41 protein-coding genes and 3 pseudogenes (1 of these 44 running past the window's edge) are annotated in these 57,671 nt (G+C 72.0%); 27 read left to right on the forward strand and 17 right to left on the reverse strand.

Going from position 1 to position 57,671, the window contains the following annotated elements; all coding sequences use genetic code 11:
• Together AB0M03_RS20715 and AB0M03_RS20720 are read right to left on the reverse strand one after the other, a co-directional pair.
• The coding region (locus tag AB0M03_RS20715; RefSeq protein WP_363493024.1) for a hypothetical protein at positions 1 to 185 on the reverse strand (185 nt) is incomplete at its 3' end.
• Between the two features lie 102 nt (positions 186 to 287).
• Positions 288 to 986 carry a VanZ family protein gene (locus tag AB0M03_RS20720; RefSeq protein WP_363493025.1) on the reverse strand — a complete coding sequence of 233 codons (699 nt, stop codon included), beginning with the start codon at positions 984 to 986 and terminating at the stop codon, positions 288 to 290.
• 182 nt (positions 987 to 1,168) lie between these two features.
• Here AB0M03_RS20720 and AB0M03_RS20725 point away from each other — a divergent pair, with 182 nt between their 5' ends.
• Positions 1,169 to 2,419, forward strand: a complete 1,251-nt coding sequence (locus AB0M03_RS20725) for a globin domain-containing protein (RefSeq protein ID WP_363493026.1) — start codon at positions 1,169 to 1,171, stop codon at positions 2,417 to 2,419.
• A gap of 36 nt (positions 2,420 to 2,455) precedes the next feature.
• Here the strand turns inward: AB0M03_RS20725 and AB0M03_RS20730 are convergent, their stop codons facing one another.
• Together AB0M03_RS20730 and hemG are read right to left on the reverse strand one after the other, a co-directional pair.
• Complete coding sequence (locus tag AB0M03_RS20730) at positions 2,456 to 3,412, reverse strand: acyl-ACP desaturase (RefSeq protein WP_363493027.1); 957 nt, start codon at positions 3,410 to 3,412, stop codon at positions 2,456 to 2,458.
• 160 nt (positions 3,413 to 3,572) lie between these two features.
• Entirely contained in the window at positions 3,573 to 4,982 is a 1,410-nt protein-coding gene (gene hemG / locus AB0M03_RS20735) for a protoporphyrinogen oxidase (protein ID WP_363493028.1), read from the reverse strand.
• A 299-nt stretch (positions 4,983 to 5,281) separates the two neighbouring features.
• Here hemG and AB0M03_RS20740 point away from each other — a divergent pair, with 299 nt between their 5' ends.
• Positions 5,282 to 6,370, forward strand: coding sequence for a PP2C family protein-serine/threonine phosphatase (locus AB0M03_RS20740; RefSeq protein ID WP_363493088.1), 1,089 nt, complete (start codon positions 5,282 to 5,284; stop codon positions 6,368 to 6,370).
• 61 nt (positions 6,371 to 6,431) lie between these two features.
• Here the strand turns inward: AB0M03_RS20740 and AB0M03_RS20745 are convergent, their stop codons facing one another.
• Together AB0M03_RS20745 and AB0M03_RS20750 are read right to left on the reverse strand one after the other, a co-directional pair.
• On the reverse strand, positions 6,432 to 7,349 hold the full coding sequence (locus AB0M03_RS20745) for a hypothetical protein (protein WP_363493029.1): 918 nt from the start codon (positions 7,347 to 7,349) through the stop codon (positions 6,432 to 6,434).
• A gap of 89 nt (positions 7,350 to 7,438) precedes the next feature.
• Complete coding sequence (locus tag AB0M03_RS20750; RefSeq protein WP_363493030.1) at positions 7,439 to 7,867, reverse strand: hypothetical protein; 429 nt, start codon at positions 7,865 to 7,867, stop codon at positions 7,439 to 7,441.
• A gap of 338 nt (positions 7,868 to 8,205) precedes the next feature.
• Here AB0M03_RS20750 and AB0M03_RS20755 point away from each other — a divergent pair, with 338 nt between their 5' ends.
• A complete protein-coding gene (locus AB0M03_RS20755; RefSeq protein ID WP_363493031.1) occupies positions 8,206 to 8,676 on the forward strand; it encodes a hypothetical protein in 471 nt (156 codons plus the stop codon).
• A gap of 352 nt (positions 8,677 to 9,028) precedes the next feature.
• Here AB0M03_RS20755 and AB0M03_RS20760 read toward each other — a convergent pair whose 3' ends face one another.
• Complete coding sequence (locus tag AB0M03_RS20760) at positions 9,029 to 11,071, reverse strand: heavy metal translocating P-type ATPase (protein WP_363493032.1); 2,043 nt, start codon at positions 11,069 to 11,071, stop codon at positions 9,029 to 9,031.
• On the opposite strand from AB0M03_RS20760, the gene AB0M03_RS20765 reads away from it, so the two are divergent.
• Together AB0M03_RS20765 and AB0M03_RS20770 are read left to right on the forward strand one after the other, a co-directional pair.
• Positions 11,021 to 11,332 (forward strand): SHOCT domain-containing protein, encoded by a 312-nt coding sequence (locus AB0M03_RS20765; protein ID WP_363493033.1) that lies wholly within the window; start codon positions 11,021 to 11,023, stop codon positions 11,330 to 11,332. The two genes, AB0M03_RS20760 and AB0M03_RS20765, sit on opposite strands and share 51 nt — an antisense overlap.
• A gap of 176 nt (positions 11,333 to 11,508) precedes the next feature.
• Positions 11,509 to 11,826 (forward strand): hypothetical protein, encoded by a 318-nt coding sequence (locus AB0M03_RS20770; protein WP_363493034.1) that lies wholly within the window; start codon positions 11,509 to 11,511, stop codon positions 11,824 to 11,826.
• 125 nt (positions 11,827 to 11,951) lie between these two features.
• On the opposite strand, the gene AB0M03_RS20775 is transcribed toward AB0M03_RS20770, so the two are convergent.
• Positions 11,952 to 12,974 (reverse strand): hypothetical protein, encoded by a 1,023-nt coding sequence (locus AB0M03_RS20775; protein WP_363493035.1) that lies wholly within the window; start codon positions 12,972 to 12,974, stop codon positions 11,952 to 11,954.
• Between the two features lie 1,605 nt (positions 12,975 to 14,579).
• On the opposite strand from AB0M03_RS20775, the gene AB0M03_RS20780 reads away from it, so the two are divergent.
• The 4 genes and pseudogenes from AB0M03_RS20780 to AB0M03_RS20795 form a co-directional block, all read left to right on the forward strand.
• Complete coding sequence (locus AB0M03_RS20780; RefSeq protein WP_363493036.1) at positions 14,580 to 14,906, forward strand: hypothetical protein; 327 nt, start codon at positions 14,580 to 14,582, stop codon at positions 14,904 to 14,906.
• Between the two features lie 215 nt (positions 14,907 to 15,121).
• Positions 15,122 to 15,859, forward strand: a complete 738-nt coding sequence (locus AB0M03_RS20785; protein WP_363493037.1) for a hypothetical protein — start codon at positions 15,122 to 15,124, stop codon at positions 15,857 to 15,859.
• A 197-nt stretch (positions 15,860 to 16,056) separates the two neighbouring features.
• Positions 16,057 to 16,782: a hypothetical protein gene (locus tag AB0M03_RS20790; RefSeq protein WP_363493038.1), complete on the forward strand. Its 726-nt coding sequence runs from the start codon at positions 16,057 to 16,059 to the stop codon at positions 16,780 to 16,782.
• A 107-nt stretch (positions 16,783 to 16,889) separates the two neighbouring features.
• Positions 16,890 to 17,251, forward strand: a pseudogene (locus AB0M03_RS20795) (IS5/IS1182 family transposase); the annotation flags it as partial.
• A gap of 104 nt (positions 17,252 to 17,355) precedes the next feature.
• Here the strand turns inward: AB0M03_RS20795 and AB0M03_RS20800 are convergent.
• On the reverse strand, positions 17,356 to 17,988 hold the full coding sequence (locus AB0M03_RS20800) for a class I SAM-dependent methyltransferase (RefSeq protein WP_363493039.1): 633 nt from the start codon (positions 17,986 to 17,988) through the stop codon (positions 17,356 to 17,358).
• 599 nt (positions 17,989 to 18,587) lie between these two features.
• Positions 18,588 to 19,553, reverse strand: coding sequence for a hypothetical protein (locus AB0M03_RS20805; protein WP_363493040.1), 966 nt, complete (start codon positions 19,551 to 19,553; stop codon positions 18,588 to 18,590).
• 439 nt (positions 19,554 to 19,992) lie between these two features.
• Here AB0M03_RS20805 and AB0M03_RS20810 point away from each other — a divergent pair, with 439 nt between their 5' ends.
• The 3 genes and pseudogenes from AB0M03_RS20810 (at position 19,993) to AB0M03_RS20820 (ending at position 24,646) form a co-directional block, all read left to right on the forward strand.
• Positions 19,993 to 22,068 carry a bifunctional polysaccharide deacetylase/glycosyltransferase family 2 protein gene (locus tag AB0M03_RS20810; RefSeq protein WP_363493089.1) on the forward strand — a complete coding sequence of 692 codons (2,076 nt, stop codon included), beginning with the start codon at positions 19,993 to 19,995 and terminating at the stop codon, positions 22,066 to 22,068.
• Between the two features lie 460 nt (positions 22,069 to 22,528).
• Positions 22,529 to 23,380, forward strand: a pseudogene (locus AB0M03_RS20815) (ATP-binding SpoIIE family protein phosphatase); the annotation flags it as partial.
• Positions 23,381 to 24,064: 684 nt separating this feature from the next.
• Positions 24,065 to 24,646: an expansin EXLX1 family cellulose-binding protein gene (locus AB0M03_RS20820; RefSeq protein ID WP_363493041.1), complete on the forward strand. Its 582-nt coding sequence runs from the start codon at positions 24,065 to 24,067 to the stop codon at positions 24,644 to 24,646.
• Positions 24,647 to 24,868: 222 nt separating this feature from the next.
• On the opposite strand, the pseudogene AB0M03_RS20825 reads toward AB0M03_RS20820, so the two are convergent.
• Positions 24,869 to 25,321, reverse strand: a pseudogene (locus AB0M03_RS20825) (glycoside hydrolase N-terminal domain-containing protein); the annotation flags it as partial.
• Between the two features lie 169 nt (positions 25,322 to 25,490).
• Here AB0M03_RS20825 and AB0M03_RS20830 point away from each other — a divergent pair.
• Both AB0M03_RS20830 and AB0M03_RS20835 read left to right on the forward strand, forming a co-directional pair.
• Complete coding sequence (locus AB0M03_RS20830) at positions 25,491 to 26,249, forward strand: SDR family oxidoreductase (protein ID WP_363493042.1); 759 nt, start codon at positions 25,491 to 25,493, stop codon at positions 26,247 to 26,249.
• Positions 26,250 to 26,300: 51 nt separating this feature from the next.
• On the forward strand, positions 26,301 to 28,295 hold the full coding sequence (locus AB0M03_RS20835) for an alpha-L-fucosidase (protein WP_363493043.1): 1,995 nt from the start codon (positions 26,301 to 26,303) through the stop codon (positions 28,293 to 28,295).
• Between the two features lie 276 nt (positions 28,296 to 28,571).
• Here the strand turns inward: AB0M03_RS20835 and yicI are convergent, their stop codons facing one another.
• The 4 genes from yicI to AB0M03_RS20855 all read right to left on the reverse strand — a co-directional run bounded on the left by yicI (position 28,572) and on the right by AB0M03_RS20855 (position 36,293).
• A complete protein-coding gene (yicI, locus tag AB0M03_RS20840; protein ID WP_363493044.1) occupies positions 28,572 to 30,854 on the reverse strand; it encodes an alpha-xylosidase in 2,283 nt (760 codons plus the stop codon).
• A complete protein-coding gene (locus tag AB0M03_RS20845; RefSeq protein WP_363493045.1) occupies positions 30,851 to 32,269 on the reverse strand; it encodes a GH1 family beta-glucosidase in 1,419 nt (472 codons plus the stop codon). The genes yicI and AB0M03_RS20845 overlap by 4 nt, the downstream gene beginning before the upstream one ends.
• On the reverse strand, positions 32,266 to 33,249 hold the full coding sequence (locus tag AB0M03_RS20850; RefSeq protein WP_363493046.1) for an alpha/beta fold hydrolase: 984 nt from the start codon (positions 33,247 to 33,249) through the stop codon (positions 32,266 to 32,268). The genes AB0M03_RS20845 and AB0M03_RS20850 overlap by 4 nt, the downstream gene beginning before the upstream one ends.
• 197 nt (positions 33,250 to 33,446) lie before the next feature.
• Positions 33,447 to 36,293, reverse strand: coding sequence for a glycoside hydrolase family 3 C-terminal domain-containing protein (locus tag AB0M03_RS20855; protein WP_363493047.1), 2,847 nt, complete (start codon positions 36,291 to 36,293; stop codon positions 33,447 to 33,449).
• A 290-nt stretch (positions 36,294 to 36,583) separates the two neighbouring features.
• Here AB0M03_RS20855 and AB0M03_RS20860 point away from each other — a divergent pair, with 290 nt between their 5' ends.
• From AB0M03_RS20860 to AB0M03_RS20910, 11 genes are all read left to right on the forward strand, one after another.
• Positions 36,584 to 38,200 carry a Tat pathway signal sequence domain protein gene (locus AB0M03_RS20860; RefSeq protein WP_363493048.1) on the forward strand — a complete coding sequence of 539 codons (1,617 nt, stop codon included), beginning with the start codon at positions 36,584 to 36,586 and terminating at the stop codon, positions 38,198 to 38,200.
• Positions 38,197 to 39,144, forward strand: coding sequence for an ABC transporter permease subunit (locus AB0M03_RS20865; RefSeq protein ID WP_363493049.1), 948 nt, complete (start codon positions 38,197 to 38,199; stop codon positions 39,142 to 39,144). Before AB0M03_RS20860 ends, AB0M03_RS20865 begins: the two co-directional genes overlap by 4 nt.
• Positions 39,141 to 40,115 (forward strand): carbohydrate ABC transporter permease, encoded by a 975-nt coding sequence (locus AB0M03_RS20870; RefSeq protein ID WP_363493050.1) that lies wholly within the window; start codon positions 39,141 to 39,143, stop codon positions 40,113 to 40,115. Before AB0M03_RS20865 ends, AB0M03_RS20870 begins: the two co-directional genes overlap by 4 nt.
• Positions 40,116 to 40,148: 33 nt before the next feature.
• Positions 40,149 to 41,177 (forward strand): LacI family DNA-binding transcriptional regulator, encoded by a 1,029-nt coding sequence (locus AB0M03_RS20875; protein WP_363493051.1) that lies wholly within the window; start codon positions 40,149 to 40,151, stop codon positions 41,175 to 41,177.
• Positions 41,178 to 41,204: 27 nt separating this feature from the next.
• Positions 41,205 to 43,190, forward strand: a complete 1,986-nt coding sequence (locus AB0M03_RS20880; protein WP_363493052.1) for a beta-galactosidase — start codon at positions 41,205 to 41,207, stop codon at positions 43,188 to 43,190.
• A gap of 38 nt (positions 43,191 to 43,228) precedes the next feature.
• The gene (locus tag AB0M03_RS20885) at positions 43,229 to 45,370 is read left to right on the forward strand and encodes a glycoside hydrolase family 36 protein (protein ID WP_363493053.1); all 2,142 of its coding nucleotides are present in this window, start codon (positions 43,229 to 43,231) and stop codon (positions 45,368 to 45,370) included.
• A gap of 162 nt (positions 45,371 to 45,532) precedes the next feature.
• Entirely contained in the window at positions 45,533 to 47,296 is a 1,764-nt protein-coding gene (locus AB0M03_RS20890) for a cellulose binding domain-containing protein (protein WP_363493054.1), read from the forward strand.
• A gap of 60 nt (positions 47,297 to 47,356) precedes the next feature.
• A complete protein-coding gene (locus AB0M03_RS20895) occupies positions 47,357 to 48,853 on the forward strand; it encodes a glycoside hydrolase family 43 protein (protein ID WP_363493055.1) in 1,497 nt (498 codons plus the stop codon).
• Positions 48,854 to 48,903: 50 nt separating this feature from the next.
• A complete protein-coding gene (locus AB0M03_RS20900) occupies positions 48,904 to 50,649 on the forward strand; it encodes a cellulase family glycosylhydrolase (RefSeq protein WP_363493056.1) in 1,746 nt (581 codons plus the stop codon).
• A 32-nt stretch (positions 50,650 to 50,681) separates the two neighbouring features.
• A complete protein-coding gene (locus AB0M03_RS20905) occupies positions 50,682 to 52,421 on the forward strand; it encodes a cellulase family glycosylhydrolase (protein WP_363493057.1) in 1,740 nt (579 codons plus the stop codon).
• A gap of 67 nt (positions 52,422 to 52,488) precedes the next feature.
• On the forward strand, positions 52,489 to 54,606 hold the full coding sequence (locus AB0M03_RS20910; RefSeq protein WP_363493058.1) for a beta-galactosidase: 2,118 nt from the start codon (positions 52,489 to 52,491) through the stop codon (positions 54,604 to 54,606).
• On the opposite strand, the gene AB0M03_RS20915 is transcribed toward AB0M03_RS20910, so the two are convergent.
• Complete coding sequence (locus AB0M03_RS20915; RefSeq protein ID WP_363493059.1) at positions 54,598 to 54,846, reverse strand: hypothetical protein; 249 nt, start codon at positions 54,844 to 54,846, stop codon at positions 54,598 to 54,600. The genes AB0M03_RS20910 and AB0M03_RS20915 overlap by 9 nt on opposite strands.
• Before the next feature lie 112 nt (positions 54,847 to 54,958).
• Positions 54,959 to 56,005, reverse strand: a complete 1,047-nt coding sequence (locus AB0M03_RS20920; protein ID WP_363493060.1) for a LacI family DNA-binding transcriptional regulator — start codon at positions 56,003 to 56,005, stop codon at positions 54,959 to 54,961.
• A 332-nt stretch (positions 56,006 to 56,337) separates the two neighbouring features.
• On the opposite strand from AB0M03_RS20920, the gene AB0M03_RS20925 reads away from it, so the two are divergent.
• Both AB0M03_RS20925 and AB0M03_RS20930 read left to right on the forward strand, forming a co-directional pair.
• Positions 56,338 to 57,594, forward strand: a complete 1,257-nt coding sequence (locus AB0M03_RS20925; RefSeq protein WP_363493061.1) for an extracellular solute-binding protein — start codon at positions 56,338 to 56,340, stop codon at positions 57,592 to 57,594.
• A gap of 32 nt (positions 57,595 to 57,626) precedes the next feature.
• Positions 57,627 to 57,671 carry the beginning of a sugar ABC transporter permease gene (locus AB0M03_RS20930; RefSeq protein ID WP_363493062.1) on the forward strand. 948 nt of this gene lie beyond the right edge of the window, so 45 of the gene's 993 nt are visible here — the first part of the coding sequence; the start codon lies at positions 57,627 to 57,629; its stop codon lies off the right edge, out of view.

Consider the following 57,671-nt stretch of genomic DNA (forward strand, 5'->3'; position numbering starts at 1 on the left):
GAGAAGTAGTCCAGGCCGGTCAGGCACATCACCCGCCACCAGCGCTGCCCGTGCTCCTCCTTGACCTCCGCGTGCGGGCCGGGGTGCTGCTTGGCGGTCTCCGCCATGCCCTCGAGCAGCCACGCCCGGAAGCGCTGCCGTCGCGACGGCGCCGCACCCTGACCTGCAGGAGCCGAGGAGACCACCGTTGCACTCCCGTCAGCACGTGGCAGCCGGGCCGGACCGGCGGCGGACCTCGCCAGCGTAGGCGACCCACGCCCGCACCCCCGGTAGGCCGAGCCGCACACTCACCCGGCCGCCGCCCCGTCACCCGCCCCGGCCGTGACACGCCACGAGCGGCGCGACGCCGGCGCTGCGAGAGCGGCACCGGCCGCGTTGAGCAGCACGTCGTCCACCGAGGACACCCGGTCCAGCCACAGGAAGTACTGCGCGGTCTCGACCAGGACGGAGCAGCCCGCGGCGAGCGCCAGGATCCGCGGCAGTGACGCCAGCGCCGCGAACCGCAGCGGAGCCAGGTACCCCAGTGCCGCGAACACCAGCAGGTTGCCGACGATCTGGACGGTTGCCGTCGCCGGGCTGCCTGCGAGGATCGTGAGCAGGTCCCGCAGCGGCACCGGGTTCACCCGCCTGGGGGCGGCGCCGGCCCCGCCGCCCGGCAGCATGATCATCCATATCCACGGCACCGTCCCGTACACGATGCCGACCTCGGCCAGCGACTTGCGCCACGCCCACGCAGGCGTGGTGCCGGACGCTCTCCGACGGTGCGCCAGCATCCACACCGTCAGCGCGGCCACCGGCAGTGCCGCCACCGTGAGGAGAACCACGCCGCTGATCGTGCCGACCCACTCGTGCCACCCCCCGCCGTGGTGGCGCAGCGACCGCTGCAGGACGAAGGCGGCGGCCGCTGCGCCCGGGACCGCCAGAGCGACGAACACGGCCCTGCGTGCGCGACGGGCCGGTGCTGACAGTGCTGCGGTGCGGCTCATGGCTCCACTGGCGACTGAAGAGTGCTGTGACGACTACTCACCGGACGCCGCAACACGGGCACCGGTTCCCGGTGTGGTTCGGGAGGGGCGGCAGGAGTGTGTCGTACAGGGCCGTACGGCCCCTTGTTTTCAGCCGAACAGTCCATGATCACAAGTGAGTTGGCGCTGGTTAGGCTTCACGCATGGAGATCACGAGCCGCACTGAGTACGACAGCCTGCTGGCCCGGCACGACGCGATGCGCCTTCGGCGGCAGATCCTCGCACCGGCCGTGTCGACCCCGACCCTGCCGCCGGCGCAACGGGCCGGATACGGCCACGATGCCCGCGCGGACCAGGAGATGATCCTGCGCCATCTCGACGCGGTCACCCCGTTCGACCTTCTCATCGAGCACCTCTACGACTTCATGTTCCTGCGCAGGCCGTACCTCCGGCGCCTGTTCCCCGAGTCCATGGAGTTCCAGCGCGAGCACCTCGGCCGGATGTTCCGGTACCTGATCGACAACCTGCACCGTCCGGACCACATGTCCGCGGTGCTGCAGCAGTTGGGCAGGGACCACCGGAAGCTCGGCGTCTGGCCGGCGCACTACGACGCGTTCGAGGAAGCCCTGTGCAGCGCGCTGCGGAGCCTGGCCGGGCGGGCGTGGAGCGCCGACGCCGAGGGCGCATGGCTGCGGATGCTGCGGTTCGCGGTCGGCGAGATGGTCGCTGCCGCGGAGTCGGCACTCACCGAGCCCCCGTACTGGCTCGGCGTGGTGACCGCCCACCAGCCGTGCGGGCCCGATGTCGCGGTCCTGCAGGTGCGGACGGGCGAGCCCTACCCGTACCGGGCCGGCCAGTACGCCACGGTGGAGTCCGCCCTGCTGCCGCACACCTGGCGGCCGTACTCGATCGCCTGTGCCCCCCGCGCGGACAATGTCCTGGAGTTCCACGTACGGCGTTCGGGGACGGGCGGGGTGAGCGCCGCGCTGGTGGACGGCACGGCGGTCGGTGACACGCTGCGGCTCGGGCCGCCGCGGGGGGCGATGACGGTGGACGTGGACGACGATCCCCGCGATCTGCTGCTGGTCGCCCACGGCACCGGGCTGGCCCCGATGAAGGCACTGGTCGAGGACCTGTCGGAGCGGCGGGTGCGGGGACAGCGGGTGCACCTGCTGGTCGGGGCCCGCGACCGCGCCGATCTCTACGGCTGGGACGCCCTGGTGGACCTGGGTGTGCGCCGCCCGTGGCTGGAGCTGGTCCCGGTCCTCGGGCACGAGGCACGGCCCGGCGGTGCCCTGTGCGCGGCCCTGGCGGGCTCCGACTGGTCCGGGCACCTCGCCTTCGTCGGCGGCCCGCCTGCCGTGGTCGAGACGGTGCAGGGCCACCTGTTCGCAGCCGGCGTGCCGGGGGACCGGATCCGCCACGACCCGCTGCCGGCCGCCGGTCGCGGCTGACAGCGGCCCGCCCGGCCCGCCCGGCGGCCGCGGGTGTCAGCTTCGGGCCGCGCCCCGGCGGGCGAGGATCGCGGCCTGCCGCTCGTCGAACCGGGCCGCCTGGGCGGTCAGGCCGTCGAGGTACTCGCCCAGGTGCTGCTGGGCCTCGAGCCCGTCCGGGCCGAGCCCGCCGAGCTCCGTGATCCCCAGGTGGCGCAGCACCGGCTGGAGGACGTCGTCGTGGTGGACGCGCAGGTTGTAGACGCCGCCGAGCGCGATCCGGACGGCGGCGCGTTCGAAGCCGGGCATGCCGTGTCCGGGCATCCGGAAGTTCGTCACGACCTCGTCGACGGCCTGCATCGCCTGGTCCGGGGCGAGTTCGAACGCGGCCTTGAGCAGGTTGCGGTAGAAGATCATGTGCAGGTTCTCGTCGTTGGCGACCTGGGCCAGCATCCGGTCGCACACGGGGTCGCCGGAGCTGCGGCCGGTGTTGCGGTGCGAGATGCGGGTGGCGAGCTCCTGGAAGGCGACGTAGGCGACCGTGTGCAACGGGGAGTGCCGGTTGTCGGAGACGAAGCCGTTGCTCATGTGCGACATCCGGGCGCGTTCCAGCTCGGCCGGGTCGACCGCGCGGGACGCGAGGAGGTAGTCGCGCAGCACGATGGAGTGGCGTGCCTCCTCGGCGGTCCACTGGTGCACCCAGGTGCCCCAGGCGCCGTCACGGCCGAAGAGGGTGGCGATCTCGTGGTGGTAGCTGGGCAGGTTGTCCTCGGTGAGCAGGTTGACCACGAGCGAGACCCGGGCGACCTCGGTGAGCGGCGACTGCCCGACCGCCCAGGGCTCCCCGCCGAGCGGTCCGTCGAAGTCCCGGCCCCGGCTCCAGGGCACGTACTCGTGGGGCATCCATTCCTTGAACACGCGCAGATGGCGGTTCAGTTCGCGCTCGACGACCTCCTCCAGGTCGTGCAGCAGGCGGGTGTCGGTCAGCCGGGGACGGGCGGGGGTGATGCTCACGTGTGCCAACTTCCTGGACGTACCAAAGAACCTACGGTTGCGTAGGTAGCGCCACCGTAGGTTTGCCGGACGGCCGCTGTCTGGGGTCGTTCGGCCCTGCCGTCGGCCTTCGGGCCGGCCCCGGGAGAGGCCGGCCCACCGGGGCTGCGCCCCGTGCCGGTCAGCCGGCCGGGACGGTGAGTGCGGCCAGGGTCTCCTCGGCGGCGCGCTGCGCGCCGGCGATGCAGGAGGGGATGCCGATGCCGTCGTAGAGGGCGCCGCAGACCGCGATTCCGGGCAGGTCGGCGATCGAGCGGCGGATGCGCTCGATCCTGGCCGGGTGGCCGACGGTGTACCGAGGCAGTCCGTCGATCCACCGGGTGACCTCCCCGGCGACGGGCTTCGCGGTGAGGCCGGTCGCGTCCGAGAGGTCGCGGAGCGAGCCCGCGACGAGGTCGGCGTCGTCGCGGTGGAGCTGCCCGTCACCGATCGAGGTCCGCAGGACGAACAGGTCGGGGGCCGCGTCCGAGATCCAGCGCCACTTGTTGCCGGAGAAGGTGGCGGTCTTGACGGTGCGCCCGTCCACGGGCGGGACGAGGAAGCCGGAACCCGCCGGCGGCGCCGTGAGGTCGGCGCGGCTGAACGCCATGGTCACCAGGGCTGTCGAGGCGTACTCGACCCGGGACAGTTCGGCCGCCGCACCCGGCGCGTGCGGCGCGAGCAGGGTGGCCGCCGCGCGGGCCGGCGTGGCGAGCACCACGGCGTCGGCTGCCAGCACCCGGTCGTCGGTGCGGACCTCCCACCCGGCGGCGCTACGGGCGAGGCCGCGTGCGGGCCGGTTGACGAGGAAGCTGCCACCGGCGGCGCGGACCTTGCAGGCGACCGCGTCGGAGAGCAGCCCGACGCCGCCGTCGATGCCCATGAAGAGCGGCCCCGCGGACCGGCCCGTCCGGGCGGCGCCCGCGCGCTGGAGCTCCCCGACCGCCTCCAGCAGGGACGCGTGCTTCCTGGCCGCTTCGAGGAGCTGCGGCAGAACGGCACCCATCGAGACGCGGTCGGCGCCACCGGCGTACAGGCCGAGCAGGGGTTCGACCAGCCGGTCGACCACCTCGCGGCCGAAGCGCTGCGCCACGTGGCTGCCGATCGCGATGTCGTCGCCGATCGCGGTCGGTGGCAGGACCAGGTCCTCGGCGGCCCGGGCGAGGCCTGCGGCGGAGAGCACGCCGGAGGCGGCCAGTGCTTCGAGGTCGCCCGGCACGCCCATCAGGTGGCCGGCGGGCATCTGCCGCAGCTCCCCGCGGCTCCACAGTGATGTGGCCGTGGTGGCGGCGGGCTGCAACCGGTCGGCGAGGCCGACCGCCCGGGCCAGCTGGACCGCTTCCGGCTGCCGTGCGAACAGCGCCTCCGCGCCCAGGTCGGTCGGCGCTCCCGCGATCTCGCCCGCCCGGAGCTTGCCGCCCACCCGGCCGTCCGCCTCCAGTACCGTCACCCGCAGGCCCGCGCCGGTCAGCCGGAGGGCGGCGGTGAGTCCGGCGATTCCGCCACCGATGACGACGGCATGGCCCGAACGACGTGTGCTCGTTGTGTTCATGGCCGCCACCCTCCGGCGGCCGCCCTCACCCCGGCCAGGGCCGATCGACCCTGAGCGGCCGGACGGGGGCCGGAGGGCCCTACTGACACCGCGCGCAGTGGGCGGACTGCCGGGCGAACGCCGTTTCCGCTCGCGCCGCCGACTCGCCGTGCGGAGCCGACACGTCGAAGTCGACCGGCAGCGGGTGACGACCGCGTGACGGCGGGAGCAGGTATGCAGGAGGTATGGCATCTCGGTGGCGATTGGACCTGCGGTGGCCGCGGCAACAGGGCCGCACGCTGATCATCATCCCCTTGGCGATGATCGTGGTCATCTCCGTCGTGGACATGCTGGCGCCGTCGGAGGTGCACCTCGGGCCGCTCCTGGTCGCCGCCCCGGCGATCACCGCCTCCTTCGCCGGCCCGTGGACGACCGCCGCCGTCGGTGCGGCGGCCATCCTGGCCCAGGGGATCGTCGCAGCCGTGCGGACCACACTGGTCGACCTCAACCACTCCGTCCAGATCGCCGCCCTGGCGTTGATCTCCCTGCTCCTCGCCCTCTTCGCCCATCTGCGCGAGCAGCACGAGAAGGAGATGACACAGCTGCGTTCGGTGGCCGAAGCCGCGCAGGCGGTGCTCCAACGGCCCATCCCGGCCCGGATGGGCCCGCTGCGGATCGCGTCGGTCTACCTCGCGGCGGAGGCCGAGGCCCAGATCGGCGGCGACCTGTACGCGGCCGTGCGCACCCGGCAGGGGAGCCGGTTCCTGGTCGGCGACGTCCGGGGCAAGGGCCTCGAAGCGATCGGGGAGGCCTCCTTGGTGCTCGGCGCCTTCCGGACCGCGGCGTACCGGCAGTCCGACCTGCCCCTGCTGGTCACCCATCTGGAGAAAGCGGTCTTCGGAGACACGGACGATCCCGGTGACCCGGCAGACGAGACCGTCGACGCCGACGGCAACGAGTCGTTCATCACCGCAGTCGTTCTCGACGTTCCCGACACCGAACCGGTCATCCACCTCGCGGACTGCGGGCACCCGCCCCCGCTGCTGCTCCGCGCCGGCGAAGTGACGCCGCTCGACGTCAGCCTGCCCGCCCCGCCGCTGGGCCTCACCGAACTGGTCGAGCCCGGTGTCCAGGTCGAGACCTTCGCCTTCGAGGAGGGTGACATCGTGCTGCTGTACACGGACGGTGTCATCGAGGCCCGCGACGAATCGGGAGCCTTCTACCCGCTCACCGATCGCCTGACCTCATGGCCGCCCGGCGACCCCCACACCCTCCTGCGCCGGCTCTGCCAGGACCTCCTCGCCCACGTGGGCGGGCGGCTGGGCGACGATGCGGCGATGGTCGCCATCAAGCGCGACACCGGGGCCGCGGCCGACGGATTTCCGCAACCGATCTCCCCTGCTCCGTAGGGTCACCGCGGAGTGCCGGAGAGGTCCGGGTGCCGCGGTGGCGGCACCCGGACCTTGCTGCTCAGCCGACCTTGAGGGTGACGGCGGCGGTGTGGAGCCGGTCGGCGGTCTGGAACTGGAGGAACAGGCGCCAGTTGCCGGGCTGGGGGAACTCGGCGTGGAAGGCGAGATCGGGGCCTCCCCGGCCGCCGTTCTTCGCCTCGCTCTCGGGGTGGAGGTGGGCGAAGGCCATGTCGCCCTCGTGGAAGGCGGTGAGGTGGGCGTAGGTGTCGAGGTAGGGCTGGAGGTCGGTGACCGGCTTGCCGTCCTTGGTGACGGTGACCGTCATCGGGTGGGCCATGTTGGCCATGGGGGTGCCCTGGAGGGTGACGGTGTAGCCGTCGACCTGGGCGGTGGTGGATGCGGGCGGCAGCGCTGCCGGCTCCGCCTTGCCGTCGACGTTCACGGTGCGCGAGAGGATCAGGGCGGTGCCCTTGCCGTCCCCGCTGTCGGGGGTGAAGGAGGCGTAGGTGCGCCAGGAGCCGGGGGTGAGCGCGTCGAGCTGGGCGGTCCAGGTGCCGTCGGCGGCCATGGTGGGGTGCAGGTGCTGGAAGCCGGTGAGGTCGGAGCGGATGGCGTAGAAGTGCATCTGCTTGGTCTGCTCGACGGCGAAGGCGGTGACCGGCTTGCCGTCGGGGCCGGTGATGCTGAAGCGGTAGTCGGTCTGCTGCCCGGCGGACAGCGCGGCGGCCGCGGTGAGGCGGTAGCCGGCGCGGTTGTCGGCCGGTGCGCCGGCGCCCTCGGCACCGGGCATGCCGTGGTCCATGCCGGGCATGGCGTGGCCGTCGGTGGCGGAGGGGCTCGCCGAGGCGGCGTGGCCGTGGTTCATGCCCTCCATGTCGTGGTCCATGCCGGACGAGCTGCAGGCGGCCAGGGCGGTGGTGAGGAGTGCGGCGCCCGCGAGGGCGACGGCGCGGCGGGGCAGACGGGAAGTGCGCATCGGAAAGTCTTTCGGAAGGGCGCGCCGAGGGCGCGGCTGTGAACGGGGCCTGCGGATCGGTCCCTGCGTGCGGGATCGACCGGGCCCTGTCACGTCCGCGCGACACACACCTGGAGAAGAAGGGGACGGCCCCCGCCCGGAGGGCCGCGTCGGCGCAGCCCGGCGGCTCCCGCCGCGCACGCAAGAGCGCCCGTGCCCGCGAGCAGCACCAGGGCCAGGACGGCCACCTGCGGCGGAGCTGCCAGAGTGACGCGGCCGTGGGCCGGTGTCGAGAGGCAGGCCGCACCGCTGTGCGTGGTGGCCCGGGTCGGTGCTGCGCTCGGCCGGCGGTCGACGGTGGCGGCACCGGCGGCGTGTGCCTGGTGCGGGGAGGCCATGCCGGGGGCCGCGACGGCGTGGGTCATGCCGTTGTGGCAGCCGCCGGCCGCCACGGGCGCGCCGTGCATGAGGAACAGTCCGAGCAGCAGGGTGCACACCGCGAGGAGCCTGGCCGTGGCCGGGCGCGGGGTGGTGTGCATCGGGTTCCTCCGGATTCCTGTCCGGGAAGGTGCGGGAGTCGTGGTCCGACGATACCCCTCCCCCGTACCGCTGTGGGTCCTCGGTACTGCTTTCGAGTGGGCGGTCGACCGGTCGGCGACGGCCCGCGATCAGCCGACGGAGGACTGCGGCCGGCGCTGCCGGTGGCCGCGGCGGGTGAGTCCACGGGGCTTGAAGACCGACGGTGCGGTGACGGTGAGCAGGACCGGAAGGGCGGCCGACGCGTCGAAGGCGAGCCGGGCCTTGAGCTGGTCGGGTTCGGGGCCGCCGGGTGCGGTGGTGGCGAGGGCGGCGGTGGCAGGGGGTTAGGATCACGCCCATGCCCGCCGCCCTCACCCGCCCGCGTCCCGTCGGCTCGCTGCCGACCGGTGCGGGTCGGCGCTGGAGCTGGGTGGCGACGCTGCTGGCGGTCCTCGCGCTGATGCTCTCCCACGGGCTGGAGGGCGAATCGCCCACCGGGCACCTGTCCACCGGCGTCCACGCCACCACCGCACCCGGCGGCCATCACGAGGACGGCCACGACGAGCATGCGCACACGCAGACGTGCGATGCCCCGACCTCGGCACAAGCGGCGGCACCGGTCCCGGTCGACGACGACCACCACAGCCATTCCGGGCACGCATGCCTGGCCGGTGGTCCCACTCAGGCTCCGTCGCTGCCCGGCCTGTGGCCCGTGCCGACCGTCGCGGCGGTGCTGCCAGCGCCCGCCGCACCGGCAGTCGAGTCCGCGCACCGCACCGTGGGCGGCGGACAGGACCGCCTGGCCGGCATCCAGGTCCTACGGGTCTAGAGGATCTCGCGCCCGAAGCACCCTGCCGGACGGCTGCCGTACCCGTGCAACACCCGCGCACGGACGTGCCGTGCCGCCGTGCCCCGCTCCGAGCGCCCCGACGCCCGCCTGCCCACCCGGCACGCGGGCCGCCTCCCACCCGCGCTGACCAAGGGCTTCCCATGACCGTCGCCACCGCGTCCACCGACGACCGCTCCCACCGGCCGACTCCGCCCGGCGGAGGAAGGGCCGCTGCCCGCCGGGCCCGCCCCGAACCGTCCCTGATCGGCCGCTATCTCGGCTACATCGGCTACTTCGTCGGTACCGGCCTGCTCAGCGGGGCGATCGTGCACCACCCCCTCGACCCCGCCCGCTACACGCTGATCGGCGCGGCCGGCGCCGCCCTGTTCCTCACCGCCGCGATCGCCGCCGAGAAGCGGCAACCGGGCCGGCTCACCGCACTGCGGATCGTCGCCGTCGTCGGCACCTCGTTCGGCCTGTCCTTCGGCATCGGCATGCTCAGCGGTGGCATGCAGCACTTCGAGGACTTCCCCGCCCGCGCCGCCGTGCTCATCCCGGCCGGCCTCCTGCTGTCCTTCGTCGCCTTCACCCTCAAGGAGGCCCGCCGCCCGCTGCGCCGGATCTTCGGCCCCATCGGTCTGGTGGTCCTCGTCGTCAGCGCGGGCGGGTACCTGGGCCTGCAGCAGGTCGCGGCCGCGATCCCTGCCGAGTCCGGCGGCCACCACCACGGCACACCCGCCGAAGGCGGCCACGAGGACGGCGCCGACGAGCACGACCACCAGCACGAGGAGGCCCCGGCGTCCCCGGCCACCGATCCGAGTGCAGCACCGGCCGCCACGCCCGCGCCGTCGACCGGAGCCTCCAAGCCCGCGGCACCCTCCGCCTCGCCGAGCGTCCCCCCGCACGGCAGCCCCGGCCACCACCACTGACCGCGCCGCGTCCGCGGTCGGCCTCCGCCTCCGCCCCGCACCGGGCCCTGCCCCGTGTACCGCCCGGGCTCGGCGTCGTACGCGACGGCACAGCCGGAGGAGCAGAAGTACAGCCGGCCGCCGGGCCCCTCACGGGTCCCGGCGGCATCACCGGGGCCGATGGCCATGCCGCACACGGGGTCCGTGACCGTCGTGGGTCCCGCACCGGCCGGCGCCTGCTCGTCACGGCGGTCGTCGGGAACCTCGACCCGTGGTTCGACGGCCGCGGGCATCGCGGCGGGCAGGGGTTCGGGGTGCCAGCGGCGCAACCGGTTGGAGTTGGTGACCACGGACAGCGAGGACAGGGCCATGGCGGCGGCCGCGATGATCGGGCTGAGGCGGACGCCCCAGATCGGGTAGAGGACTCCGGCGGCGACGGGGATGCCGACGGCGTTGTAGACGAGGGCGAAGAACAGGTTCTGGCGGATGTTGCGCATGGTGGCTCGCGAGAGCCGGACGGCGGTGGCCACGCCGGCCAGGGAGCCGGAGATGAGGGTGACGTCGGCGGCCTCGATGGCGACGTCGGTGCCGGTGCCGATCGCGAGGCCCACGTCGGCGGCGAGGGCGGGAGCGTCGTTGATGCCGTCGCCGACCATGCCGACCGTGCGGCCCTCGGCCTGGAGCCGGCGGACCTCGTCGGCCTTGTGCTCGGGCAGCACCTCGGCCAGCACCCGGGAAATGCCGATCTCTGCGGCGATGGCGGCCGCGGTGTGCCGGTTGTCGCCGGTCAGCATCACCGCGTCGACTCCCGTGCCGCGCAGTGCCGCGACCGCCCGGGCGGAGTCCGGTTTGACGGGGTCGGCGACCGCGAGGACGCCGGCCGCCCGTCCGTCGACCGCGGCCAGGACAGGGCTCCTGCCGCGGGCCGACAGCTCGGCCGCGTCCTCCTGCAGGGCCGCCGTGTCGATGCCGACGTCGGCGAGCAGGCGCCTGCTGCCGACCAGGACCGCTCGGCCGTCGACGGTCGCCTGCACGCCCTTGCCGGTGACCGAGTCGAAGGCGGTGGCCTGTGGGAGGTCCGAGCCCCGCTCGCTGGCGCCGGCCACGATCGCCGCGGCCAGTGGGTGCTCGCTGGGTTCCTCCGCGGCGGCGACCGGCCGCAGCAGCTCCGCCTCGTCCAGTCGGCCGGTCGGGCGGACGTCGGTGAGCACGGGTGCTCCGGCGGTGACGGTACCGGTCTTGTCGAGGACGACCGTGTCGATCTCGTGCGCACTCTCCAATGCCTCGGCGGAGCGGATCAGGATGCCTGCCTGCGCGCCCTTGCCGGTGGCCACCATGATGGACAGCGGGGTCGCCAGGCCCAGCGCGCACGGAGGTCCAGTGGACGGCGGACAGGGACCGATAGGCCCATACCCCCTGGGGCGCGGCGCAGCAGCATGGAGGGTGAAGGAGAAGGCCGGGAGGCGATCTCGATGATGTACTGGCACAACGGCGGCATGAGCGGCTGGGGTTGGTTCGGGATGAGCATCAGCATGCTGGTGTTCACCGCGCTGATCGTCTTCGGCGGCGTCCTGCTCTTCAGGGCCCTGGACCGCTCCACCAGCCACCCCGCTCCACCGGCCCCGCCGACCGCCGCCGACCGTCCGTCGGCCGAGCAACTGCTCGCCGAGCGGTTCGCCCGCGGCGAGATCGACGATCAGGAGTACCGCAAGCGGCTCGCCGCCCTGCGCGACACCGCCCACCCATGAGACGACCGCCCGTCCCCCGGTGAGGTGAACAACCATGTGGGGTGCCGTACCGCCCTTGAGGCCGCCGAAGGCCGGTGCGCGGGACTCCTGCTGAACGGCCGCATCGACCGGGCCGCCCACCGGCGACGCATGGCCGCCCGGCGCAGCCCGTATCCCAAGTAGCCAAGGACGTCGCCGTGTTCCTCGTCTGGACCCTGACCGCTCTCCAGGCCGCGACACTGCTCGTGGCGGCCGTTCGCCTCACCCGGCGCCACCGGGAGGACTTCGACCGCTTCCCGCAGACCCTTCGCCGGACCTGGCCGCTGCTGCTCGCCACCGGCCTTCTCCCGCTCGCGGCCCTGCTTCCCGCCCGGGCGCCGACCGGAGCCTGGGGAGTGTGGGGCGTACTCACCATCGCTTCCGCCCTCACGTACGCGCTGGCCGACGCCTACCGCGACATACCTCCGGCGCCCGCGCGGGCGGGCGGGGCGGCAGGTCCTGGGCGGTCACCGTGAACCCGGACGCGGGCACTGTCCCGGTCTCCGGCGGATCGCCCCGGGAGCGATGACCGCGCGTCCCGCCTGCCGCCGCCCCCGGCCGCAGGGTCGGGCCGGGGGCTGCCGTTGTGGGTGCGGGTTGCTCAGAGGGCCTTGCCGTTGACGAACAGCTTGGCCGGGCCGCTGGGGTTCCGCACACCGGCCTCGACGGCACCGTACGTGATCGCGCCCTCGGTGATCGCGCCGTCGGCGATGCTGCCGGGCGTGACGGCGCCGTCGACGACGGCGCCGTCCGTGACGGGGCCGTCGGTGACCGCGCCGGGCGTGATGACGTTGCTGATGGCCGTGATCCTGTCGGCGTTGGAGCTGCGGAGGCAGTCGTCCGGGTTCTCGCCGGGAGCCGCGTCCCAGGCGCCCCAGTCCACACCGGCCACGGGTTCGAACGTGTAGTTGCCGAACCCGTAGTCACCGAACGCGTAGTCGCCGAACGACCAGTCACCGAACGACCAGTCACCGAAGGACCAGTCACCGAACGTGGGGGAGTTCCAGTCGGCGTTTCCGGCCTCGTACGAGGGCTCTCCCTTCCAGCCCTTGAGGATGAAGCCGGTGTACTGGTTGGCCTTGCGGGCATCGACGTCGATGTCGTAGCCGAGGCTGCCGGTGAGGCTGCCGGAGCGGCTGCCGGTCCGGGTGCCCTCGCGGGAGGCGTCCCGGCTGCCCTCGCGGCTGCCGTCGCGCGAGCCGGTCCGGGTGCCGGTGCGCTCGCCGTCGCGCACTCCGTCGCGGTGGAACGTCTTGGTGCCGTTGCCGTTGGTGAACGTGCAGGTCAGATCCTGCGAGACGACCTGGGTGGCCGCCTGGGTGCCGGCCTGCACCGCGGACTGGGCGCCGACCTGGGTGCCGGTCTGCGAACCTGCCTGGGTGGCGGCCTGCGACAGCGACTGGGTCGTCGGCTGCTTGGCGGTGAACGCGAGGCTCTTGGCGTCGACAGCCTTCTGAAGTACCGCGTTGTTGTAGCCGAGGGCGGTCTGGACGTCGCCCTTGCCGACGAAGCCGGTGCCGGTGGCAGGGTCGAAGCCGACCGCCGCCGAGGCGGGGGTGGCACCGAGAGCGATGGCCACCGCGGAGGCCGCGACGCCGCCGGCGAGCTTGCTGCGAATGTGCATGTAATGGATCTTTCGTCGTGTCGTCACTTGTTCGCCATGGCCGGCCGTTGAGGCGCCAGTTCGCCTCTCCTCCGATTCCTGGCCGTGCGGCCGCGACAGGACCCGCGCCGCGCCGCCAATTGGCGCAGAACGCGAAGAGGGAGTAAAGGGCAAGTGCCCTTTCGTGACCATGTTGTGGCGAATGGTCAGTTGGCTTGTCGAGCGTTTCCACGTGGCTCGATGCGGGTAAGCGCGGCAGCTCCGAACCGACGGGCCACAAAGCTGATGCAGCGTCCCATGCCCCTGCCGGCAGGCTGATTGCCGCAGGCCACGTCGTTGCCCGTTGGCACCGGACGGCCTTGGGCGAGTCCAAGGCGACCCGGGCTTTCGGCAATTACGCGAAACCGGCATGGGCACGACTCCCCCAAGTCGACGCCATCGCGCACGGTCGGAACATCGAAGCTCGAACCAATGTGCCATCCATCGGCCGCGCTTGGCATTCCACTTGCTCACACACAGAGCACGCGCAGTATTGTCGAATTTTGCCGTGCACATGAAGGAATCGGGTGGCCATGACGAGTGCCGCATTGTTGATGACAATGGTGGGCCCTGGAAACGGCAGCATGCCCCGCAGCAGCCGGCCGCCGGCGCGGTCACCCCTTCATGGGCGGAACGGACTCAACTACCGCGGCCCGCACTCGGCTCGCCGCTGCGCCTGCACCGCCGACGACGGGGTGAACTCCGGACTTCAGCGCTGCACCGGCGGCGCGAGGCCGGGCAGGTGGCTGTCCGTCCTGCGGGCCGCGCAGGCGAGCATGAGCCTTCCCGCAGCAGTCTCCGGGTGGCGGTCTCTCGTACGGGCAACCCGGTGACGGGAGCGGGCGCATTGCGCGGGCAGCCGCGCCGACGCCGGTGACTGCCTGACGGGCCGGCGGCCCCGGCACCTGAGCAGGCGGTCGCCGAACCCCGGCATTCCGCAGGAGGGCAGCGGAGCGTGACCGGCCGTAGATCGTTGGGGGGCTTGTTCCCGGGGTGCAGCGGCGTAGCGTGGGAGGCAGGAGTGCAGCCCGTGACGAGACCTGGCCCGAGAGGCGAGCCGAGAAGGGCAACCGCCTCCCGGATGCGACGGGAGACCTTGCCCCCGGGCATCCCGGGCCCTCGGACGGGTGCGGGCGTCGCCGATCGCGGTCAGGGGACCACCGTCCGGAACCGTCGCGCTCACCGTCCTGGTGCTGGGCGTCGGGCCGGCCTTCGCGACCAGCCCGCGCTTCCTCTTCGCGTCGAGTCGCAACCCAACGTGAACTTCAAGGAAGCCGGCCTCGGCGACACGGTCACGGCGACGCCGACCTTGACCCCGCCAGCGCGGGTTCCTTCAGTTGCCCGAACGGGCAGCGGCTGATGCTGGCGGACGTGAGCTACACCAACGTGGCGATCATTGACACCACCAACAACGTATCGAGGAGTATCGCCGGTACGTTCTCCAAGACCCTCTTCGACTTCTGAACCGGGAGGACCGTCCCGGGGCGGCCCACCACGGGTGGTGTGCGCGCAGTCGTGGTGCAGGCCGACGACGCCGGAGGGTCCGGGCAGTGCTTGAACGCAGCCAGCCGAAGGTGGGCACAGCTCATGGTGTTCTTCGAACAAGGGAGGGTCTACCGGCATTTCGAGGACGGGAGGCCGTCCGAACTCGGTGTGTTCGTGGTCGCGTGGGTGGGCCGCGCCCCGGCGGGCTTCGAGGTGCCGGAGCAGACGTGCGGCGTGGCGTTCGGCTGGCGACGGACCGTCACGGCGCCCACCGCCGACGCATCGGGGGGAGAACCCGCGGGTGCCTACATGACCTGCGACCCCACCGGCTGGCACGAAGTGACGGACAGTGAGCTCGCCGCCCTGCTGCCCAGCCCCATTCCCGAAGCGGCGTGGCGCCCCCACCCCCGCGGACAGGGGGCGTCCTGACCACCCGGCCGGCGGGCGCACCGGCGCCGGGCCGGCGCCCCGCTCGAGCCGCCCGCCGGCCACGGAGCGTCGGCGGCCGCGGCCGGTCCTCCGGCGGGAGGGGAGGATGGACCGATTCCACACGACTGGCGGACAGTCAGGAAGTGTGCGAACGGCTAGTGTTCGGTGAGGCCGGTCCGGCCGCCTTCTCGTCGCGCCCTCGGATGGGAGAACTCATGTCCGGGACACCTTGCGTCACGCTCCGTACCGTCGTTGACGGGCCGGTCCGCCGACTGGCCGCGGCGCTGTTGGTGCCGGTCCTTGCGGGTTGCGGGGGTGGCGGTGACTCCGGCTCGGGATCGGGCGCCGCGGCCAGCGCGGCGCAGTCGACGGCCGACCTCTACGCGACGCCACCGGCGGAGGGCTCGGGTCAGCAGCCGCAGGAGCAGCGGGTCGAGGGTGGTGGCAACCAGGGCGGTTTCAAGACTGCGGGCCAGGTCTCGGCGAACGCGAGCGGGCAATGGCCCTATGCCCAGATCAGCCTGTCGAGTTCGACGGGGGAGAGCTTCACGGCGACCATCAGCAATGTCCGGGACTGCGCCACCGGCAAGTTCACGTCCCCGGAAACGGAGGAGATCGAAGTGGTGGACGGGAGCAGCCCGCTGACGGCCGACTTCAAGCTGAGCGGCAATCCTCCGCCCAACAGCAACCCGGCCCTCTGTATCAGCGTCACCATCGACGGTGAGACGCGTTCCGTCACCGCCCGGAGCCAGATCGACGTTCCCAGCGAGACTCCGGGTGGCGGGGACCCCGACGATCCCAACGAGAATCCGGGCGGCGAGGACCCGGACGACCCCGGCGGTGAGACCCCGGACAATCCCGATCCGGGCGGCGAGGACCCCGGAAACGAGGACCCCGGCGTTCAGTCGTCCGTCCAGCCCGAACCTGCCCCCGAGCCTGCGAGTCCCCGCTGAGCGCTGACGGCGGGCAGGATCCCGACGACGGCGACAGCTCCGCGGGCACCGAGGCGCAGTCACCGCCACCGCCGGGCCGGTCGTGGAGCAGCTGGGTCGGCCTGCTCGCCTCCTGGATCGCGCCGACGACCTTCATCACGGCCCTGCTGTTCTTCTTCGGCTACGCCTACACCGACTCGCTCTACCACTACTTCGGCGTGGACGCTGCGACCCTTGGCTTCTCCACCCAGGACCTGATGCTGCGCAGTTCGCCCGCACTGTACCTGCCTGCCGGCGTGCTGCTGTGTGTCGGCCTGCTGGCCACCGTCGGCTACCACCTGGCGACCCGGACGATGCACAGCGGCGCGGACGGCCGCCGGACCGTGCGTCGGGCCTGCCGGGTGGTGGCGGCGGCAGTGGTCGTGCCGCTGTTGGCGCTGGGCTTCCTCGCCGGATTCGAGGTGATCGACGGCGGCCCGATGGGCACCCCGCTGTTGATCGGCGGAGCGCTGCTGGTGGTGGTGCTGGCCCGGATGGTGGCCGTCCGAGCGGGCGGTGCGCCGTACCCGCTGGCCGGGGAGCGGGCGGCGCTGGGCATCAGTGTGGCACTGATCGTGCTCTGTTCGTTCTGGGCCGCCGGCGGCTTCGCCCACCGGAAGGGAACGGCCGACGCCCGGTGGCTGGCCGACAACCTCGCCCTGCGTCCGGCGGTGGTGCTCGACACCACGGAACGGCTGTACCTCCAGTGGCCAGGCGTGGAGGAGCGGACGCTGCCGGACGCTGGGGCGGGCCAGCGCTTCCGCTACCGCTACCGCGGCGTGCGGTTGCTGGCACAGGCCAACAACCGGATGTTCCTGATCCCGCGGGACTGGACCTGGGAGGACGGCAACGTGCTGATCCTCCCGGTGGACACCGGCGTACGGATTACGTTCCATCCAGGCTGACCCGCGCAACCAGGCGGAGGACCGGGCCGCAGGAACGGGACGGACACAGGTTCGCCGATCATGGAGTTGCTGACGCTCTGTGAACACCTGGGAGACCTGTACCTACGCTGCCGTCGTGGCTGACCGAACCGCTCTGGGACCAATTCGCCGCTCTGCTGCCTCGGCCACCACGATCCGCAACCGTCGCGACGAGTGGATCGGCCTGGGTATTTTCGCCCGGCTGAAGCGGATCGCGCTGGAGGCCTCCGACCGGATCGCCGGCCTCGTCCTGGACGAGATCGCGGTGGATGGCGCGATCACCAAGGCGCCCGGCAGTGGCGAGGCGGCTGCACGCTCACCCGTCGACCGTGGCGAACAGGGCATGAAGCGTTCCGGGACGGCCGACGGCTACGGCATCCCGCTCGGGCGGGCTCTGGCCGGTGCGAACCGCCACGACTCACATCCACTCGCTCCAACTCTGGATCTTCTGTAGGGCCTTGGGCCGCTGCCGGATGAGATCACCGTGCGCCAGCGGCCGGCCCGCTGCTACGAACACCGCACCACCGTCATCGAAGCAATCCACGTATCACCAGGTCACCCCAGCCTGCGGGCCAGTAGATACGCGCGCTCCGTGTCCGCTTCACCCGGATAGGGTCCTCGTATCAGCGTTGCTTCCACCGCAAATCCGGCAGCAGCAAGACCCGCGCTCACCTCGTCGGGTCGCAGGGCGAAAAAGTCGAGTGCGACCGGACGGTCGAGCCAGGAGTCCAGACGACGAACCTCCTGACCCGCATGGAACGCGGCAAGGAGAAGACCTCCCGGCCGCAGCACCCGGGCGAACTCCGCATAGGCTAGCGGCCGCTCCTCGACCTGGAGATGGATCAGCGAGTAGAACGCCACGACACCGGCCAACTCCCCGTCACCGAGTGGAAGGTCGAGCATCGATCCGACCCGCACGTCCAGCCCGGGGCGACGCGCCCGGGCCACTTCCACCATGCCCGGCGACACGTCCAGCCCCAGGACCGGAACTCTCAGATCGGCCCGGAAGCACGCCACCTGGGCCGGACCGCATCCCACGTCGGCAACGAGGCCCTCGTGCGGGACCTGCTCGGCAAGGGCCGTCAGCATGGCACGGTCCAACGGCTTGGAGGCCAGATCGGCGGTGAAGCCCTGCGCGTACACGTCTGCGACCGCGTCGTAGGAGTCCCGGATGGAGGTGCTGTCCATCCGGCCAGTATCCGACACCCGCCCGGGCACCTGGCCGTCGGCTACGGCCTGGTCAAAGCCGGTGACGCGGGCTGGAGTTCGACCTCCACGCTGGTGCCCCTAGCCGCGCCGGAGCATCGCAGACACTTGCCCTTTGGCCGTACTGCCGCGAACCGCTGTGCGAGGTGGACAGGGTCGAGGGATCTCTCCAGCGGCGGCTCACCGGCCTCTCGGGTAGGTGCCGAAGGACAATCACCGTCCGAAACGAGTGGTGCAGAGGAAAGGGCCACCCCGTCGTGGCCCGACGCCGACGACCCGGCTCCAAGCCAGTTATTAATGAGCCTTCTCGGAGCGGGCGCCCGCCCCGCGAGGAACTCGGCGCCGGGCAAAGGTCGCCGAACCGGGCCCACGCCCGACTTCGCTGTCGCGTTGAATTCGGCCTGGCCACGGTCAAGCGCCGGCGAATCTTCCACCGCACCCGGTGCAGCCCGAACCGGCTGACGTCAGCGGCCAAGGCCGTCCTCACCATCGAGCTGCAACGCTGACAACACTCACCGACCGGGCGCCTACGGCGCAGGACGGGCCGGGGGCGGACCCGTCCTACGCCGTTCGGGCCGGGCTCAGGACTTCGGCAGGGTGTCCACGAAATCGGTGCCGGCGCTGTAGAAGCCGTCCACCGTCTTCTGGACGTCCGCGTAGGAGACGGCCGCGGCGTCCTTGTAGTAGAACCAGTTGATCTTCATGTTCCAGGTGCGCTGTCCGCCGGGGGACGGCAGCAGGTCGATGAACCAGTTGCTGAAGTGGACGTTCATCTTCTCGCGCGGGACGTACTTGCCGGTGCTGGTGAACAGCTCCTTGCCGTCCATGGAGTAGGTGGCCTTCCCGTCCACGGCGGTGACCATCATGATGTGCCAGCCCTCGAGGCGCCGCTTGTGCGGCTTGGTGACCCGGTCCGGCGGATCGGCCTTGAACCAGCTGGTGGTGTCGAGCTGCGGACCCGGCGCGCCCCAGCCGCCGTTCGGCAGGTACTCGTAGTCGAGCTCGCTGTAGTCCGCCGAGTCCTCCGCGGCGGAGATCGGGAAGAAGGTCTGGACGACGTGGTCGCCGTTCTTGCCGCCGGCCGGCTTGTCGCTGAGGTAGACCCGGGCGGCGAAGGTGCCGTTGAAGAGCTTGGCGCCGGTGCTCTGGATCTCGACCTGCTTGGTGCCCTTCTGGGTGCCGTCGGTGGACGCCTGCAGCTGCAGGGTCCGGCCGCCCTGGGCGGTGGTGTCGGCGGGGAAGCTCGCGCCGGCGTCGGACCACGTGTCCTTGATCCCGGGGCCGCCCTCGCCGGTGCGGATCTCCCAGCCGTGGTCGGTGAGCGCGGGGTCGGTGGGACCGGCGTAGTGGAAGCTGTCGAACAGGGTTCCCGGCGGGCCGGTCGGGGTCGGCGAGGCGCTGGTCGCGGACCCGCCCTTCGCCGTCGCGGCGCCGTCGCCGCCACCGGAGGCCGGGCCGCTCGAACAGGCGGTGAGCACGCACAGCAGGGTCGGGAGGGTGAGCACGCTCCACGCGCGGTGACGAGGGATGCGGCGGGGCTGACTCACGCGGGCTCCTTGGGGCGTACCGATCGCACGTGCGCGCCGATCGGATGAGGGGGTCATCCTAACGGGGCGCGCAAGCCCCTCCGGCGCGCCCCCGTCCGGATGCGGAGGGACGGAGTCCGACGCCGACGGTGCGTGCACGCCTACGTTCCGGTACGCGCCGACCGGCATTTCGATCCGATTACAACCCCCTGCCAGATCGGACCAAATCCACCCATCAACCCCAATTCGATTCAGGTTTGTGCACTAGCGTTCGCTCCACTCTCCCGCGGTCTAGGCACCCTGTCGACGTCGTCGCCCAGGACGCCCTCGGGCCGGTCGACCAAGCACCCCTGAACCGCCGCACCACCCATCTCCAGGAGCGCCATTGTCCCGCCACCAGCGCCGCCGGCAGTCCCTGCGGAGGCCGCGCCGACTGGCTGCGCCGCCGTTGCGCTTCTTCATGCCGCTGTCCCTGCTGGCGTGCCTGCTCCTGCTCATCGTCCTGCGCGGCCTCGCCACCAACGAGGTGTTCCACGACGCCCGGATCGCCGACTCGGTCGACAAGACGACCGTGCCGCAGGATCTGCTCAAGGGCGGCCCGATCATCGACGCGCGCGGCAGCAGGAACGACCATCCGGTGAGCTACCGCATCCCGGACCGCACCGTGGTCCTGAGCTTCGACGACGGCCCCTCGGAGGAGTGGACCCCGAAGATCCTGGAGATCCTCGCGGCCCGCAACGTCCACGCGGACTTCTTCGTGACCGGCGCCATGACCGCCCGTAACCCGGACCTGATCCGGAAGATCGTGGCGGACGGCCACGAGATCGGCCTGCACAGCTTCACCCACCCCGACCTGGCGGTCCAGTCGCACGCCCGGATCAACTGGGAGATGGCCCAGACCCAGCTGGCGCTGGCCGGCGTCGCGGGGGTGCACAGCGCGCTGTTCCGCCCGCCGTACTCGTCCAACTCGGCCGCGCTGGACGACTTGAGCTACCCGGTGATCAAGTACCTGGGTGCCCGCGGCTACGTCACCGCCTTCATCGACCACGACACCGACGACTGGAAGCGTCCGGGTGTGGACGCGATCGTCAAGGAGGCGTTGCCGGCCAAGCCCGGTGCGGGCGAGCTGATCCTGCTGCACGACGCCGGTGGCGACCGCTCCCAGACCGTCGAGGCGCTCGGCGTGCTCATCGACAAACTGCAGGCCGACGGCTACCGCTTCACCACCATCACCGAGGCACTCGGCGCCTCCAGCGCCACCACGCCGGTGCACGGCTTCCAGCTGTGGGCGGGCAAGGGCTACATCTGGGCCACCCAGCTGGGCGTGCGCACCCTGCCGGCGCTGATCGCGCTACTGGCCGTGGTCGGCTTCCTGAACTTCGGCCGGTTCGCGCTGATGCTGGTCCTCGCTCCGATCCACGCCCGCCGCGCCAAGCGGCAGGACGCCTGGGGCGAACCCGTCACCGAGCCGGTCACCGTGCTCGTCCCGGCCTACAACGAGCGCGAGTGCATCGCCAACACCCTCAACTCGCTGGCCGCCAGTGACTACCCGATCGAGGTCATCGTCATCGACGACGGCTCCTCGGACGGCACCGCGGACATCGTCGAGGAGATGAACCTGCCGTTCGTCCGGCTGATCCGCAAGGTCAACGGCGGCAAGTCCAGCGCGCTCAACGTCGGCATCGCGGCCGCCTCGCACGACATCGTCGTGATGATGGACGGCGACACCGTCTTCGAGCCGGCCACCGTGCGCGAGCTGGTCCAGCCCTTCGGCGACCCGGGGATCGGCGCGGTCTCGGGCAACGCCAAGGTCGGCAACCGCGACACCCTGATCGGCGCCTGGCAGCACATCGAGTACGTCCTCGGCCACAACCTGGACCGCCGGATGTACGACATGCTCGGCATCATCCCGACCATCCCCGGCGCGGTCGGCGCCTTCCGCAAGGAGGCCCTGCAGGCGGTCGGGGGGATGAGCGACGACACCCTCGCCGAGGACACCGACGTCACCATGGCGGTGCTCTGCGAAGGCTGGCGGATCGTCTACGCCGAGCGCGCCCGCGCCTGGACCGAGGCCCCCGCCAGCCTCCAGCAGCTCTGGTCCCAGCGGTACCGCTGGAGCTACGGCTCGATGCAGGCGATGTGGAAGCACCGCCGCGCCGTCACCGCCGGAGGGCCGGCCGGGCGCTTCGGCCGCCTCGGGCTGCCGATCGTCGTGATGTTCGGCGTGGTCGCCCCGCTGCTGGCGCCGCTGGTCGACGTCTTCCTGATCTACGGCGTACTGTTCGCGGACGCCAGGCTGACCCTCATCAGCTTCGGCGGCTTCCTGCTGATCCAGGCCGTGCTGTCCTTGTACGCCTTCCGGCTCGACCGCGAGAAGCCCTGGCACCTGATCAGCCTGCCGACCCAGCAGCTGGTCTACCGACAGCTGATGTACATCGTCCTGTTGCAGTCCGCGATCACCGCGATGACCGGTGGCCGACTGCGCTGGCAGAAGCTCCGGCGCACCGGCGAGGTCGCCGCACCGGTGGAGGCGTGACCGTGAGTACTTCCTACGGGTGATTCGGCGACCACCAGGACACCGTCCGTCTGCGGGTCCCAGCCCCCGTCGATGGGTGCGATGTTCGCGCTGGCCGGCTCGCTCGCTCAGCCGTCCCGCGACCGCCGGATGTACGACCGCCCGCCGGCCCCGCCCGGTCGGCCCGCCTCGCCGAACACCGCCTGACCGTCACCCGGCCCTGGTTCGACGGCGACATCCCCGCCACCCGCGAATGACACCGCGTCAGGAAAGTCGGCAAAGGACGGCTCGGGCCTACTCGTCGAGGGCCGTCCGCGACCACCTGCGCAGGCGCGGCATCCGCACGGTGCTCCCCGTTCCGGCAGACCAACGGGCCCACCGGTCACAGCGAGGCAACCGCGGAGGCACCTTCGCGGGCCAGCTCCAGGGCGGTGGCGTGGCCGATGCCGCCGGATGCCCCGGTGACCAGGGCGACCCCGACGACCTCCAGCCCGAAAACCGTTTCGAGTCGACGGGCGAATCCGGGGCCACCTGCCTGTACGCCGTCTACGACCCGGTCTCCCGCCGCTGCGCCATGGCGAGCACGGGCCATCCACTGCCGCTGATCATCGCGGCGGACGGCATCAGGACCCCGCTGTCCGTACAGCCCGGACCGCCGCTCGGCATCGGTGGGCTGCCGTTCGAACCGACCGAGGTCGAGGTGCCCGAGGGCAGCCTGCTCGCCCTCTACACCGACGGCCTGGTGGAGAGCCGCGAACGCGACGCCGAGCAGGGGATCGCCGAACTGCTCGGGGCCCTGAGCGAGCCGGCCACCTCGCTGGAGGCCCTCTGCGGCACGGCGATCGCCGTCCTGCTCCCCGACCACCGAACCGACGACGCGGCCCTGCTCCTCGCCCGCACCCACGCGCTGACCCCCGACCGCGTCGCCGATTGGAACGTCGAGCCCGACGTCTCGCAGGTGCCGCCCGCCCGCCAATTCGCCGTCGAGCGACTGGCCACCTGGGGCCTGGAGGAGGAGGCGTTCGTCACCGAGCTGGTCGTCAGCGAGCTGGTCACCAACGCCGTCAAGTACGGCGAGCCACCGATCAGACTGCGGCTGATCCGTGACACCGCGCTGATCTGCGAGGTCTCCGACGCCAGCAAGACCACCCCGCACCTGCGCCGGGCCCGCGCCTTCGACGAGGGCGGCCGGGGCCTGATGCTCGTCGCCCAGCTCACCCAGGGCTGGGGCACCCGGCACACCACCAGCGGCAAGACGATCTGGTGCGTGCAGACACTCGACTCCAGGTGGCGAGCGTCGTACGCGGGGCGCACGGCCTCGCGGAGGTCTTGATGCTCGGGGGTCGATGACGCATCGTCGACCGGCGAGCAGACCGCCGACGACGTCGGTCAGAGCCGTCTCGCCCCAGTACCGGTGCCGCTGGTGCTGTTCCCGGGGCGCCAGGTCTGCGCGGTCGGTGGCAGTCCCGAGGCGTCCGGGCCGACAGGCATCCGCGGCGACCTGCGAGTGGTGCCGATGTGGGCGGCCTCCTCGCTGATCTCTCGCGGGAGAGTCCGCACGCGACGGCAACCTTTTCGCCGTCGGCGGCCACTGGGATGTGCAACAGCGGCATGATCTACCGAACGGACGAGCATGAGCACGACGAAGCACGGCGCTCCGCGGAAGCGGCGCGCGCGGAACCGCGGACGAGCCGTCGGCATTCCACTGGTGTTGACCGCAGCAGGAGCGCTGGCCTGCCTGGCCGTCGCGCTGCTTCCCGGGAGCGGCGCCGACACCGGCCGACCTGCCGGTGCGGCCGTGGCAGGGGCCCCGGCGGGCGATCCGGCGGGTTCCGGCTCCGCTGGGCCGGTGGTCGGCGCGCCGACCACCTCGGCGCAGCCGTCGGCCTCTGCCTCAGTCTCCGCCGCCTCCCCGACTGCCCCGGCCTCGGCATCGGGTAGCCCGCGTTCCGCGTCCGCAACTCCCCCGGCAGCACCTGCGGCGGGGCGAATCCGCCCCGCCGTCGGCTACAAGGGCGTGGCGACCGCGTACGAAGCCGCCGACGGCAATGGTGCCTGCCTGTACGGTCCGTCCGCCGACATGATGATCGCGGCGATGAACCACACCGACTACGAGTCCTCCCGGGCGTGCGGCGCGTACGTACTGGTCCGGGCCGCCAACGGGGCCTCGATCACGGTGCGGATCGTCAACGAGTGCCCGCTGCCCTGCGCGCCGGGGCAGCTCGACCTCAGCCAGCAGGCGTTCGCCAAGCTCGCCGATCTGAAGGTCGGCCGGCTGCCGATCACCTGGAGCCTGCTGAGCCCCGCCGCCGCACCGGCCACGCTCTCCGTCCGGTACAAGACCGGGTCCAGCCGCTACTGGTGCGGCATCCAGGTGATCGGCCACCGGAATCCGGTCGCCGCCCTGGCGGTGCGGACCGCCGGCGGCTGGCGGCAGCTGCCGCGTACCGACTACAACCACTTCCTCGCCGCCGACGGCAACGGCTGCGGCTCCTCGATCAGGATCACGGACATCTACGGCGAACAGCTGACCGTGGACGGCCTCGCGGTGAGACCGGATGTCGCCCAACCCACCCGGGTCCAGTTCGCCCGGCACTGACCGTGGCGTCCGTCCACCGCCACGGTCACACCGCCGCAGGCGGCGACCGTTCGGTCGCGGTGGCGGGCGCTGTTGGTTCGGGCCGATCGTCAGCACACACATCGCGGGAGAGGGCGGCCGGGGAGATGCGCCTCGTGCTCGTCGAGGCGATCGGCTCCACCGGCCTGCTGAAGCCCGCCGGTACGGGCCCGGGCGTCTCCCCGCCCGGGCCCCGACCTCGGTGTTCCAGATGCCCTGGAGGTTCGCCGGCTGGGTGCCGGGCCGCGAGGAGGCGATCAGCAGGTAGCGACCGTAGGCGAAGAGCAGGGCTGCGAGGCCCGGGTCGGGGGCGCCGGCGTTGGCGGCGGCGAGGCGTTCACCGGTCGGGCGGTCCGCTGCGGCCGCCGGGCCGTGGAGGCGGAGCGCGGCGGCGCAGAAGAGCCTGCGGTGGTCGGCCAGGTGCTCGGCGGCACCCGTCCGGTCGCGGGGGCCCGGGCCGCCCGACCACAGCGTGTCGGCGTTGAGGTCGATCCGCTCGGTGGCGATGCCTCCGTGGGTCATCGCACCGAGCCGGCCGTTGCCGAGCGGGAGCGCGTCGAGGAAGTCGTCGGCGGGGTGCCGGTACCAGAGCGGGTCGGCAGGGACGGGGGTGGGAACGCGGTCATGGAGAGACACATCGACAAGCCAACAGGACATCCTATGTTTGGGGGAGGAATGCCGAACGACGAGCAGCTGAACCCCTTGCCTGCCACTGCCTCAACTCTCCCTATAAACTGGCACTTTGTGGCCTCGTTCGCCGCAACCTCTGGACGGATCACGGCCGCGCCTTCTACAAATCCATCCTATGTATTGAGGAGGAGCAGCCATGGGTGAGCCCGACTTCGCAGGCCTGGCGGCCGTCGTCACCGGCGGCGCCTCGGGCATCGGACTGGCCGCGGCCGGCCTGCTGGCGGCCCGTGGCGCGCGGGTCGCCTGCCTCGACGTGCGACCGGAAGGCGTCCCGTCCACGCTGGTCCGGGCGTACGCCGATGTCGCGGACGAGCAGTCGGTCCGCGCCGGGGTGGCCTGGGCCGCCGAACTGCTGGGCGGCATCGACATCCTGGTCAACTGCGCCGGCGTCGGCGCCCGCGACGGTGTCGAGCCGGGCGGCGAGGAGGAGTGGCGCAGGATGTTCGAGGTCGGCGTCCTCGGGGTGATGCGCACGACCCGGGCCGCGCTGCCGTACCTGCGGCGCTCGCCGGCCCCGGCGATCGTCAACACCTGCCCGGTCGCTGCCGCCGAGGGGCTGCCCGCCCATGTGCTGTCCTCGGCGTCCAAGGGCGCGGTCCGCTCGATGACCCGCACCATGGCCGCCGACCTGGCCGCCGACGGCATCCGGGTGACCTGCGTCGACCCGGGTTCCCTGACCGTGCCGGGTTCGGATCCGCTGCCGGACGCCGACTCCGGGCCGACCCCCGACCGGGACTCCGCGGAGGCCCGCAGCCGCACCGGCCACCCGGTGACCGCCGAGCGGGTGGCCACCGCCATCGCCTACCTGGCCGGCCCGCACACCGGTGCCACCACCGGCACCGACCTCGCCGTGGACGGCGGCGTGCGCGGCCCGCGCCTCCTCCCCCGCGACTAGGCCAGCCGGCCCGCGGGCCCCGACTTCCGTACCCGTACGCAAGGAGACGCCGTGTCCCGCCCCACCCCGCCCGACCCGAGCCGGTTCCCGCGCCGCACGGTGCACCTGGACTTCCACACCGGCCCCGACATCCCGGACGTCGGCCGGGACTTCGACCCGGCGGCCTTCGCACGGACCTTCAAGGACGCCGCCGTCGACAGCGTCACCGTCTTCGCCAAGTGCCACCACGGCCGCCTCTACCACGCGACCGACCGGCCCGAGCGCCACCCCGGCCTCGACCCCGGCCTCGACCTGCTGGCCGAGCAGATCGACGCCCTGCACGCGGTGGGGATCCGCGCACCGATCTACCTCTCCCTCCAGGTCGACGAGTACGCCGCCCGGGAACACCCCGAGTGGATCGGACACGGCGAGGACCTGAAACTCAACCGCTGGACCACCTCCGCCTTCGACGCCGGGTGGCACGTGCTCGACATGTCCAGCCCGTACGCCGACTACTTCGCCGACCAGTTGGACGAGGTGCTGCGGCGCTTCGCCCCGGTCGACGGGATCTTCGTCGACATGTGCTGGGACCAGCCGAGCGCGAGCCGCTGGGCGATCGACGGGATGCGCCGCGAGGGCCTGGACCCGGCGGACGCCGACCACCGGTCGCGCTACGCCACCCTGGTGGCCCAGCACTACATGGCGCGCTACTCCGCGATGGTGGAGAAGGCGCTGCCGGCGGACGCCGCCCAGGGCATCTGGTTCAACAGCCGGCCCAAGGCCCGGCTGGCCGAGGAGCGGAAGTTCGTCCGGCACGCCGAGATCGAGGGCCTGCCGACCGGCGGCTGGGGCTACACCTTCCTGCCGTACGTGGCCCGCTTGGTCCGGCCGATGGGGCTGCCGACGCTGAGCCACACCGGCCGGTTCCACGAGAGCTGGGGCGACAACGCCGCCCTCAAGCCGCGGGCCGCGCTGCTCTACGAGTGCAGCCAGATGCTCAGCCACGGGCTGACCGGCGGCGTCGGCGACGTGCTGCACCCGCGCGGCGCGCTGTCTCCCGCGGTGTACGAGCTGATCGGCTCGGTCTACCGGCACATCGAGCGGTGCGAGCCGTTCGTCGAGGACGGCCGGGTGCAGACCGAGGTCGCACTGCTCTCCGACCCCGCGTTCGGCGACAACCCCGGGGCGGGCATCATCGGCGCGGTGCGCGCCCTGCAGCAGCTGCGGGTGCAGTTCGACGTGGTCACCCCCGAGTCGGACCTCAGCGGGTACCGGGCCGTGGTGGTGCCGGAGACCAGCCGGGTCGACGACGCCCTCGCCGACCGGCTCCAGGAGTACCGCACCGGCGGCGGGGCGGTGCTGCTGATCGGGGCGGCGCTGCTGAACGGCACCGAACCGGCCCTCCCCGACCTGCCGGTCGAGGGGCTGGCGCCCGCCCCGGAGGGCGAGTCCTTCCTCGCCTGCCGGGGCGTCCCCGGCGCGCCGGAGGGCTTCCCGGTGATCAGCTACGGCGCCCGGCTGTCCGCCCGGGCGGCGGCCGGCGCGGAGGTGCTGGCCACGGTGGTCGCGCCGTACTTCCCGCGCAGCTGGGACCGGTTCTGCGGCCACCAGTACACGCCGCCGGCCGACCCCACGGACGAGGTCGCCGCGGCGGTCGCCGACGGGGTGGGCGCGGTGACCGTGCCGCTGCTGGAGGCGTTCCACGAGCACGGCGTGGAGACGTACCGACAGTTGCTCGGCGCGGTGCTGGACCGGCTGCTGCCCGATCCGCTGCTGCGGGTCGGCGGGCCGGTCCACCTGGAGACCGGCGTGGTCCGTACGCCCACCGGCACGGTGGTGCACCTGATCAGCTTCGTGCCGGCCCGGGAGACCCCGGCGCTGGACCTGGTGCACGACCCGTTCCCGCTGGTCGACGTGCCGGTCTCGGTGCGCGTCACGGGCGAGCCGAGCGCGGTGCGGCTGCAGCCGGCCGGGCAGGAGCTCCACTGGCAGTACGACGGCGAGTACGTCCACGTGCGGGTGACCAGCCTGGACGGGCACGCGATGGTCGTGGTCGACCACGGCTGACGGTGAGGACGCCGACCACGGGCGGGGAGCTGCGCGACCGGCCCCGTGGTCGGCGCCGCGGCTCCCCGCACGGCGGCTAGCCCAGGGCCCGGACGCGGTCGACGGCCTCGGCGACCATGCCCCGGCAGAACGACACGTGCTCGCCCCGGTAGCCGCGGGCCGCATTCGACGACCAGCAGCAGGGTGTCGAGTTCGTCGGCGGTCAGCCGGCGTTTGGTCAGGCTCTCCATGGCGGCTCTTCCGAATACGAGGACGGGAACGTGCAGGAGGCGGGGTTCAGGCCGGGTACGGGAGGTGGGCCTCCGGGGTGCCGGCCGGGTGGGTGTGCAGGGGGCCGTCCGGGCCGCCGATGCGCACGTGCCACGGGTGCGGGCTGTCGGTGGTGACGGTGAGCCGGCCGCCGGTGCGGCGCAGGTGGAAGCGGGCGGCGTCGCCGACGCCGTCGCTGCGCGGGACGGTGACGGTGCGTTCGGCGCCGTCGGCGAAGGCGTGGACGCGCAACTCGACGCCTTCGGCCCAGGCGGAGACCGGGCGCTGGTCGTCGGCGGCGAGCGGGATGACGGAGTCGGGGCGGGCGAGCAGCGGCAGGGTGTGGAAGCCGTGCCGTTCCTTGACCCAGCGGGGGCCGTCGACCTGATGCCCAGTCAGTACATTGGTCCAGGTGCCCTCGGGGACGTAGTACTCGACGGTGCCGTCGTCGGTGAAGACCGGGGCGACCAGGAGATCGTCGCCGAGCAGGTACTGCCGGTCGAGGGTGGCGGCGGCGGGGTCGTCGGGGAACTCCAGCACCATGGCGCGCATCACCGGGATGCCGGTGGCGTGCGCGTGCTGGGCGGCGCGCTGCAGGTAGGGCGCGAGGCGGTGCTTGAGCAGGGTGAACTCGCGGGTGACCTCCACCGCCTCCTCGCCGTAGTCCCACGGCACCCGGTAGGACTTGCTGCCGTGCAGCCGGCTGTGCGAGGAGAGCAGGCCGAACTGCACCCAGCGCTTGAACACCGTGGGGGTGGGGGTGCCCTCGAAGCCGCCGATGTCGTGGCTCCAGAAACCGAAGCCGGACAGGCCGAGGGAGAGTCCGCCGCGCAGGGATTCGGCCATGGCGTTGAAGTGGGACTCGCAGTCGCCGCCCCAGTGCACCGGGTACTGCTGGCCGCCGGCGGTGGCGGAGCGGGCGAACAGCAGCGCCTCGCCCTCGCCGCGTTCCTCGCGCAGCAGCTCGAAGACGGCCCGGTTGTACAGGTGGGTGTAGTGGTTGTGCATCCGCTCGGGGTCGGAGCCGTCGTGCCAGACGACGTCGGTGGGGATGCGCTCGCCGAAGTCGGTCTTGAAGCAGTCCACGCCGTGCGCGAGCAGGGTGCGCAGTTTGTCGGTGTACCAGTCGCGGGCGGCCGGGTCGGTGAAGTCGACCAGGGCCATGCCGGGCTGCCACAGGTCCCACTGCCACACGCTGCCGTCCGCCCTGCGCACCAGGTACCCGGCCCGCATGCCCTCCTCGAACAGCGCGGACTTCTGGGCGATGTACGGGTTGATCCAGGTGGAGATCCGCAGCCCTTGCTGCTTGAGCCGGGAGAGCATGCCGACCGGGTCGGGGAAGGTGTCGGCGTCCCAGTCGAAGTCGCACCACTGGTACTCGCGCATCCAGAAGCAGTCGAGGTGGAAGACGCTGAGCGGGATGCCGCGTTCGGCCATGCCGCCGACGAAGCGGTTGACGGTGGCCTCGTCGTAGTCGGTGGTGAAGGAGGTGGTCAGCCAGAGTCCGAGCGCCCAGGCGGGCGGCAGGGCGGGGCGGCCGGTGAGCGCGGTGTAGCGTTCCAGGACCTGCTTGGGGGTGGGGCCGAGGACGACGAAGTACTCCAGCGTCTGGTCCTCGACGCTGAACTGCACCTGGCCGACCGACTCGGAGCCGACCTCGTAGGAGACCTTCCCGGGGTGGTTGACGAAGACGCCGTAGCCGCGGTTGGTCAGGTGGAAGGGGATGTTCTTGTAGGCCTGTTCGCTGCTGGTGCCGCCGTCGGCCTGCCAGATGTCGACCACCTGGCCGTTGCGGACGAACGGGGTGAACCGCTCCCCCAGCCCGTAGACCAGTTCGCCGACGCCGAGCGCGAGTTGGCCCAGCATGTGGTGCCGGCCGTCGGCGTCGGTGACGAAGCCGGTGCCGCGTTCGCCGACGCTGGTCAGTACCCGGCCGCCGGCGGTGAACTCCAGGCGCCAGGGCTGCGAGGTGTCGACGCGCAGCGTCAGTTCGCCGGCGCCGAGCTCCACCACCTCCCCGTCCCGGTGGACCTTTCCGCTGCCGTCCTGCGCGCCGGGCAGCGCGAACTCCGGTCCGCGCCGCACCTTTCCGGCGTGGTGGGTGGTGCGTACCCCGATCACGCCCTCGGCCGGGGACCAGCATTCGACGGTCAGCAGCGGGCTGTTGAGCGTGTCACCGCGGCCGCGCACGTGCTTGACCGGCGCGTAGAGGGTGATCCGGTGCTCCTCGGCCCGGACGTCGGCGACCTCGGCGGCGTAGCGGGCGGTGCAGCCCGGACGCATCAGCCAGTAGCCGTCGGTGAACTTCATCGGGAGGATTCCTCCGTCCGCGCGCGGTGCGCGGTGATCAGGCCCCGGTACCAGTGGTAGCTGTCCTTGGGCGTTCGGGTCAGGGTGTCGTAGTCGACGTGGACCAGGCCGAAGCGCTGCCGGTAGCCGCGGGCCCACTCGAAGTTGTCCAGCAGCGACCAGACGTAGTAGCCGCGGACGTCCACCGGGGCCGCGACCGCGTCGGCGACGGCGGCCAGGTGCGCGGCGAGGTACCGGGTCCGCTCCGGGTCGTGGACGCGTCCGTCCGGACGGGCCACGTCCTCGAAGGCGGCGCCGTTCTCGGTGATCCAGACCGGTGGCAGCTGCGGATAGCGGGCGTGCAGGGCGCACAGCAGCTCGGCGAGCGCGCCGGGGACGATCGGCCAGCCCATGGTGGTGTGCGGGGTGCCGTACGGGTCGAGCTCGGTGACGCCGATGTCCACGGCGGTACGCGCTTCGGGGTCGTCCGTGCGGTGCGGGGCGGCGGCGACGGTGATCGGGCGGTAGAAGTTGACGCCGAGGAAGTCCAGCGGCGCGCCGATCACCTCCAGGTCGCCGGGCTGCCGCCAGGAACCGTCGGCGAGACCGGCCCAGGTCTCGTCCTCCTGCGCGGGGTAGCGTCCCGCGAGGAGCGGCTCGGTCCAGACGTCGTTGTGCAGCACCTCGGCGCGGCGCAGCGCGGCGAGGTCCTCGGGGCGGTCGGAGGCGGCGTGGATGCGGTCGAGGTTGAGGGCGATGCCGACCTCACGGGCGCCGGCGGCGCGCAGCTCCCGTACGGCCAGGCCGTGGGCGACCAGCAGGTGGTGCGCGGCGGCGAGCGCGCCGCGGCCCTCCTGGACGCCGGGGGCGTGCCGGCCTTCGGCGTAGCCGACGAACGCGGAGCAGTACGGCTCGTTGAGGGTGATCCAGCGCTCCACCCGGTCGCCGTAGCGTTCGGCGGCGAGGGCCGCGTACGACGCGAACGCCTCGGCGGTCTCCCGGACGCGCCAGCCGCCGCGATCCTCCAGGGCCTGCGGCAGGTCCCAGTGGTAGAGGGTGACGGCGGGTCGGATCCCGGCGGCGGACAGCTCGTCGATCAGGCGGTCGTAGAAGTCCAGGCCCTTCTGGTTCACCGGGCCGGTTCCCCGGGGCAGCAGGCGGGGCCAGGCGATCGAGAAACGGTAGCTGTCGACGCCGAGCCCGCGCAGCAGGGCCACGTCCTCCCGGTAGCGGTGGTAGTGGTCGCAGGCGGTGTCGCCGGTGGCGCCGCCGAGGGTGCGTCCGGGCGTGTGGCTGAAGGTGTCCCAGATGGAGGGGGCACGGCCGTCCAGGTCGTGGGCGCCCTCGATCTGGTACGCGGCGGTGGCGGCGCCGAAGCGGAACCCGGCGGGCAGTGCGGGGAAGTCCGGCTCCTCCCAGGGGGTCACGGCGGTCACCGCTCCGGCGCGAGGCCGCGCTCGTGCAGCCAGGCGAGCTGGGTGGGCGGGTTGGAGCCGCAGCCGCCGCCGTGGTCGGCGAACGGCCAGACCGTCATGGTGCGGTCCTCGCCCGCGTAGCGGTTGAAGGCGGCGTAGACGGTGGAGGGCGGGCAGACCGGATCCATCAGTCCGACGCTGAACAGGGCGGGGGCGGTGGCCCGCCGGGCGAAGTGGACGCCGTCGAAGTGGTCGAGGGTGTCGAAGGTCGGCTCGACCCGGTGCCGGCTGTGCCAGCGCAGGTACTTGGCGATCTCCGGGTACGGCCCCTCCCCGGCGATCTGCGCGGCGTGGCGGAAGTGGCACAGGAACGGGACGTCCGGCATCACCGCCGCGACCCGGTCCCCGGTCAGGCCGGCCACGGCGAGGGCGAGGCCGCCGCCCTGGCTGCCGCCGGTCACCACGATCCGGTCGCTGTCGAGACCGGGCAGTTGCGCGACCGCGTCCACGGCGCGCACGCAGTCGGTGATCAGCCGCCGGTAGTAGTAGTTCTCGGGTGAGTCGATGCCGCGGGTCATGAAGCCCTCGACCCACTGGGTGCCGTCGCCCGTGGTCCGGTCCGGGGTGTCGTGGCCCTGGCCGCGGCTGTCCACGACGAGTTGGGCGTAGCCGGCGGCGGGCCAGAACAGGTGCTCGGTGGGCAGGCCGCGGCCGCCGCAGTAGCCCTGGTAGCTGACGACGACGGGCAGCGGTCCGTCCGCGCCGCGCGGGCGCAGCAGCCAGGCGGCGACCGGCTCGCCGTTCCAGCCGGGGAAGCGCACGTCGTCGACCTCGACGGTGTGCAGCAGGTGCTGGGAGGTGACGCGTTCGGCCTTGACCTCGCCGCCGACCGAGCGGGCCTCGGCCAGGGTGCGCTCCCAGAACGCGTCGAAGTCCTTCGGGGCGGTCAACTCAGGTCGGTATCGGATGAGTTCGTCGATTCCGAAGTCTGTGAGCGGCATGGGGACGTCCTCCGGGTGGAGCGATGACGAGCTGGTGTGGTGGGAGATGAGCAGCGACATGGGGCCGCCTCCGGGCGGCGGGGTGGACGGACTGGAACGGCTGCGGCACCGGGCGCGCCTCGCGGCTTCGGACACCGGTCCGGGTACGGGTGGCGGCCCGCCCATCCGATGGGCGGGCCGCCGTGGCGCGACGGTCCTCAGTCGGCCGTACGGGCCGCCCCGAAGCGGAAGGCGGCCAGGCGCACCCCGCCGTGCAGGGTCAGCCGCAGGTCGTGGACGCCGACCAGCGGGGCCGACAGGTCGGTGCCGACCGTGGTCCAGCCGTAGCGGTCGCCGGTGACCGGGACGTCGATCTTCGCAAGCAGCTGGCCGCCGGCCCGGAACTCCAGCCGTGCCTCGCCGGTGCCGACGGACTCCCGGGCGGTCTCCGCCTCGACCCGGACGGCACCCGAGAGGTCGACGCCGCGGAAGAGCAGCACGGCCGGCCGGGTCGGGTCGGCCGGGGTGACGGCGTCGCCGTCGGTGCGGGTGACGTCGACCAGGGTGCTGTCCGCGTGGTCGTCGAAGTCGACCGCCAGGATGCGGCGTTCGACCATGGAACGGGGTTGCGGCGCCGGTCCGGTGACGGTGAGCGGCGCGGTGAGCACCTCGTGCTCGGCCGAGCGGGCGACGACGATCTCGTACCCGCCGGGGTCGACGGTGAAGGCGCCGGTGGCCACGTCCCAGTGCGCGAACCGGTCTGCCGGCAGGTGGAAGGCCAGCTCGCGGCTCTCGCCCGGCTCCAGGCGGACCTTGGCGAAGTCGGCGAGGCGCAGCCGGGGCGCCTGGTAGCGGGCGTCCAGGGCGCGGACGTAGAGCTGGACCACCTCGCTGCCGGTCCGACGGCCGGTATTGGCCAGCGTCACGGTGGCCTCGAGGGCGCCGTCCTGCTCGATCGAGGCCTCCGACAGGCGCAGGTCCCGGTGGGCGAACTCGCTGTAGGACAAGCCGTGGCCGAACGGGTAGAGCGGTGCGGCCCGGTGGTACTGGTAGGTCCAGCCGGCCTTGATGATGTCGTAGTCCAGCGGCGCCGGCAGGGTGTCGTCGCCCCGGTACCAGGTCTGCGGGAGACGCCCCGCGGGCTCGGCGTCGCCGAGCAGTACGGCGGCCAGCGCGTGGCCGGTCTCCTGGCCGCCGTGGGAGGTCCACAGCACGGCGGGCAGGTGGGCGTCGGCCCAGTCGACGGCGTACGGGTAGCTGCTCATCACCACCAGCGCGGTCTGCGGCCGGACGGCGGCGACGGCGCGCAGCAGTGCCTCCTGCCCGGCGGGCAGGGCGGTGTCGACGCGGTCCTCGGTCTCGCGGCCGTTGATCAGCGGGTGGTTGCCGAGCACCACGACGGCGACGTCGGCGTCCTCGGCCGCGGCCCGTGCCTCGGCGGTGCCGTCGCGCAGCAGGTCGCGCTGGAAGCGCTCGGCGTCCTCGGCGCTGTCGGCGGTGACGGTGACCCGGCCGTCGGCCGGGTCGACGGCGGCGTAGCGGCCGGTGAAGACGGAACGCACCAGCACGGTGCCGTCCTCGGCCGGTTCCAGGTGGAAGGTCTCCTGGACGAACCAGCTCTTGATCACCTGTGTGTCGGCGACCAGGGTGGCGTCGTCCTTGAGGCAGAGGTAGTGGCCGGTCCCGGCGTCGCGCAGGGTCAGCCTGGAGCGTCCCCAGTCGGTCACGTCGAACGCGGCGCCGCCGAGCAGTTCGCCGGTGGTGCGCGAGCGCAGCGTGATCCGGTCGCTGCCCTCCACCCGGACGACCTCGCCGCCGTGCGCGCCGAGTGCGGCGGTGAGGCCGTCGGCGACGGTGACCCGGTAGGGCAGGGTGCCGCTGTACCAGTCCTCGCACAGCGTGTCGGAGAGCGGGCCGATCACGGCGATCCGCGGGGTGCGGGCGAGGCCCAGCGGGAGCAGGCCGTCGTTCTTGAGCAGCACGGTCGTCTCCGCGGCGGCGTGCCGGGCGAGCTCGCGGTGCTCCGCGCAGTTGACCACTTCCGGACCGATTCCCGCGTACGGGTCCAGCTCCGGGTCGAACTCGCCGAGGCGGAAGCGCACTTCGAGCTGGCGGCGGACCGCGCCGTCGATGTCGTCCTGCGAGATCAGGCCGCGCTCCAGGGCTTCGCGCAGCCGGCCGACGACCGTCTCGCTGTCCTCGCCGTGGTCGGTGAAGCTGTCGATGCCGGCCTTGAGCGCGGCCGCGTGGCCCTCGGCGTGGTCGTCGAAGTAGTGCTCGGGGTCGACCAGGTTGGACGGGGCCTCGGCGTCGCTGACCACGAACAGCTCGTGCCCGGTACCCCGCGCCCAGCGGCGCAGCTCGTCCGCGATCAGCGGACTGACGTGGCAGGGACGGCCGTTGACCAGGTTGTAGGCGGCCATCGCACCGGTCGCGGCGCCGGAGGCGACCACCGGGCGGAAGGCCGCCAGGTCGTACTCCTGCAGTACCCGCGGGCGCAGGCCGGACGAGGTCAAGCAGCGGTCGTCCTCGTTGTTGTAGGCGAGGAAGTGCTTGAGCACCGGCGCCGAGCGCAGGTACGCCGGGTGGTCGCCGGCCAGGCCGCGGCAGTACGCCTCGCCGAGCCGGGCGGTGTGCACCGGGTCCTCGGAGTAGCCCTCCTCGTTGCGCCCCCAGCGGGGGTCGCGCAGCAGGTTGAGCACGGGGGCCCAGGCCTGGAGGCTGTTGGGGCCGCGGTCGGCGGCGACGGCCGGCGGGCGGTGGTGGTGGAAGGCGCGCAGCTCGACGGAGACCGCCTCGGCGACCCGGCGCAGCAGCGCTTCGTCCCAGCTGGCGCCGAGACCGACGGCCTGCGGGAAGACGGTCGCCTCACCGAGCCAGGAGACGCCGTGCAGCGCCTCGCTGCCGGTGCGGAACGCGGCGATGCCCAGGCGTGGTACGGCCGGCGCGTACTGGTGCAGCATCGCGGTCCGCTCCTCGGGCGTGAGCCGCCCCAGCAGGTCGTCGATGCGCTTGCGCAGGGGGAGCGCGGGATCACGGAACGGGAGCAGCTGAGCTGCGGACATGGCGGGAGCAGTCAACGGGGGACCCTTCGGACAGGCAGGGCGCGATGGCCGTTCGTCGAAGCGCTTCGACGCTGACACGCATCAAGCCCGCTGTCAACTGCCCTGCAAACAAGGGATTTTGCATTTGTTCAGGCACTTGCCCAATCGGAAACGCGTCGTTAGTCTCGCCGCAACATTCAAGCGCTTCGACGCTTTGACACCTCGACGGAGAGGGATCACGCGCCATGAGATCTGACTTGGACCGAAGGAGCTTCCTGAGCGCCGCTGTCACGGTCGCGGGAGCCGCAGCGATGGCACCGCTGCTCACCGCCTGCGGCGGCGGCGCCGCAAAGAAGGCCGGGGCGAACACCAAGGAGGGCCTGAAGGCGGCGCTGCCGGCCCACGTGCCGAACGCCAACGCGGTCAAGCCGGACATCGCCTCCGTGCAGGGCGGACCGGACGCCGCGACCGACCCGGCCTACCTCTCCTACCCCGTCTCCCCGCCCGCCAGCGTCTCCGGCGTCCCGGGCAAGGGCGGCAGCTACACGGCGGTCACCCCGCTGTGGGGCACCAACCCGCCGGCCGGCAACTCCTTCTTCCAGGCGATGAACAAAGCGCTCGGGGTCGAGCTGACCGTCAAGCCCGCGGACGGGAACACCTACGACACCATCGTCCCGACGATGACCGCCGCCAAGAAGCTGCCGGACTGGATCAACCTGCCGGCCTGGTGGAACGCCAAGTTCAACACCGGCGCACTGGTCGGCAGCCAGCTCGCGGACCTGACCCCGTACCTGTCCGGCGACAACATCAAGAAGTACCCGAACCTGGCTGCCCTCCCCACCGGTGCCTGGCAGAACGGGGTCTGGGGCGACAAGCTCTACGGGATCCCCTGCTTCTCCACCAGCTTCGGCATCCCCGGCGCCACCTTCTACCGCCGGGACATCCTCGAAGCCCGGGGCATCACGGCCGACCAGGTGAAGTCCGCCGACGACCTGATGAACCTCGGCAAGGAGCTGACCGACGCCAAGCGCGGCGTGTGGGCCTTCGACGACGTGTGGACCTACCTCCAGTTCAGCTGGGGCGTCCCCATGAACTGGAAGGTCGACAACGGCAAGCTGGTCCACCCGTTCGAGACCCAGGAGTTCCTGGAGGCCCTCGACTGGCACCACCGCCTGGCCACCGCCGGCTACATGCACCCGGACGCGCTCGCCGGTGACAACGCCAACGGTTCCACCCGCTTCTACAGCGGCAAGGCGCTCATCGGGGGCGGCGGACTGGGCGCCTGGAACCTGGCCGACCACCAGTCCGGCACCGCCGCGGACCCGAACTACCGGCGCGGCGCCCTCAACGCCATCACCGCCGGCGGGAAGGGCACGCCGGTGATCTACATGGGTGCCTCCGCCAGCATGATCAGCTACCTCAACGCCGACCTGAAGCCCGCGCAGATCGAGGAACTCCTCGCCGTCGCGAACTACCTGGCCGCCCCCTACGGCACCGCCGAGTACACCCTGGTCAACTTCGGTGTCGAAGGCGTCCACCACACCCGGGTCAACGGCGTGCCGACCTTCACCGACGAGGGCAAGAAGGACGTCCAGGCGACGGCCTTCCCGTTCCTGGCCGCTTCCGCCTCCGTGATCAGCAACCCGGGCGGCGACCAGGTCACCAAGGACTACGCGGCCTGGTCGGCCGCCAACGTCAAGTACCTCACCAAGCCGCCCTTCTGGGGCATGAACTTCACCATGCCCCAGGCGATCGCCTCGGCCTCGGCAGCGCAGAGCGTCAACGACACCATCAAGGACTGCTACCACGGCAAGAAGAAGGTCTCCGAGGTGCAGGACGCCATCTCCGGCTGGCGGTCCGGTCCCGGCGATCGGCTCAAGCAGTGGATGACCGACAACGTCCTCGACAAGTACGGCACCGGCCAGTGAGCACCGCGACACCGCAGCGACCGGCCGGCACCGCGCGGCTCAACTGGCGGATCAGACTGCGGCGCGACAGGTCGCTCCTGCTGATGACGGTGCCCGCGGTCGCCCTGCTCCTGGTGTTCAACTACGTCCCGCTGTTCGGCATCGTCACCGCCTTCCAGGAGTACGACCCGCTGGTCGGGGTCTGGCACAGCGACTGGGTCGGCTTCGACCAGTTCCGGCAGCTGTTCGGCGACCCGGCGTTCTGGGCCTCGATGAGGAACACGCTGTACCTGAGCTTCGTGCAGCTGATCCTCTTCTTCCCGGTCCCGATCGCCCTCGCCCTGCTGCTCGACTCGGTGGTGAGCGAACGGATCCGCAACCTCTTCCAGTCCGTGGTCTACCTGCCGCACTTCTTCTCGTGGGTGCTGGCGGTCACCATCTTCCAGCAGATGCTGGGCGGCGCGGGCGTGCTCAACCAGTTCCTGCGCCAGCACGACATCGGCACCTGGGACATCATGACCAACCCGCACACCTTCGCGCTGCTGGTCACCTCCCAGGCGATCTGGAAGGAGGCCGGCTGGGGGATCATCGTCTTCCTCGCGGCACTGAGCGCGATCAACAGCGAGTTGTACGAGGCCGCGGCGGCGGACGGCGCGGGGCGGCTGCGGCGGATGTGGCACATCACGCTGCCGGGGCTGCGCGGAGTGATCGTCCTGATGCTGGTCCTGCGCCTCGGCAACGCGCTGTCCGTCGGCTTCGAGCAGTTCCTGATCCAGCGCGACGCGGTCGGCCACGAGGCGGCGGACGTCCTGGACACCTTCTCCTTCTACTACGGCATCGCCACCGGCGGCTACAGCTACGGTGCGGCGGCCGGGCTCTTCAAGAGCGTGGTCTCGCTGCTGCTCATCTGGGGCGCCAACAAGCTGGCACACGCCTTCGGCGAGGACGGGCTGTACCGAAAATGACCAACACACTCACCATGGGTTCCCGGCGCGAGCGGCGCGGCCGGGAAGCAGGTACCACCCGGCGCAGGGCCCGCCCCGCCCGCCCGCCCTGGGAGGAGCCGCCCACCGCCGTCGGCCGGACCGCCAAGGGGCTGACGCTCGGGACGACGCTCGCCGTCATCATGGTCCCCCTCTGGATCATCGTGCTGACCAGCTTCTCCACGCCCGGTGCCGTCAACCGGGCCGGCGGTCTGGTGATCTGGCCGGACGGCCTGAGCATCGAGACGTACCGTCAGATGCTCAGCGACCCGACGGTCGTCACCGCACTGATGGTGAGCCTGGGCATCACCGTGGTCGGAACGGCGGTGTCCATGGCCGTCTCGGTCCTGTGCGCCTACGGCCTGTCCCGGTCGCGCTCCCTCGGGCACCGCTTCATCCTGATGCTGCTGATCGTCACGATGTTCGTCGGCGGCGGCCTGATCCCGAGCTTCCTGGTGGTCACCGGACTGGGCGGCTACGGCCAGTGGTGGGCGCTGATCCTGCCGGGCGCGGTCTCCGTCTTCAACATCCTGGTGCTGCGCGCCTTCTACCAGGACACCTCCTCCGAACTGATCGACGCCGCCCGGATGGACGGCGCCGGCGACTGGCGGATCCTGTGGTCCGTCGTCCTGCCCACCTCGCGCGCCGTCACCGCGGTCACCGCGCTGTTCTACGCCGTGGGTTACTGGAACTCGTTCTTCAACGTGATGCTCTACATGCCGACGGACAGCCAGAAGTGGCCGTTGCAGTACGTGCTGCTCACGTACGTCAACCGGGGCAACGGCCTGCCCGGTTCGGTCAACTCCGGCTTCGGCAGCGCCCACGCCCAGACCGCCCCGCTGTCACTCCAGATGGCGGTCGTGGTCCTCACCCTGGTGCCGCTGGTGATCGTGTACCCGTTCGTGCAGAAGCACCTGCGCACCGGCGTCCTGACCGGCGCGATCAAGGGCTGAGCCGCCACCGGAACCCCTACGAAGGAAACAGCGATGGTGACACTCGCCGATGTGGCCAGACACGCCGGCGTCTCGTCGAGCACGGTCAGCTACGCCCTCAGCGGCAAGCGGCCGATCGCGGACCGGACCAGGACCCGCATCGAGCAGGCCGTCACGGAACTCGGCTACCACCCCAACGCGGGTGCCCGGGCGCTGGCAGGCAGGCGCTCGCACGTCATCGCCCTGGTGGTGCCGCTCCACCCCGAGGTGCACGTGCCCACCATGATGGAGATCGCCATCGCGGTCACCGTGGCCGCCCGCGAACACGGCTACGACGTCCTGTTGCTCACCAACAACGAGGGGCCCGAAGGCGTCCGCCGGGTCGCCGCCACCGGACTCGCCGACGGCGTCATCCTCATGGACGTCCGACTGGACGACGACCGCGTCCCGGTCCTGCGCGCCGAGCAGATCCCGGCCGCCCTCATCGGTCTGCCCGACGATCCCACCGGCCTCTCCTGCGCCGACCACGACTTCGCCACCGCGGGCGCCCTGTGCGCCGACCACCTGGCCGACCTCGGCCACCGCGACATCGCCTTCATCGGCTACAGCAGCGGCGTCTACCGGCGGCACGCCGGCTACGCCGAACGCACCCTGAACGGCTTCCGTGCCCGCGCCGAGCGGCGCGACCTGCGCTTCCTCCACCGACCGTGCGAAGGCAGCTACGAGAGCACCGCGGGCACCCTGGCACGCATCCTCGCGGACCGCCCGGAGACCACCGGGTTCGTGGTGCAGAACGAGGCCGCCATCGGCCCACTGCTCACCCTGCTGCGCGCCAGCGGGCGGACCGTGCCGGAGGACGCCTCCGTCATCGCCGTCTGCCCCGACCCGATGGCCGAGCAGCACTCCCCCCGGCTCACCTCGGTGACCGGCCCGCAGAAGGACCTCGGACAGGTCGCCGTCGAGCAGGTCATGGCGAGGATCGCCGCGACCGCAGCGGGTGACCGGCCGGAGGACCGACTCCTCCTGATGCCACCGGAACTGGTGGTCCGCGAAAGCACCGCCGCGGCCCCGCGCCGTACGTGACACCGCTCCCGGAAGGACGGTTCCCAGATGGACATCCGACGGCTCACCGACCGACTCGGCGGCCTCGCCTTCGGCGGGGACTACAACCCCGAGCAGTGGGACGAGCAGGTCTGGAAGCAGGACGACGAACTGATGCGCCGGGCGCGGGTCAACCTCACCACCGTGGGCGTCTTCTCCTGGGCCCTGCTGGAGCCCGAGGAGGGACGGTACGACTTCGACTGGCTCGACGCCCACCTCGACCGCCTGCACGCCAACGGCGTCGCCGTCGACCTCGCCACCCCGACCGCTTCACCGCCGCCCTGGTTCACCCTCGCCCACCCCGACGCCCTGCCGGTCCGCCCGGACGGCACCCGCCTGACCCACGGCAGCCGGGACACCTACTGCCTCACCGCCCCCGCCTACCGCCGGGCCGCCCGCCGCATCGCCGGCGCCCTCGCCGAACGCTACGGGGACCACCCGACGCTCGCCCTGTGGCACGTTCACAACGAGTACGTGACGCTCTGCCTGTGCGACCACACCGCCGCCGCCTTCCGGGTCTGGCTGCGTGCCCGGCACGGATCCCTCGACGTCCTCAACGAGGCCTGGGGCACGGCCTTCTGGAGCCAGCGCTACACGTCCTGGGAACAGATCCTGCCGCCCCGCGACAGCCAGTGGCACCGCAACCCCGGCCAGGCACTGGACTTCAGCCGCTTCTGGTCCGACGAGACCCTCGCCGCCTACCGCGAGCAGCGCGACGCGATCCGCGTCCACAGCGACCTGCCGGTGACGACCAACCTCATGGTGCCCGGCTACCAGAACCTGGACCTGTGGGCCTTCGGCCGCGAGGTCGACCTGGTCGCCATCGACCACTACCCCGGCGCACCCGGCCTCGACGCCGCCGCCCATGCCGCCTTCGACGCCGACCGGGCCCGCTCGATCGCCGCCGGAGCTCCCTGGCTGCTGATGGAGCAGGGCACCAGCACCGTCTACGCCGGCGGCCGCGTCCTCGCCAAGGAGCCGGGGGAGATCCTGCGCCACTCGCTCGCCCACATCGCCCGCGGCTCGGAGGGCGCCCTGTTCTTCCAGTGGCGCCAGTCCCGGGCCGGCGCCGAGCAGTGGCACTCGGCGATGGTCCCGCACGCCGGTCCGGACAGCCGGATCTTCCGCGAGGTCACGGCGGCCGGAGAGGCCGTCGCCCGGCTCGGCGAACTCGCCGGCTCCACCGTCCGGGCAGAGGTGGCGGTCCTGCACGACTCGGACGCCTGGTGGGCCATGCGCGTGGACGGGCTCCCGTCGTCCGAGCTGGACTACTTCGCCGCACTGCGCGGCGCCCACCGGGCGCTGTGGGACGCCGGTGTCACCACCGACTTCGCGCATCCCGAGCAGGACCTGAGCCGCTACCGGCTGGTCCTCGCCCCCGCCCTGTTCCTGCTCACCGACGCGGGCGCCGAGAACCTGCGACACTACGTCGCCGCCGGTGGCACCCTGCTGGTGCAGCACTTCAGCGGCATGGTCGACGAGCGCCTGCACGCCCGGCTCGGCGGCTACCCGGCCGCCCCGCTGCGCGAGGCGCTCGGCATACGGGTCGAGGAGTACCGCCCGCTGCGCCAGGACGAGCGGATCACGCTCTCCGACGGCTCGACGGCCGGCTCCTGGAGCGAGTCCCTGCGCACCGAAGGTGCCGAAACGCTCGCCGCCTACACCCACGGCATGCTGGCCGGCAGCCCGGCTCTCACCCGTCACGACTTCGGCCGCGGCCGCGGCTGGTACCTGTCCACCCGCCTCGACGACACCGGCTACGCCGCCCTGGTCGGCCACCTGCTCTCCGAGGCGAAGGTCTCCCCCGAGCTGTCCGGTCTGCCGCCGGGCGTCGAAGCCGTGACCCGCCGTGCCGCCGACGGCCGTAGCTGGCACCTGCTGCTCAACCACCGCGACGAGGCCGTCGCGCTGCCCCGGCCGGGACACGACCTGCTCACGGACGGGCCGCTGCGCGAACTGCCGCCCGGCGGCTGCGCCGTCCTTCGCGCGCACTGACCCCGCACCCGACGTCTCCCCGATCGAGGAAGGCCGCCATGACCGACCCGCACGAGACGATCCGCTGGGGTCACGACGCCCTGGAGATGGAGATCGCCCTGGACGGGCAGGGCCCGCCTCGCCTGGTCCGGATCGGCGCACCCGGCGAGAAGAGCACCGCACCGCGCCCCGCCGCCCCGCTGCCGCTGGTGGAGGTGACGACCGCCGGCTTCGGCCGCCACTGGTCGGGCCGCCACCTCGTCAACACCGTCCTCGGCTCGCGGCTGCGCCACCGCTCGCACCGCGCGGCCAGGGACGGCGACTGGCACGTGCTCACCGTCGACCTCCACGAACCCGAGACCGGCCTGACCGCCCAGGCGGTCTACCGGTCCCCGGACGGCCTGCCGGTACTGCGCAGCGAAGTCCTGCTGCGCAACGAGGGGAATCGGACTCTCCACCTGGAGTCGGTCGGGTCACTCGTCGCGGGCTGCCTCACCGGGGGCGACCCGGCGGCCCTGGACGGCGCGGAGCTGCTGTGGGCGGAGAACGAGTGGTTCGCCGAATGCCGCTGGCAGCGCCGGCCGCTGCGGCTCTCCTCGCCCGAGCGGGGCGGCCGCTTCCCCACCACCGCCGGCCGCACCACCCGGGTCGTGGCCGGTCAGGGCGTCTGGTCCAGCTGCGGCCGGTTGCCGATGGGCGGCCTGACGGAGCGCGGGTCCGGCCGGACCTGGATGTGGCAGATCGAGCACAACGGCGGCGGCTGGCGCTGGGAGTGCGGCGTGCGCGACGACACCGCGTACGCGGCACTGTACGGCCCCAACGACGCCGACCACGGCTGGCGCCACCCGCTGGAGCCCGGCGACGGGTTCCGCACCGTGCCGGTGGCCCTGGCGCTGGCCGAGGAGGGCGGCCCCGACGGCGCCTTCGCCGCTCTCACCCGCTACCGCCGCGCCACCCGCCGGCCGCACCCCGACCACCACCGGCTGCCGGTGATCTTCAACGACTACATGAACTGCCTGATGGGCGACCCCACCACGGACAAGCTGCTGCCGCTGGTCGACGCCGCCGCCGAGGCCGGCGCGGAGTACTTCGTCATCGACGCCGGCTGGTACGACGACGGCGGCAACTGGTGGAGCTCCGTCGGGGCCTGGGAGCCGTCGGCCTCCCGGTTCCCCGGCCCGAACGGGATCCACGAGGTGCTGGACCGCATCCGGGAGCGGGGCATGGTCCCCGGCCTGTGGCTGGAGCCCGAGGCGGTCGGGGTGAACAGCCCGGTGGCGGCCTCCCTGCCGGAGGAGGCGTTCTTCCGCCGCGACGGCCGGCGTGTGGAGGAGGGCGGTGGCCGCCACCACCTGGACCTGCGCCACCCGGCCGCCCGGGCCCACCTGGACGCCGTGGTGGACCGCCTGGTCGGCGAGTGGGGCGTCGGCTACCTCAAGCTCGACCACAACACCGACCCCGGTTCCGGCACCAGCGGCCACCCGGCCGAGGCCCCGGCGGCCGGCCTGCTCGGCCACAACCGGGCCCAGCTCGACTGGCTGGACGGCATCCTGGACCGGTATCCGGACCTGGTGCTGGAGAACTGCGCCTCCGGCGGGATGCGGATGGACCATGCCCTGCTCTCCCGGCTCCAACTGCAGTCCACCAGTGACCAGCAGGACCTTCGGCGCTACCCGCCCATCGCGGCGGCGGCCCCCACCGCCGTCACTCCCGAGCAGGGCGCCGTCTGGGCGTACCCACTGCCCGAGGACTCGCTCGACGAGGTGGCGTTCACCATGGCGAGCGCGCTCCTCGGCCGCATCCACCTCTCCGGCCGACTCACCGAACTCTCCCCGGAAGCCCGGGACCTGGTCCACGAGGCGGTGGCCGTCCACAAGTCGATCCGCGCCGATCTCCGCGAGGCGCTGCCCGCCTGGCCACTCGGCCTCCCGGCCTGGGAGGACCCGTGGATCGCCCTGGCGCTGCACACCCCGGACACCACCTACGTCACGGCCTGGCGGCGCCCCGGCGGGGAGGCGGCGACCGATCTCCACCTGCCCCACCTGGCCGGTGCGGACCTCCACGTCGAGGTGCTCTACCCGGCCTCCAGCCGGGCCGACGCCGGCTGGAAGCCGGACACCGGCGAACTCGAACTGACCCTCCCGACCGCCCCCTCCGCCGTCCTACTCCGCCTCACGAGGGTCTCTCCCGAAGGGAGTTGACGATGCGCTTGGCGAGCGCGCGAGCCCCACCGCGCCGATCCGCACCCGAACACGCCTCTCGTCCGGGCCCGACCCCACGCAACCATGCCGGGCCCACCGTCCAGAACGCGGGAGTTCCACCCCACTCGGACTCCGCGCACCCCCACTCCCTGGAGGGACGCCATGAGAAGGCCAGTCCAGTCATGTCATGAACGAGTCATTGCCGTCGCGGCGGCCCTCGCGCTCGCCGCCACCGGCGCGGTCGCCGCCGTCGCGCCGCCCGCCGCCGCCGCGAACTCCGTGTCGGTGTCGGTCGACGCCGCCCTGCAGCTCGCCACCGTCCCCGCCACCGGCGTCGGCGTGAACATCCCGGTCTACGACGCCAACATGAACTCCGCCGCCACCCCCGGCCTGCTCAGCACGGCCGGCTTCACCACCGTCCGCTACCCCGGCGGCAGCCACTCCGACGCCTACCACTGGAAGACCGGCACCGCCGACGACGGTTCGTACGTCGCTCCGAACACCGGCTTCGACGCCTTCATGGGCACCGTGCGCGCCGCCGGAGCGCAGCCGATCATCACCGCCAACTACGGCTCGGGCACCGCCCAAGAGGCCGCCGACTGGGTGCGGTACGCCAACGTCACCAAGGGCTACGGCATCAAGTACTGGGAGATCGGCAATGAGGTCTACGGCAACGGCGAGTACGGCGCCAAGTGGGAGCACGACATCCACAGCAGCAAGAGCGCCACGACCTACGCGAACAATGTGCTCCAGTACGTCTCGGCGATGAAGGCGGCCGACCCCGGCATCAAGGTCGGCGCCGTGCTGACCACCCCCGGCTACTGGCCGGACGGCATCGTCGGCCCGGGCGACACCATGGACTGGAACCGCACCGTCCTGTCGATCGCCGGCTCGAAGATCGACTTCGCCATCGTGCACGCCTACCCCACCAGCACCAGCCCGGCCGACCTGCTCACCAAGCCCCAGGCCCAGAACCCGGCCATCGCCGGCGCCGTGCGCTCGCTGATCAACCAGTACGCCGGGACCAACGCCCCCAACGTCGGCATCGCGGTGACCGAGACGAACGCCCAGGCGTACCTGGACACCTCCCCGAACGGCCTGTTCGCGCCGGACAACTACCTCACCTGGATCGAGAACGGCGCGTTCAACGTCGACTGGTGGGACCTGCGCAACGGCACCGACTGCACCAAGGTCACCACCGTCGAGGGCGCCACCGACTACAACGACGGCGGCATGGTCTCCAGCGGCGCCGGCTGCGAGCCGTCCGTCAACACGCCCTTCCCCGCCTACTACGGCACCCAGATGATCTCCAAGCTGGGCGCGCCCGGGGACACGCTGGTCAAGGCCGCCAGCTCCTCCCCGCTGCTGTCCTCGCACGCCGTGCGGAAGGCCAACGGCGACGTGACCGTCATGCTGATCAACAAGGACCCCAACAACGCCGCCACGGTCAGCCTGTCGTACACCGGCTTCACCCCGTCCTCCGCCACCCCGACCGTCTACTCGTACCTGAAGAACGGTCACTCGATCGGCTCGGCCCAGTCCGGCAGCACCACCGTCCAGACCGTGCCGGCCTACGGGATCACCGTGGTGCAGATGCACCCGACCAGCGCGCCCTGCCGGGTCGTCTACAACAAGAACGAGTGGCCGGGCGGCATGGTCGGCACCGTCACCGTCGTCAACAACAGCCTCGGCCAGGTCAACGGCTGGAACCTCGGCTTCACCTTCCCCGGCGACAACACCATCACCAACTCCTGGAGCGCCTCGGTGTCGCAGAGCGGCACCGGCGTCACCGCCACGAACGTGTGGTACGACGCCGCCGTCCCGCAGGGCGGGAGCGTCCAGTGGGGCTTCAACGCCACCTGGTCCAGGAGCGACGCCAATCCCTCCGCCTTCTGGTTCAACGGCGCCTCCTGCGCCATCGGCTGACCCGACCCGCACAACCGTCGTCGTCGCCGACGGGTACTACTCCGAAAGGACTCTGACGCAATGTCAGAACAGAACGTCCCCAACCCGGTGATCCCCGGCTTCCACCCCGACCCCAGCGTCTGCCGCGTGGGCGACGACTACTACCTGGTGTGCTCCAGCTTCGAGTACTTCCCCGGCATCCCGGTCTTCCACAGCCGGGACCTGGTGAACTGGACGCAGATCGGCAACGCCCTCGACCGGCCGAGCCAGCTGCGCCTGCCGCGCGACATGCCGTCCTCCGGCGGCATCTACGCGCCGACCCTGCGCCACCACGACGGCCGCTTCTGGCTGATCGTCACCAACGTGGGCGACGGCGGCAACATGCTCTTCACCGCCACCGACCCGGCCGGCCCCTGGTCCGACCCCGTCCGGCTGCCCGGGGTCCCCGGGATCGACCCGGACCTCGCGTGGGACGAGGACGGCACCTGCTGGTGCACCGTCGCCGGCGTCTCCCAGGTCCGCCTCGACCCGGCGACCGGCGAGACCCTCGGCGAGCCGTACCGGATCTGGTCCGGCACCCCCGGCTCGATGGCCCCCGAGGCCCCGCACCTGTACCGGATCGGCGACTACTGGTACCTGATGATCGCCGAGGGCGGCACCGAACGCGGCCACGCCGTCTCCATCGCCCGCGGGCCCTCGCCCTCCGGCCCGTTCGAACCGTGCCCGGCCAACCCGGTCCTGACCCACCGCGGCACCACCAGTCCGATCCAGAACACCGGGCACGCCGACCTCGTCCAGGCGCCCGACGGCTCCTGGTGGATGGTGCTGCTCGCGGTCCGGCCGCGCGGCGGCACCCCCGCCTGGTACGTGCTCGGCCGGGAGACCTTCCTCGCGCCGGTCGAGTGGGTGGACGGCTGGCCGGTCGTCGGCGAGGTCACCACCGAACTGCCCATCCCTGCATGGCCGCTGCACCCCGCCCCCGCCGAACCGGTGCGGGACGACTTCGACCAGGCCGAGCTGCACCCCCGGTGGATCTCGGTGCGCGAGCGCCCGGAGGGCTCGTGCACCACGAAGGAACGGAGCGGCTGGCTCACCCTGCGCGCCTCCGGCGCCTCCCTGGACGAGAACGACGCGGTGTTCGTCGGCCGGCGCCAGCAGCACCTCGCCTGCCGGGCCCGCACCCTGATCGACCCCGCCGAGGGCCGCGGCGGCCTGGCCGTCCGCCTGGACGAGGAGCACCACTACGAGATCGAGGCGGGCCACGGCGAGGTGAAGGTCTTCGCCCGGATCGGCCCGCTGCGCACCGAGGTGGCCGCCCGGCGGGTGCCCGCCGGGGCGGTGGTGCTCGGCGTCGAGATCGCCCCGCGGCCGACGCGCGGCCCGCGCACCGGACCCGACGACGTCATCTTCGGCATCGAGGAACCCGACGGCACCTTCACCGTGCTCGCCGGCCTCGACGGCCGCTACCTGTCCACCGAGGTGGCCGGCGGCTTCACCGGCCGGGTCATCGGCATGTACGCCGCGGCCGGCACCGTCCACTTCGACCGGTTCGACTACGAGCCCCTTCCGCTCCCCTGAGCACCCGTCAGGGGCTCCCCGCACCCCCGCTCACACGAAAGGGACATCCCGTGAACGACGCACAGCAGACCGCCCGCCCGCGCAGCCGCCGGCTCCGCCGGACGGCCGCCCTCGTGGTGGCCCTGGCCACCACCGGCAGCCTCGCCTACGGCACCGCCGTCGCCGCACCGGCCGACCAGGCCCGGACCCGGGGCCGGGCGGTCTGGGTCCCGAGCGACCCGATGGCCGCCGTGGCCGCCATGCAGCCCAGCTGGAACCTCGGCAACACCTTCGACGCCATCCCCGACGAGACCTCCTGGGGCAACCCGCTCACCACCAAGGCGACCTTCGACGGCCTCCGGGCCCAGGGCTTCCGCAGCGTCCGGATACCCGTCACCTGGTACCCCCACCAGTCCACCACCGCGCCCTACACCATCGACGCGGCGTGGATGGCCCGGGTCAAGCAGGTGGTCGACTGGGCCCTGCAGGACGGCCTGTACGTCGAGATCAACGTCCACCACGACTCCTGGCAGTGGATCGCGAACATGTCCACCGACCACGACAACGTCGTGGCCCGGTTCAACGCGACCTGGCAGCAGATCGCCACCGCCTTCAAGGACGAGCCGCGCGCGCTGCTCATGGAGAGCATCAACGAGCCGCAGTTCAACAACGCGACCGACGCCCAGAAGACCCAGTACCTGCGGGAGCTCAACACCTCGTTCCACCGGATCGTCCGCAACTCCGGCGGGGCGAACAAGGACCGCCTGCTCGTCCTGCCCTCGGAGGAGACCAACAACGCCCAGCACTGGCTCGACGACCTGTCGACGACGATCAACTCGCTGCACGACCGCAACCTGGTGGCGACCGTGCACTACTACAGCTGGTACCCGTTCAGCGTGAACATCGCCAACGGCCCGAGCTACGACGCCACGGCGCAGAAGGACCTGACCGACGGCTTCCGCCGGGTGCACGACACCCTCGTCGCCAAGGGCGTCCCGGTCTACCTCGGCGAGTTCGGCCTGCTCACCTCCCCGTACTCCGGCGTCGTCGAGCGCGGCGAGATGCTGAAGTACTTCGAGCACGTCAGCTACGAGGCACGGGCCAACGGCATGACCACGGCGCTCTGGGACGCCGCCAACGACTTCCTGAACCGCAACACCATGCAGTGGATGGTCCCCGAGATGAAGGCCCTGATCCAGAGCTCCTGGCGGACCCGCTCGGGCACCGCCTCCACCGACAACGTCTTCCTGCCGAGCTCCGGCCCCATCGCCGCGCAGACCATCACCCTGAACCCCAACGGACAGTGGTTCACCGGGCTGTGGCAGGGCGACGTCCCGCTGATGCCGTTCCGCGACTACACCCTCAACGGCAACCAGCTCACCCTGACCGCCGGCACCCTCACCCGGCTGGCCGGCAACCGTGCCACCGGGGTCAACGCCACCCTCGAGGTCCGGTACTCCGACGGCGTGCCGTGGAAGCTCTTCGTGCGCTCGTACGACCGGCCGGTGCTGTCCGACGCCACCGGAACGGCCGACGGGCTCACCATCCCGACCCGGTTCAACGGTTCCCTGATGGCCAACGTGGAGTCCACCTACGCCGACGGCACCGCCGCCGGCCCGGCCTCCTGGACCACCTACCAGTCGTTCGACAACTACCGCGCCGACTACGGCGCCAACACCACCACCGTCAAGGCGGACTTCCTCAAGTCGCTCAAGGACGACGCCCCGGTGACGCTCACCTTCCGCTTCTGGACCGGCGCCACCGTCACCTACCACCTGACCAAGTCCGGCAACACCGTCACCGGCACCGTCGGCTGACCCCACCCGTCCGCACGGAAGGAACAACCCTCGTGAACAACGCGCAGCAGACCTTACGCCGGCACAACCGCCTCCAGCGGACGGCCGGGCTCGTGGTGGCGCTGGTCACCGCCGGTGCGCTGAGCGCCGTCCCCGCCTTCGCGGCGCCGGCCGCCCCGGGCGCCGCGCAGTCCACCGGCATGTTCGTCCCCAAGGACCCGATGGCCGCGGTCGCCGCGATGCAGCCCAGCTGGAACCTCGGCAACACGCTGGACGCCATCCCCGACGAGACCTCCTGGGGCAACCCGCTCACCACCAAGGCACTGTTCGACCGCATCAAAGCAGAGGGCTTCCGCAGCGTCCGGATCCCCGTCACCTGGTCCGGCCACCAGTCCGCCACCGCCCCGTACACCATCGACCCGGTGTGGATGGCGCGGGTCAGGCAGGTGGTCGACCTGGCCCTGGCGGACGGCCTCTACGTCGAGATCAACGTGCACCACGACTCGTGGCAGTGGATCAACAAGATGTCCACCGACCACGACAACGTGCTCGCCCGGTTCAACGCGACCTGGCAGCAGATCGCCACCGCCTTCAAGGACGAGCCGCGCAAGCTGCTCATGGAGAGCATCAACGAACCGCAGTTCGCCGACGCGACCGACGCGCAGAAGACCCAGTACCTGCGGGAGCTCAACACCTCGTTCCACAGCATCGTCCGGGGCAGCGGCGGGGTGAACAAGGACCGCCTGCTCGTGCTGCCCTCCGAGGAGACCAACAACGCCCAGCACTGGCTCGACGACCTGTCGACCACGATGAGCTCGCTGCACGACCGCAACCTGGTGGCGACCGTCCACTACTACAGCTTCTGGCCGTTCAGCGTGAACGTCGCCAACGGGACGACGTACGACGCCAAGGTCCAGGCCGACCTGACCGAGGGCTTCGCCCGGGTGCACGACACCTTCGTCGCCAAGGGCATCCCCGTCTACCTCGGCGAGTACGGCCTGCTCAGCGAGCCCAACTCCGGCATCGTCGAGCGCGGGGAGATGCTGAAGTACTACGAGCACGTCAACTACGTCGCCCGGGCCAACGGCATCACCACCGCACTCTGGGACGACGCCAACTACCTGAACCGCGCCACCATGCAGTGGCGGGACCCGGACCTGATGGCCCTGATCAAGTCGTCCTGGCGGACCCGCTCGGGCACCGCCTCCACCGACAACCTCTTCCTGCCGAAGTCCGGCCCCGTCACGGCGCAGACCGTCACCCTGAACCGCAACGGGCTCTGGTTCGCGGGGCTGTGGCAGGGCGACCGCCCGCTGATCCCGTTCCTCGACTACACCCTCGACGGAGACCGGCTCACGCTGACCGCAAGCGCCCTCACCCGGCTCGCCGGCGACCGCGCCCACGGGGTCAACGCGACCCTCCAGGTCCGGTACTCGGGCGGTGTGCCCTGGCAGCTCAACGTGCGCACCGCCGAGCAGCCGGTGCTGTCCGACGCCGCCGGAACCGCCGACGGGCTCACCATCCCGACCCGGTTCAACGGCGACCTGCTGGCCAACGTGGAGTCCACCTACGCCGACGGCACCGCCGCCGGCCCGTACGGCTGGACCACGTTCCAGGAGTTCAACAACTACGCCGCCGACTACGGCACCGACACCACCACCGTCAGGGCCAACTTCCTCGCGTCGCTGAAGGACGACGCCCCGGTGATGCTCACCTTCCGCTTCTGGAGCGGCGCGACCGTCACGTACCACGTGACCAAGTCCGGCACCACGGTGAGCGGCACCGCCTCCTGACCCGTACCCGTCTGCGCCCCGGCCGTCGCTCGCGGCGGCCGGGGCCTCACCCTGCCGAGGTTTGCGCATGTTCCCGCTGCCCCCGCGCGTCCTGTTCGGCGCCGCCTACTACCCCGAGTACCAGCCGTACGACCGGTTGGAGGAGGACCTCGACCTGATGGCGGCGGCGAGGTTCACCGTCATCCGGGTCGGCGAGTCGGTCTGGTCCACGTGGGAGCCAGAGAACGGCCGGTTCGAACTGGACTGGCTCGCCCCCGTCCTCGACGCCGCCCACGAGCGCGGCATCGCGGTCGTGCTCGGCACGCCCACCTACGCCGTGCCGCCGTGGCTGAGCCGGCTCTACCCGGAGATCGCCGTCGAGCAGGCCACCGGGCGGCGCACGGGCTGGGGCGCCCGCCAGGAGGCCGACTTCAGCCACCCCGCCTTCCGCTTCCACGCCGAGCGCGTCACCCGCGCCGTCCTCGGCCGGTACGCCGCGCATCCCGCCGTGATCGGCTTCCAGGTGGACAACGAGCCCGGCCTGCGGCTGCCGCACAACCACGGCGTCTTCCAGCGGTTCGTCGACCACCTGCGGCACACGTACGGCGACGTGGAGACCCTCAATCGCGAGTGGGGCCTGGTGTACTGGTCGCACCGGCTGTCCACCTGGGCCGACCTGTGGCGGCCCGACGGCAACCAGCAGCCGCAGTACGACGTCGCCTGGCGGGCCTTCCAGGCGCGCCAGACCACCGAGTTCGTCGCCTGGCAGGCCGCCATCACGCGCGAGTACGCCCGCCCCGAGCAGTTCGTCACCACCTGCCTCGCCTACGAGCACCCGGCGGTGGAGGACGACGAGGTGACCGACGCGCTGGACGTCACCGCGGCCAACCCGTACTACGCCATGCAGGACGGCCTCGCCCTGCCCGACCCCACGCCCGACGACCACGAGCAGCAGTGGATGACCACCGGCGTCTGGGCGCTCTACCGGAGCGCGGACCGGATCTTCTCCTCCCGGCAGGAGCCGTTCCTGGTCACCGAGACCGACGCCCAGGCGATCGGCGGCACCTCGGACAACCGGCCGGCCTTCGACGGCCAGTGGCGGCAGGCCGCCTGGGCACTGGTCGCCCGCGGCGCGCGGATGATCGAATACTGGCACTGGCACACCCTGCACTTCGGCACCGAGACCTCCTGGGGCGGCATCCTCCCGCACAGCGGCCGCCCGGGCCGGGTGTACGCCGAACTCGCCCGGCTCGGCGCCGAGTTCGAGACCGCGGGCGGGCTGGTCGCCGGGATCGAGCCGGACGCCGACATCGCCATGGTCTATTCCATGCCGAGCAAGTGGCTGATGCAGAAGTACCCGCCGCTGGCGCGCGCCGACGGCAGCGCGGACCCGACCTCGTACCACCGGATCTTCGACCCGTTCTACCGCGGCGCCTTCGAGGCCGGACGCCAGGTGCGGATCCTGCACGCCCGCCAGCTGCACGACGCCCGGGGCGAGCGCGAGGGCCTGGCGCCGGAGGAGGCGGCGCGGCGCCACCCGGTGCTGATCGCCCCGGGCCTCTACCTGGCCGAGGACTCGCTGCTCGACTGGCTCGCCGCGTACGCCCACGCCGGCGGGCACCTGGTGCTCGGCCCGCGCACCGGCTACGCCGACCAGGAGGCCCGAGCCCGCCACGAGCCGGCCCCCGGACGGCTGGTGGCGGCCGCCGGGGCCTGGTACGACGAGTTCAGCAACCTCTCCGCCGACCTGCCGGTCCGCGCCGTGGCCGGCGGCCCGCTGGCGCTGCCCCCCGCCGCCACCGCGACCCGCTGGGTGGAGGGCCTGACCGCCGTCGACGCCACCGCGCTGGTCGAGTACGACCACCCGCACTTCGGCCGCTGGCCCGCCGTCACCACCCGCCGCCACGGCGCCGGCCGGGTGACCTGCGTCGGCACCGTGCCCGGCCGCGAGCTCGCCCGCGAGCTGGCCGCCTGGCTGGCCCCGGTCGCCGTCGCCGGCTGGCACGGCCTGCCCGAGTCCGTCACCGCCACCACCGGCACCGCCGCCGACGGACGCCGGGTCCACGTGGTGCACAACTGGAGCCGGCACCCCGTCGAGGTGCGCGCACCGGCCGCCCTGACCGACGTCCTGGACGGCAGCGCGCTCGACGCGGGCGCCCCGGTCCGGTTGGGCGTCTGGGACGTACGGGTCCTCACCTCAGACTGACCTGGTCACGGCGGGAGCCGACGATCGCGCGGCGACCCGCTCGTCGTAGACGAACAGCGCCAGTCCCAGCGTGAGGAGGCCGACCAGGACCCACAGCGTGCGAGCACCCGCGGTCGCCGTCAGCAGGCCGCCTCCGGACGCGCCGGCGAGGAAGGCGGCGATGACGGCGGCGAACCGGCGCGCTCGGCGTGCCGCTTCGCGATCGCGGTCGACGACGGCCTGGTAGGCGCTCTGGGCCACGGTGCGGAGGTTCCCCGTCGTCATCGTGGTGTTGTACGCGGTCTCCACCAGAGCCTTCGCCGCCCTCCTGCGCGACCACGCCGCCGACAGCACCCTCTGAGCGGTGGCCGATCTAGGAAGGCGTGCGCCGCACGGTCTCGTCCGGTCGGGCGGATCGCACGGGGCCGGTGCTGCCGCGCAGGGACACCGGCGGGGCCAGCAGGATGTTGCGCAGGGGGGTCGCGGGGTCGACCATGCGTTCGAGCAGCAGGTCCATGGCCTGGGTGCCGATGTCATCGGCCGGAACATCTGCGGCGGTCAGCGGGGGGCGGAACTCCTCGGCCCAGGTGCGGCCGACGACGCCGGTGATGGAGAAGTCCCTGGGCACGGCGAGGCCGGCCTCCTCGAGGCCGCGCTGGATGCCGGGCAGCGCGGCTTCGTTGATGGTCGCGACCGCGGTGACGTCGGGGTGGTCTTGCAGGAGCCGGGTGACGCACTCCAGGCCGGCGGCGGCGTCGTCCCCGCACTCCAGGTCGACGCCCTGGATGCCTCGCTGGGCGAGAGCGGCGACGAACCCGTCACGGGCCCGGTGTCCGGGGCCGTAACCGGTTGCCATCAGTTCGACGGAGCGGTTGACCAGCGCGATCCGGGTGTGGCCCAGGTCCGCGAGGTGGTGGACGCACCGGTTGATCACGGTGGTGTAGTCGACGTCGATCCAACACATCTCGTGGGCGCGGGCTGTGTGCCCGATGCCGACGAACGGCAGCTTGGCGTTCTGCAGCCTGCGAACCCGGGAGTCCTCGAGGCGGATCTCCATCAGAATGACTCCGTCGACGCGCCCTCCGGAGAGGAGGCGCTCGAACGATCGGTCGTGGTCGCCCCCGGAGGGGGACAGCAGGACGTCCAGGTCGGCACGGGCCGCGGCTTCGACCACGCTGGCCACAAAACCCAGCTGCATGTGGGTCAGACGCCTGCTGGCGGGAGGGATCACCAGGCCGATGGTCCGGGTCCGGCCCTCCTTGAGGGCGCGGGCAGCGGCATTGGGCCGGTACCCGAGTTCGTCGATGACATCCTGGATGCGCTTTCGAGTGGCATCCGAGACCGGGCGCTTGCCGCTGAGCGTGTAGGAGACTGTGCTCCGCGAGACGCCCGCCCGTCTGGCGATCTCCCCGATGTTCATCGCTGTCCTCATGGAAATGGGTGGCCTTGATCCGCTGGTGGCGCGCACGTGTCGCGCCGGCCGTCGAACCGATTCGGTAGACGGTAGTGCGCTTCTCTGCGCACCGCAAGCGCACGACGCGCGGCCTCCTCCGCCAGGCAGTGAGGACTCGACCGCGGCAGCCCTGCGACGAAGTTCACCCGATCTATTGACGCCCCCAGATGCCAGTCCTATGTTCCTGTCGAACCGATTCGCGGAATCGATTCGACACCGGGCTGTAACGCAGGGATGGCGTCCTCCCCGCCCGGTCCCCACCTCTCAGCGCCTTCCGCAAGACCGAAGGGTTCGGTGCCATGAACAGATCCACCGGCCGGCGGCTCGCCGCCGCCTCGCTCGCCGCCGTCGTCCTCGCCTCCGCCGGCACCGCGTGCTCCTCCTCGACGGGGACGTCCGCCGCCGACGGGGGAAGCGCCTCCGCCGGCGGGACCTACACCGTCTGGGACCCGTACCCGCAGTTCGACGGCGCCTCGGCCTGGGCCAAGCTGCTGGACACCTGCGGCACCCAGGCCGGAGTGCAGATCAAGCGGACCGCCTTCGACACCAGCGACCTCACCAACAAGGCGCTCCTCGCGGCGCAGCAGGGCAACTCCCCGGACGTGCTGATCGTCGACAATCCGGTGGTCTCCACGCTCGCCCAGGCCGGTGTGCTGACGTCGACCAAGGAGAACAAGATCGACACCTCGGCGGTGTCGCCCAACCTGCTCGCGGCCGGTCAGAGCGGCGGCGAGACGTTCGGTACCCCGATCGGCGCGAACACGCTGGCGTTGTACTACAACAAGGCGGTCCTGACGTCCGCCGGCGTGGACGTCACCTCGATCAAGGACTGGGCGTCGCTGACCGCCGCCCTGACGAAGGTCAAGGCCGCCGGCAAGAAGGGCATCACCTTCTCCGCGATCGGCACCGAGGAGGGGAGCTTCCAGTTCCTCCCGTGGTTCTGGGGGTCGGGTGCGCAGCTCACGCACCTGGACTCCGCCCAGGCCGCTTCCGCACTGTCGCTGTGGACCGACTGGGTCAAGCAGGGCCTGGCTCCCAACTCGGTCATCAGCAACACGCAGACCACCAGCTGGCAGGAGTTCGCCACGGGCGAGTTCGCCTTCGCGGAGAACGGCACCTGGCAGCTGGCCAACGCGAAGAAGGCCGGCTTCGAGTACGGGGTCATCCCGGTCCCCGGCATGACCGGTGGCACCGCCCCGGCGCCGACCGGTGGCGAGTTCGTCACCGTCCCGGTCCAGAAGAAGACCGGCCGCTACGGCGTCTCGGACAAGCTGGTGTCCTGCCTGACCAGCGCGGACAACTCCCTCGCCACCGACACCACGCTGTCCTACGTCGCCCCCACTCCCGCGGTGCAGGACAAGCAGGCCGCCGCCGGCCCCGACCTGAAGCCGTGGATCGACGCGGTCAAGGCCGCCAAGGGCCGCACCAGCGACGACCTGGGCACCAAGTACCCGAAGATCTCCGAGCAGTTGTGGACCTCGGTGCAGGCCTCGCTGACCGGTTCCAAGTCGCCGCAGGCCGCCCTGTCCGCGGCGCAGTCGGCCGCCGCCCGCTAGCGCCACCAGCCGCGAGGACGACAGGACCTCTGATGAACGACACGGCACAGATTCCGGAGAGCCGCTCTGTGCGCGGC

This window comes from Kitasatospora sp. NPDC051914 (assembly GCF_040680995.1).
In the GTDB taxonomy this organism is placed as follows: Bacteria; Actinomycetota; Actinomycetes; order Streptomycetales; family Streptomycetaceae; genus Kitasatospora.

What these genes read in the sequence shown, in the direction of transcription:
- AB0M03_RS20720 (WP_363493025.1), bottom strand. Translation starts at nt 986, where the DNA reads ATGAGCCGCACCGCAGCACTGTCAGCACCGGCCCGTCGCGCACGCAGG.
- AB0M03_RS20725 (WP_363493026.1), top strand. Translation starts at nt 1,169, where the DNA reads ATGGAGATCACGAGCCGCACTGAGTACGACAGCCTGCTGGCCCGGCAC.
- hemG (WP_363493028.1), bottom strand. Translation starts at nt 4,982, where the DNA reads ATGAACACAACGAGCACACGTCGTTCGGGCCATGCCGTCGTCATCGGT.
- AB0M03_RS20740 (WP_363493088.1), top strand. Translation starts at nt 5,282, where the DNA reads ATGATCGTGGTCATCTCCGTCGTGGACATGCTGGCGCCGTCGGAGGTG.
- AB0M03_RS20745 (WP_363493029.1), bottom strand. Translation starts at nt 7,349, where the DNA reads ATGCGCACTTCCCGTCTGCCCCGCCGCGCCGTCGCCCTCGCGGGCGCC.
- AB0M03_RS20750 (WP_363493030.1), bottom strand. Translation starts at nt 7,867, where the DNA reads ATGCACACCACCCCGCGCCCGGCCACGGCCAGGCTCCTCGCGGTGTGC.
- AB0M03_RS20755 (WP_363493031.1), top strand. Translation starts at nt 8,206, where the DNA reads ATGCCCGCCGCCCTCACCCGCCCGCGTCCCGTCGGCTCGCTGCCGACC.
- AB0M03_RS20765 (WP_363493033.1), top strand. Translation starts at nt 11,021, where the DNA reads ATGGAGGGTGAAGGAGAAGGCCGGGAGGCGATCTCGATGATGTACTGG.
- AB0M03_RS20775 (WP_363493035.1), bottom strand. Translation starts at nt 12,974, where the DNA reads ATGCACATTCGCAGCAAGCTCGCCGGCGGCGTCGCGGCCTCCGCGGTG.
- AB0M03_RS20780 (WP_363493036.1), top strand. Translation starts at nt 14,580, where the DNA reads ATGGTGTTCTTCGAACAAGGGAGGGTCTACCGGCATTTCGAGGACGGG.
- AB0M03_RS20785 (WP_363493037.1), top strand. Translation starts at nt 15,122, where the DNA reads ATGTCCGGGACACCTTGCGTCACGCTCCGTACCGTCGTTGACGGGCCG.
- AB0M03_RS20800 (WP_363493039.1), bottom strand. Translation starts at nt 17,988, where the DNA reads ATGGACAGCACCTCCATCCGGGACTCCTACGACGCGGTCGCAGACGTG.
- AB0M03_RS20810 (WP_363493089.1), top strand. Translation starts at nt 19,993, where the DNA reads ATGCCGCTGTCCCTGCTGGCGTGCCTGCTCCTGCTCATCGTCCTGCGC.
- AB0M03_RS20830 (WP_363493042.1), top strand. Translation starts at nt 25,491, where the DNA reads ATGGGTGAGCCCGACTTCGCAGGCCTGGCGGCCGTCGTCACCGGCGGC.
- yicI (WP_363493044.1), bottom strand. Translation starts at nt 30,854, where the DNA reads ATGAAGTTCACCGACGGCTACTGGCTGATGCGTCCGGGCTGCACCGCC.
- AB0M03_RS20850 (WP_363493046.1), bottom strand. Translation starts at nt 33,249, where the DNA reads ATGCCGCTCACAGACTTCGGAATCGACGAACTCATCCGATACCGACCT.
- AB0M03_RS20855 (WP_363493047.1), bottom strand. Translation starts at nt 36,293, where the DNA reads ATGTCCGCAGCTCAGCTGCTCCCGTTCCGTGATCCCGCGCTCCCCCTG.
- AB0M03_RS20860 (WP_363493048.1), top strand. Translation starts at nt 36,584, where the DNA reads ATGGCACCGCTGCTCACCGCCTGCGGCGGCGGCGCCGCAAAGAAGGCC.
- AB0M03_RS20870 (WP_363493050.1), top strand. Translation starts at nt 39,141, where the DNA reads ATGACCAACACACTCACCATGGGTTCCCGGCGCGAGCGGCGCGGCCGG.
- AB0M03_RS20875 (WP_363493051.1), top strand. Translation starts at nt 40,149, where the DNA reads ATGGTGACACTCGCCGATGTGGCCAGACACGCCGGCGTCTCGTCGAGC.
- AB0M03_RS20880 (WP_363493052.1), top strand. Translation starts at nt 41,205, where the DNA reads ATGGACATCCGACGGCTCACCGACCGACTCGGCGGCCTCGCCTTCGGC.
- AB0M03_RS20885 (WP_363493053.1), top strand. Translation starts at nt 43,229, where the DNA reads ATGACCGACCCGCACGAGACGATCCGCTGGGGTCACGACGCCCTGGAG.
- AB0M03_RS20890 (WP_363493054.1), top strand. Translation starts at nt 45,533, where the DNA reads ATGAGAAGGCCAGTCCAGTCATGTCATGAACGAGTCATTGCCGTCGCG.
- AB0M03_RS20895 (WP_363493055.1), top strand. Translation starts at nt 47,357, where the DNA reads ATGTCAGAACAGAACGTCCCCAACCCGGTGATCCCCGGCTTCCACCCC.
- AB0M03_RS20910 (WP_363493058.1), top strand. Translation starts at nt 52,489, where the DNA reads ATGTTCCCGCTGCCCCCGCGCGTCCTGTTCGGCGCCGCCTACTACCCC.
- AB0M03_RS20920 (WP_363493060.1), bottom strand. Translation starts at nt 56,005, where the DNA reads ATGAACATCGGGGAGATCGCCAGACGGGCGGGCGTCTCGCGGAGCACA.
- AB0M03_RS20925 (WP_363493061.1), top strand. Translation starts at nt 56,338, where the DNA reads ATGAACAGATCCACCGGCCGGCGGCTCGCCGCCGCCTCGCTCGCCGCC.